Below are 55,669 nucleotides of genomic sequence, written 5' to 3' on the forward strand. Positions count from 1 at the left end.
ACCGGTGTGACGGCGTGTTCCCAGGGCGCCGGCACCGGGAAGTAGGTGCTCAGGAACGTCGTCACCGCCGCTGCGCGCTCGTCGGCGTCGATCTCGGGGAAGCTGCCGTCGTTGAGGCAGAAGAAGTCCATCGACCGCTTCGCGAGCAGGCGGTCCATGTCCCGCAGTCCACTGCGCATCGTCGTGTCGACGTACTTCACCGAGGCTTGCGTCTGCACCACGGCGCGGCCGGTGAGCAGGGCGTAGTAGTGGTACAGCGAGTTGGTCACCGAGATGTTGGAGCTCGCGCGGAACCGACTGGCGGCCGTGGCCGCGAACTCGTCGGGGAACTCCTTCTCGAGCTCGAACATCGCACTGCGCCGGAGCGGCACGGGAGCGTGCTCGAGGTGGCGCGTGGTGATGCGACCGAAGCGGTCGTGGAGCAGGCGACGGTTGACCCGCGCGGCGTTCTCGAATCCGCTGCGCTGCTCGTCGTTGGCGCCCAGTCCGATCCGGGTTCCCGCCTCGACGAACATGCTGATGCCGCCGGGTGAGAAGAACATCTGGGGACCGACCGGGCGGCCGAAGAACATGTCGTCGTTCGAGTACAGGAAGTGCTCGGCGAGACCGTCGATGTGGTGGAGCTGGCATTCCACGGCCTGCGAGTTGTAGGTGGGCAGCACGGAGGTGTCGGTGAAGAACTTTTCGCTGCGCACGAACGTGACGTCGGGATGATCGTCGAGCCACCCCGGCTTCGGTGAGTCGGTGACGACGAAGATGCGCCGGATCCACGGCGCGTACAGGTGTACCGAGCGCAGGGCGTACTTGAGTTCGTCGATCTGGCGGAAGCGGGCCTCGTGATCGTCGCCCTCGCCCACGACGACCTCACGCAGCATCGCCGCGCGTTCCGCCTGCCACTCCACGTCGGTGCCGTCGACCCAGGAGAAGATCAGGTCGATGTCGAAGTCGATGTCCGACGCGTGGTCGGCGAACATGTTCTCGATGGTCGGCCAGTGTCGGCCGAAGCGCTCGACCGTGCCACGCACCGCCTCGTCCTGACGGATGGTGCGTCGGGTCAGCGAGTTCTCGACGGGGAGAACGATCGTGTCGTCCGAGAACTCCCACAGTTCGATCTGGATGCCCTTGCCGGATCCGTAGAAGAGCCCGCTCGGGCGGTGCGCACGAGGGCGGAACAACCGGAAGATCCGCGCCTGCGTGGCCGACGCCAGGAGTCCGTCCGCGATGAGCAGGGCCGGGGATCCCTTGACGTCCATCGGCTTGGAGTAGAACGGCTCGTCCGCGCAGGCCGCGACCAGGGCGTCGCGCAACGTCGGCCTGTCGTGCCTGTCGATGGCGATGACGGGCCGCTCGTCGTTGCCGCGGACGAGCAGGTACTCGATCGCGGTCGCGTCCAGCACATCGCGGACGAACAGGAGGTCCTCCACCATCGCCTCGTGGGGCGTCGTGGTGGTGATGGACAGTGCGAACTTGTCCTTGACCCACACGATGTCGGAGCGCTCGGTCAACCGATGTCGGGACGCCGCGGACGCGACGCGCGCCCGTTCGATCTCGCCGCTGTCGGGCGGGACGAGGTAGACATCGGGCGTCTCGACGTTCTGCAGGGCTGGCGGCTGTGTGATGGTGGACCTTCCCGACGTGCTGGTGGGCGAGCCTGTGCGGCGCTGTGACCTGCTCATTCTAAGTGATGCCGAGGGTGGGTCCGGACCACGGGAGTCATCGGCCGCGAAGCTGGCCGAGTGCGTCCTGCACGTGCGTCAGGTGTCGGCTCATCGCCTCGGACGCGGCCTCGCCGGACCCCGAGTCGATGGCGTCGACGATGCTCTCGTGCTCGACGTTGGACCGGTGCCGACGGTCGGGCAGCAGGTTCACCATCTCGGACTGCTGCGACAGGGCCTCGCGGATCTCGGTGATGACGGCGGCGAAGACGTCGTTGCCGCTCGCGGTCGCGATGAGCAGATGGAACTCCGCGTCGAGACGGACCCACTCCTTGGGATCGTTCTCGGCGATCATCCGATTCAACAGGCTGCGGATCGCGTCCATCTGCTCCGGCGTCCGCCGTTCGGCAGCGAGTGCGGCGGCAGGAATCTCGATGTGCGGGCGGGCCTCGCGCAGGGAATCGACGGAATGGTTGCCGAAGACTCTGTCGGTCTCGACGGTCTTCGCCAGGACGAACGTTCCCTTGCCGGTGTGCGTCTCCGTCAGTCCGAGAGCCGTGGTCGAGCGCAGTGCCTCGCGAACCACCGACCGGCTCACGCCGAAGCGCGTCGCGAGAGCGGCCTCGGACGGGAGCTTGGTGCCGACCTCGAGTTCGCCGCTCTCGATCGCCGAACGCAGCTCGCGCAGGACGGCCTCGGCCGCCCCCACGCGCGTCACTGTGGCCTGTTTGCTGGCCCAACTGTCCGACAGGGTCATGGCGTCACTGTGAACGAGGAATGGTGGTCAGGCAAATCGGACGTGCACAGGACGATATTCATGTTTCTAGTCGCAGTGCTAGAGATCGAGAGAGATCCCGATGGAACGGTGATCGGGTGCTGTCCGACACACATCCGTGCACTCGGTCGACTGCCGGATCTACGGTCGAGGGGAACGAAGGAGTTCACATGGCTCACAGCATCGTCACCGTCACAGGCGCGGCCGGCAGCATCGGCTACGCGGCACTGTTCCGCATCGCATCGGGTGCGATGCTCGGTCCGGACACGTCCGTCACGTTGCGGCTTCTCGAGATCCCGCCGGCACTGCGCGCAGCCGAGGGCACGGCCATGGAACTGCACGACAGTGCGTTCCCCCTGCTGCGGTCGGTGGAGATCCACGACGATCCGGTCGACGCCTTCGACGGCGCGAACGTCGCGTTGCTGATCGGCGCTCGCCCTCGTACCGCGGGGATGGAGCGCGCCGACCTGCTCGAGGCCAACGGGTCGATCTTCGGGCCGCAGGGCGCCGCTCTCGAGGCGGGCGCCGCGTCCGACATCCGGGTGGTCGTCGTGGGCAATCCCGCCAACACCAACGCGGCCATCGCCGCGGCGCACGCACCCAGCATTCCCGCAGACAGGTTCACCGCGCTGACCCGGCTCGATCACAACCGCGCCGTCGCGCAACTGTCCGCTCGTGCGGACGTCCCGGTGGGTGAGATCTCGCGGGTCAGCATCTGGGGCAACCATTCCGCCACGCAGTACCCGGACATCTTCCACGCGCGAGTCGGTGACCGGTCGGGCGCCGAGTTCGCCGCGGACACCACCTGGCTCGAGGACGTCTTCGTGCCGACGGTGGCGCGCCGCGGTACCGCGATCATCGAGGCGCGCGGTGCGTCGTCCGCTGCCTCCGCGGCGAACGCCACCATCGATCATGTGCGCGACTGGGTCCTGGGCACTCCCGCCGACGACTGGACGTCCGTCGCACTCCCGTCGACGGGTGCGTACGGCGTGCCCGAGGGACTGGTGTCCTCGTTCCCCGTGCGGTCCTCCGGCGGCGCCTGGCAGATCGTGGAGGGACTCGAGATCGGCGAGTTCTCCCGGCGCCGTATCGACGCCTCCGTCGCGGAACTGCAGGCCGAGCGCGAGGCTGTCACGAGACTCGGGATGCTGCCGAACTGACTCGACCGTCCATGTCCCGCCGTCGAGGCTGTCGTGGCCACACCGTGTAGGTGATCGCGGCGACGACGTCGACGGCGAGCACGACGAGGGGCACGGGCATGAAGGCCGTCAGCGCCTCGGTTCGCTCGGGAGACCCGACCAGCGCGACGAGGCCGGCGAGCAGCCCGACGGTGACGGCCACGGCGATCAGGGTTCTGACCACGTCCGCCCAGCACGCTCTCGCATAGGCAGCGCCGTGGAGACGAACCGGCGCGGGCCCGCCGCGGAAGTGGTGGGCCACTCGCACGTCTGCCCAGCGAATCATGCGGTGTCCGTACGCGATCGAGAAGCCGATGTAGGCAGCGGCCAGCGCGTGATGCCACGTGGCGGTACTGCCCGACCGCAGGTCGATGACGGTGGCGCAGAGCAGGACGAGATCGACGACCGGGGCGCAGGCCAGAACCACGGCACCGGCACGAGGTCGCCGTGCGCCGTACCGGAGCGTGAGGCCGGCGGCGATGGCCACCCAGAATCCGATCTCGCACGCGACGATGACTGCCAGAACCATGAGCGCTCCTTGTTGGTACGATCGTGTTCACAACAAAGTAGCACAACTGTGTACATTCAGGGAGTGCCGAAACTGATCGATCACGACCAGCGGCGACGCGACGTCGCCGACGCCGCCTGGCGCATCATCGGTCGAGACGGCCTGCTCGATCTGTCGGTGCGCAACGTGGCCGAGGAGGCCGGGCTGGCGACGGCCTCCCTCCGTCGCTCCTTTCCCACTCAGGACGACCTGCGAGCGTTCTGCCTCGAACACGCAGCCGAACGCGTCGTCGAACGCCTGGAGCGCATCGACCCGCAGCTGTCACCCCGCGAGTACTGCGAGGCGAGTCTGCGAGAGTTGTTGCCGCTCACCGACGAGAGTCGCCTCGAGATGGAGGTGCAGATGTCGCTGGGCGCTCTCGCCTTCACGAACGCCGCGATGCGCGTCGCCTACGACCGGGCGCACCAGTACCTGGCCGCGGGGTGCAGGCGACTGGTGAACCTACTCGCCGAGAACGACACCGACTACGCGTCACTGTCCGACCGGGTACCCGACGAGGCGCGTCGACTTCATGCATTCCTGGACGGACTCGCACTGCACCTGGTCCACGCGCCACACGACGAGAACCGCGCGTGGGCCGAGGCGGAGCTGGCGGCACATCTCGACTCGCTGCGAGGGCCGTAGGGTCTACAGCCATGCCCGACACCTGCCCGTGCGGCACTCCCCTACCGATGTCCGAGTGCTGTGGACCCTTGCTCGAGGGACGGATCGGTGCGCCGACCGCCGAGCGGCTCATGCGCTCGCGGTACACCGCCTTCACGGTGCTCGACGCCGAGTATCTGCTGCGCACATGGCATCCCGATACTCGACCGTCGGCGCTCGACCTCGACGACCGCCGCCGGTGGACCGGGCTCGAGATCCTGGGCACCACCGGAGGCGGCATGCTGCACACCACGGGCACGGTCGAGTTCGTGGCTCACTTCCGTGACGCGGGTGCCCGGCGACCGGGTTCGCAGCGGGAGAACAGCACGTTCTCCCGCGTCGATGGAGCCTGGGTCTACGTCGACGCGGTCTGACGCCGCGACTCGATGCCGTCGACGAACTCGGACGTGATGCGCGCGATGTCCCAAGGATGCGACAGCGGCGACCAGTGTCCTGCATCGAGATCGGTTCGCGACAGGTCGGCCACCCAGCGCGGCGTGTCCTCGTAGTGGAACGGACGCACCGCCGCGTCACGGGTGTTGACGATCAGATGCACGGGCACGGTGACGTAGCGACGCCGCGGAGAGGTGAAGCGCGGCAAAAGATTTGCTCGATAGATGCGCAGGCCGTTCCACGCGTCGTCGAGAAGTGTCGGTGACTCCTCCACCATCGCGGCGGGGACGTCGGAGAACTCGCCGATGAACTGGGTCCAGCCCTTGCGCTTCATGCGGTACATCCGCACCCGAGCCAACGGCGGGACGTGGAAGGTGACCGTGTACCAGGACGCTCGCGTCTGGGCGAACACCTGTGCCAGGTTGCGCGGTGTGGGCCTACGGAGCCGCGAGCGGGCCCACAGTGCGAGGTGGTCGAGGTTGGGTCCCGACACGGACGTGTAGGACGAGATACGGAGCGGCGCATCGGCTTCGGCGACGAGCTCCCAGGCCTCCACCGCGCCCCAGTCGTGACCGAGCACGTGGACCGGGGCGTCGGGACTGACCGCGTCGATCACCGCTCGCAGATCGGAGGCCATCGCGTCGAGTCGGTACCCGCGGGTCCGTGCGGGGACCGTGGAGTCACCGGCGCCGCGTGAGTCGTAGGTGACGACGCGGTAGCGGTCGGCGAGCAGTCCGACGACGTGGTTCCAGAGAGTGTGATTGTCCGGCCAGCCGTGCACCAGCACGAGAGTGGGGCCGTCGGACACGCCGGCGGTGTACACGGCGAGCTCGACGTCACCGTTCCGCACGGTGGAGCGCTCGGACTCGAACGGGCGGGTGACGGTCATGGACGCTCCGGAATCGGTGGACGTGGGGTGTGCGGGGGACATCAGACGTCGAGCGTGAGGTGGTCGGAGTCTGCCCGAGACACGCACGGCAGCATGTGTTCCTGCTGCTCGGTGGGACTCAGTCGAGTCTCGCGGTGCTCGGGCGTCCCCGCGAGAACACGCACCTTGCAGGTGCCGCAGAAGCCTTGGCGACACGAGTACGCGACTGTCGGGTCCTCGTCCACGATGACGGACAGTGCAGACCTGTCGGCGGGAACTGTCAGCGTGCGACCGCTTCTCGCGAGTGTGACCGTGAACGGCCGACCGCCCACCACGGGTGGGGCCCCGAAACGTTCGAAGTGGAGAGCAGACGCGCCGCAGCCCGCGAACGACGTGCGCACGGTGTTCAGCATCGGCGTCGGTCCACAGCAGTACACCGCGCCGCCACGGGCGGCCGGACCCAGAAGGTCCGTGACAGTGGGCAGTCCGTCCTCGACGTCGGTGCGGACGGCGACACGCGGCGAATTCCAGCTCTCGATCTCGTCGAGAAAGGGCATGCTCTCGCGGGAGCGTCCGCAGTAGACGAAGGTCCAGTCCAGGCCGAGATCGCGAGCGGCGCGGACCATCGGCAGGATCGGGGTGATGCCGATGCCGCCGGCGACGAAGTGCACCGAGCGTTCCTGCGCGAACAGGAAGGCGTTGCGGGGACCGCGCACCGTCACCGTGTCGCCGGGGCGCAGGGCGTGCATCCGCTCCGAGACGGTGCCGATGCGTCGGACGGCGATGCGGTACCGCGTCGTGTCGGCGGGGTCGCCGCACAGCGAGTACTGCCGCCGGAGCGGTCCCGACGTCGCGTCGCCCTCCAGGTGCACATCGATGTGGCAGCCCGGCTGCCAGGCCGGCAGTGACGATCCGCCCGCATCGACGAGATCGATCTGCGCGACATCGCCGTCGCTGGTCACCGGCGTGACACTCGCGACCGTCAGTGTGGCCGCGGTGTCCGGGGGACGCAGGGCCACCCGAGGGTCGTAGGGGACACGCGACATCGCACCGAGGTAGTTGCCGACGACCAGGCCGATCAGGCCGAGGGCCCGGTCGCCCCGAGGTCGTCCGCGGAGGTCGCGTGGTGCGTCGATCATCGCGACGCTGCCCGCGCCGCGGGCGAGGAGGCCAGATAGGCGACGGCCTGCGCCGTCGAGCCCTCCTGACTGGGGTGGTAGCTGCGACGGAAGTAGCGCGAGAGCCGCAGGCCGAGATCGACAGGCCCCGGCACGGTGCCCTTCTTCGCCGCGCGGCGCCAGGCGAGTGGCGTGGGACGGCGCCGGGACGCCGGTCCGTCGGCGAGAAGCGGATCGTTCTGCATGAGGAAGCGGGTTCCGCGGATCCACAGGTAGACCAGCAGCGGTGCCGCGAGTGCCTGGGTGCGAAGGCGTCGGACCTCGCGGCGATCGAAGTAGCGCATCGTCTCGTAGGCGACAGAGCGGTGCTCGACCTCCTCGGACCCGTGCCATCGCAGCAGGTCGAGCATGGTCGGGTGGATGTTGGCGCGGTCGAGCCCCTCGGCGTTCAGAACCCAGTCGCCGAGAAACGCGGTGATGTGCTCGATGGCCGCGATGATCGCCAGGCGCTCGACGAGGTAGTTCTTCTCGCGGCTGCTGGTGATGGGTCGAGGGCCGATGACCTTGCCGAAGACCCAGTTCATCTGGTCGGTGAACGGCGTCGGATCGAGTCCGCTGCGCTGCAGGTGCTCGAGGACACCGGAGTGCGCCGACGAGTGCATGGCCTCCTGGCCGATGAACCCGATGACGTCCTCGCGGAGCTTCTCGTCCTCGATGAACGGGAGCGCCTGGCGGAACGTCTCGACGAACCATTCCTCCCCGGCGGGGAGGAGCAGGTGCAGCACGTTGAGCGCGTGTGTGGAGAACGGCTCACCCGGGATCCAGTGCATCGGCAGGTCGTCCCAGTCGAAGTGCACGTCGCGCGCCTGCAACACGAGATTGTCGGCATCGGCGGTCATGTCGGGTCCTTCCGGTGTGGCTTCGTTCACACAAATCTTAGTATGACAACTGGTAACAGTAAAGCACCTCGGGTAAGCGAGAACACATGTGACGTGACGCGAACGACCTTGCCGAGGTCACACGCTGCGCGGACGCTGGACAGAAGGTCGGACACGCAGGACACCCGCCGCCGTCACGGCGCTCGGGGTCCGTGACGCAGGCAGGACACGAGACGATGGCGGACAATTCCAAGAGGGCGGAGCGCGGGACCGACGACACTCGGCGGCCCGTGGCGCGCACACCGCGCAATCCGCTCGTTCGAGGCGTCGACCGCGCGGAGGCTCGACTGCACCGTCTTCTCGTGACGCTGTTCCTGCTCGCCGTCCCGTTCGTCGCCGTGATGGGCGTCAGCCTCTACCACGATCAGCAGACCATGGCGGCCGACGCCGTGACGTCGTCCTCGTCGGTGCTCGCCACGACCACCGCGGACGCCGTGGCGCCGGTGGCGTCGGACGAATTCGCGGCGGTCACTCCCACCGTGTTGGCTCCCGCGACCTGGTCCTCCGACGGCGTGAAGCACGTCGGGTCGGTTCCTGTTGCGGCGCAGAGTCCGTCGGGTACCGAGGTGACCATCACCGTCGACGCGGACGGTCGTCGCATCGCACCCCCGCCCACCGGGGTCGACGTCGTGGTGGTCAGCATCTTCGGCGCCGCAGCGCTTCTCGCGCTCGTGGCGATCGTGCTCGTGATCGTGCGCAGCGTCTTCGCCCGCGTCTACGACCGTCGTAGGGACCGGGAGTGGGACGACGCGATCGCGCGATTCCTGTCCTGACGGACGTGTGCCGACGGCTGTCGCTACCTCGTCAGAGCGTCGTGAATCGCGACGCCGAGTTCTGCTCTAGGTGAGTCCGGGAACGTGTGATGGGTGGCGCCGTCGAGGATTCGGGTACTGATCGACGGCCAGTTCTTCTGGATGCGATCTCGCACCCCAGCACTGTCGTGAATCCGGCTGGACCCGGCGAGAACGACCGTCGTGGTCGCCTGGAGCGAGTGCAGCGCCGAAGAACTCGGCCGCCTCGGAACGATGGGCCGACGACGAGGGTGATGGGCTGTTCCGAGTTCGGACAGTCGGGACAAGTCGGCGTCGAGAACTGCGTCGCCCGTCTCCCACGCCGTGAATCGTCTCTGTCGCTCTTCCGACGGTCGCAGCAGGAGCGGTAACGCATGAGCCAGGTAGGCGGCGCGCATGCCGGCGAAGCACGAATTCGGATCGAGCAGGACGAGGCGGTCGACGTCGGCCGGCCGACGGAGAGCGAACGCCAGAGCGATCATCGCGCCGTACGAGTGAGCGAGAATCGACGGTCGCCGCAGTGCCGACCCGGCGAACACATCGTCCAACCACAGCATGAGGTCGTCGACGTTCCTCGCGGGTTCACCCGCCGGAACCGATCGCCCCACGTCACCGAGAATGTCCACCGCGACCACTCTGTGGCGACGACTCAGTTCGGTCGCCTGGCCGGTCCAGGCCATCGAGGTAGCCCCGGATCCGGGGAGCAGTACGACAGGGCGACCGTCGGTGGGACCGGCCGAGGTGACATGGGTGTCGCCGAATCGTGTCGGCACCATCGTCGTGGTCGTTTCCGCCGGCCACGTCCCGAGTACGCGGTCGTAGGCCGCAGCGAACTCCCGCCCCTCGGGCGATCGATGGAACGTCTGCATCGCGTCTGTCATGCGGCACCCCGTTGTCTCGATGGTCGAGTAATACGATAGGTGACATACTGATGCCGTGGACGAAGTCGATGCAACCCCCTCGGTGGACACGGACGTCATGGACCTGGTGCACGGCCTGCGTGCGCTCGTCGTCGAGCTCGATCTGCTGGGTGCGGGATTCGCCGAGAAGCACCGCATGCACAGCACCGACGTGCGGGCATTGATCGTTCTTCTCGATGCTGCTCGTGCCGGTCGAACGGCTACTCCGTCCTGGCTGCGGACGCAGCTGGGAATCACCTCGGCGACCGCGACGGCACTCGTCGACAGGCTCGAACTCGCCGGCCACGTCGAACGGCAGTCGGTCGTCGGCGACCGCCGCAAGGTGGCCCTGAGAGTCACCGACAAGGCAGAGCGACTGGGCACAGAATTCTTCGGCCCGCTGATCCTCAGGGCGGCCACGCAACTCTCCGAGTTGTCGGACGACGACCGAGCAACCATCCGTCGGTATCAGTCCGCGATGCTGGCCGCCATCAGATCGACTGCGCCGGGCTCGTGAGAGCCGTGTGATCGCCGACTACTGGTTCTGCATCCGATTAGCCGCAGCGACAAGGGCTTTGGCGGTCGACTCTGTCGGATCCGAGCCCGTCCCCATGGCCCACGCGGTGCGGTGATCCTGCTGTCCGCGGATGTAGGTGACGTATCCCGTCTCGGTGATCTGCTGGTGGAACGACAAGATCTCGAGGTTGACGCCGGCGTCGTAGAGCATCGACGTCATGGCCTCGGCGGGCCCGTGGCAGACGATCGACGAACTGCGGATGGTGTCGCCGATGGCGAGGGTGGCCGTGAACTCGAACCTGCCCGCACCCTTCGGCGCGCACTCTGCGGAACCGAGCCGGATGGGGCCCGAGGTGGGCGAGTAGGTGTGGACGAACTCCGCGAAGGACATGCCGTCAGCCTCCGCGCGCAACCCGTGCGGCAGAGCCGACGAGGCGTGAATGGCAGCGGAACTGTGTGAGAAGTGTTCGGTGAGGGAATGTGCGCTGGTGCTCATGTCGCTGGGGTCTTTCCGGTGAGAGGAAGGACCGACGGGCGCTCGTTCGACCCGCAGCGGGGGGTCGGTCCGAGATCAGACCCCGCTGCGGTGAACTACGAGAATGCGCGACATGGCCCCAGAGTAGCTGCGTCGCGGCGTCACAGGCAAGGGTCCGGTTCTCGATTGCTCTCTGTTCGGTTCTAGGACACGCGCTAGAGAAGGGCAGAGAACGCTACCGACGTTGCTACCGTCACGCCATGGACCCCGTTCGCAATCCGTACGCACCCGGCGCCGGCCAGCGGCCACCCGAGCTCGCCGGCAGGTCCAAGCAACTCGACGCGTTCGACGTGGTGCTCGAGCGCATCGCGCGCGGTCGGCCCGAACGCAGTGTCGTGCTCACCGGGTTGCGCGGCGTCGGCAAGACGGTGCTGCTGAACCACCTGCGATCAGCGGCGATCTCGCGGAAGTGGGGAACCGGGAAGATCGAGGCCCGCCCCGACCAGGACCTGCGGCGACCGCTGTCGTCGGCGCTGCACATGGCAGTGCGGGAGATCGCGGTGGCGCATCGCGATCCCGAACGCGTGGACCAGTTCCTCGGTGTGCTGAAGTCCTTCGCTCTTCGTGCGTCCGCAGACAAGGGCATGCGGGACAAGTGGCAGCCCGGCATCGACGCGCCCGCCCTCAAGGGGCGCGCGGACACCGGTGACATCGAGATCGACCTGGTCGAACTGCTGCTCGACGCCGCGTCGCTGGCTCGGGACGTCGGCGTCGGTATCGCCATCTTCATCGACGAGATGCAGGATCTCGCGGCGGAGGACATCTCCGCGATCTGCGGGGCGTGCCACGAACTGAGCCAGGATGCGGCTCCGCTGATCGTCGTCGGCGCCGGTCTTCCCCACCTGCCTGCGGTGCTGTCCGCGTCGAAGAGCTACTCCGAGCGCCTGTTCAGCTACCACCGCATCGACCGCCTGGACCGCGCTTCGGCGGACCGCGCCCTCATCGCACCGGCCGAGCGGGAGGACGTCGAGTACACGAGCGAGGCACTCGACGCGCTGTACGAGGCCGCGGACGGGTACCCCTACTTCGTTCAGGCGTACGGCAAGGCGACGTGGGATCTGGCCGCGGACAGCCCGATCACGGTCCACGACGTGCGGGTCGCAGCACCGACGGCCGAGGACGAGCTGGCCGTCGGGTTCTTCGGATCCCGTTACGAGAGAGCAACTCCCGCCGAACGCGAGTACATGCGAGCGATGGCCGACCTGTCCGGCGACGACGGTCCCGTCTCCACGTCGAAGATCGCCGTGGAACTCGGCCGGAAACCGGCGTCGCTGTCCCCCGCACGCGACGGGTTGATCAAGAAGGGACTGATCTACTCCGCCGAGCGCGGGTCGATCGGCTTCACCGTCCCCCACTTCGGGCGGTACCTGAGGGCGCAGGCCGACTAGCGCGCCGACCTGCACGCTTTCGGTGTGTCGACACCCCTTGCAGCAGGCCGCTCGGGGTGTGGGTGGCTGGAAAGTGTGCGCCGGCTACTCGGCTGCGGGAACCCGCAGGATGAGGGCGTCGCCCTGTCCGCCGCCGCCGCACAGTGCTGCGGCGCCGACTCCGCCGCCGCGTCGCTGCAGCTCCAGTGCGAGGTGCAGGGCGATGCGGGCGCCGGACGCGCCGAGGGGGTGACCGATGGCGATGGCGCCACCGTTGACGTTGACCTTCTCGGCGTCGATGCCCAATTCGCGGGTGGAGACGATGCCGACGGCGGCGAAGGCCTCGTTGATCTCGACGAGGTCGAGGTCGGTCGGGGCGATGCCCTCCTTGGCGCAGGCGGTGGTGATGGCGTTGGCGGGCTGGGACTGCAGCGAGGAGTCGGGTCCGGCGACGACGCCGTGGGCGCCGATCTCGGCGAGCCAGGTCAGTCCGAGTTCCTCGGCCTTGGCGCGGCTCATGACGACGACGGCGGCGGCGCCGTCGGAGATCTGCGAGGCGGAGCCGGCCGTGATGGTGCCGTTCCTGTCGAACGACGGGCGGAGCTTGGCGAGGCTCTCGCTGGTGGTGTCGGCGCGGATGCCCTCGTCGCTGGTGACGACGACGGGGTCACCCTTGCGCTGCGGGATGCTGACGGGAACGACTTCGTCGTCGAAGACGCCGTTCTTCCAGGCTGCGGCGGCGCGCTGGTGCGACGCGGCGGCGAAGGCGTCCTGCTCCTCGCGGGTGACGAAGCGGGTGTCGGCGTTGCGGTCCTCGGTGAGGGCGCCCATGGCCTGGTCGGTGAAGATGTCGTACAGGCCGTCGTAGGCCATGTGGTCCTTCATGGTGACGTCGCCGTACTTGAATCCGCTGCGGCTCTTCTCGAGCATGTGCGGGGCGAGGGACATCGATTCCTGGCCGCCGGCGACGACGATGTCGAACTCTCCGGCGCGGATCATCTGGTCGGCGAGGGCGATGGCGTCGACACCGGACAGACACACCTTGTTGATGGTCAGGGCAGGAACGCTGAGGGGGATGCCGCCGGCGTGGGCGGCCTGGCGTGCGGGAATCTGGCCTGCGCCGGCCGTGAGGACCTGGCCCATGATGACGTACTGGACCTGGTCACCGCTGATCCCGGCCTTCTCGAGGGCGCCGGCGATGGCGACGCCGCCGAGGTCCGAGCCGGAGAGGGTCGACAGCGATCCGAGCAGACGGCCGATGGGAGTGCGGGCACCGGCCACGATGACGGACGTGGTGCCGGAAGGTGCGGTCATGCTGTTTCCTCACTGGTGGGGGCAGATGTGATGGTGGATGCGGCGGGGTCGATCCCCAGAGCGGTCAGAGCCATGGTGGACAAACGGTGTCGGAGCAGCGACGCGGGCACGCGGCCCATCGACTGCGGAGTGGAGTTGAGCAGACCGAACGCCGCGTGAGCCTGGACGCGAGCGTCGTCCTCGGAGCAGTCCGAGTCCAGTTCCCGCAGGGTGCGGACCCAGATCTCGACGTAGCGGCGCTGCAGCGAGCGCACCGAACGCTGGGCGTCGGTCGGCAGGTTCGCGAGATCGCGGAACTGGATCTCGATGAGGCGCGGCGAGGTCATGGCGAAGTCGAGGTGGAACGCGACCAGTTCGTGCAGCGTCGGCAGCGGTGCCGACCGTCGCGCCAGGACCTCTTCCCCACCGGCGTGGAGGTACTCGGAGATTCCCACCAGCAGTTCGACGAGGACGGCTTCCTTGTTCGGAAAGTGGCGATAGACGGCGGGACCGCTGATCCCCACCGCGGCGCCGAGGTCCTCGAGTCGTAGACCGTGGTACCCGCGCTCCGCGACGAGGACGGCGGCGGCGTCGACCAGTGCGCTGCGGCGCTCGGCCTTCATCCGTGAACGTTCGGTGGACGCGGAGCCCGCCGCAATACGGTTCACCACCCGGGCCTCCCACCTGTCGTCGGTCGCGAGCAGCCAGTTTACCGTATTCGGTTAGTGACCATTCACTTGGTGACCGCGCTCTCTTCGCGGGATTTCCGCGATGCGCGCCCGTCTGCGGCGGTACATTCATTCCGTCCATGTCGGTCGGGGTCACGAGAGAGGCAGCATGGTCTCGATGTCCTCGCCGACCCGTTTTCTCGTGGTCGGTGCGCTCGCGATCGCCGTGTACGCGACGCTTCCGCCCGGCGTGGTGTCCAGCGTGCTGTACTGCGTCATCGCCGTGGGTGCGGTGGCGTCCATTCCTGTCGGCATCCGCGCACACCGCAAGGTGAGCACCCATTCGTGGTGGATCGTCGCGTCGGCGCTGTCGTTCTGGGTCGTCGGCGACATCGCGATCGCGGTGATGGAGAACTCGGGCGGCGGCGTACCTCTCCCGTCGGTGGCGGACGCCGCCTACGTCCTGGGGTACCTCCTCATCGTCGTGGCCCTGCTGTCGGTCCGCAGTTCGGGGACCCCGATGCTGAGTCCGGCGGACGGACTCGAAGCCGCGATCATGACCGCGGGGGTGGGTCTCGCGTCCTGGGTCGTGGTGTCCGGTCCCCGAGGCGAGCGCGTGCCCGACGCCGGAACGTGGCTCGGCATCTTCTACACCGAGATCGACGTCTTCCTGCTGGTACTGCTCGTCTTCGTCGTGTTGAAGCGACGCGCGGGCTCCACCACCCACTGGCTGCTGGGTGCGGCCACGGCACTGATGGTGGTCGCCGACTACACCTCGTACGTGGTGGTCGCGGACGGTCCCGCCGAGAGCACGATCCTCAACGTCTGCTGGCTCGCGTCCTACGTGCTCTTCGGTGCGGCGGCGTTGCGACACGACGAGCGTCCGCGTGTCAGCACCATCAGTCGTGCGCAGACGGGGATGGCTCGACTGACCCTGCTGACCTCGGCCGTGGCGATGACGCCGGTCGTCATGAGCATCGAACTGATGCGCGGCACTCCGGTCACTCGCTGGGGGCCCGCGGTGGTGATCGCCGCCTCGATCATCGTCGTCCTCGGCGCCGTGCGGATGACCTCGTTCCTGACACTGCTGCAACGACAGTCGCGGGCACTGCGCCTTGCGGCCGACACCGATTCCGTCACGGGACTGGCGAACCGCGGCCGGCTCGGGCGTCGGCTGCACGAGATCCTCGGTCCGGAGGGCCGCGACGGAGTGGCCCTGGTGCTGGTGGATCTCAACCGGTTCTCCGACATCAACCAGACCTTCGGCTACGCGGTGGGAGATCAGGTGCTCACCGAGATCGGTCGCCGACTCGTCGACACTGTGGACTCGTCGGCGACGGTGGGACGTCTCGGGGGTGACGAGTTCGCCCTCGTCCTGCCGGGCCCCGTCGACAGACACGACGCCGTGGCGGTCGCGATCGCTGCGCAACGCGCGGTCGGGGCCCCGCTCGAGGTGCGGGACATGAAGCTGACGCTGGAAAGCAGTGTGGCCGTGGCACTGTCGACCGACACGCCGCACCCACGATCCGAGGAGCTGGTGCAGCGGGCGTACGCCGCCGTGGTGGCCGCGAAGTCCCGGCAACCGCGACTGGCCGTCTACGACCACACGATGGACATCGACAGGATCGATCAGCTCCGGAGGATGGGCGAGTTGGAGGACGCCATCACGGGAGGTGAGCTCGAGGTGTTCTTCCAGCCCCGCCTCGACCTGCGCACCGGAGCCGTGTCGGGAATGGAAGCCCTTCTGCGGTGGCGACATCCGCGCGAGGGGCTGCTGCTGCCGGCCGCGTTCCTGCCGAGTGCGGAGCAGACCGGCATGCTCCCGGCCGTCACCTCGTTCGTCATCGACACGGCGATGGCCGCGTGCCGACGCTGGCGGCTGGCGGGACTGGACATCGACGTGGCCGTCAATCTCTCCGTCCGGGATCTCGTGGACTCCTCCCTGGCGTCCCGAGTGCGAACGGCTCTGGACGACCACGGCCTTCCCGGGCACGCCGTCGTCTTCGAGGTCACCGAGTCGTCCGCGATGACCGATCCCGAACGATCCATCGCCACGCTCGAAGCGCTTCGCGCGCAGGGAGTCTCACTCTCCATCGACGACTTCGGCACGGGGTACAGCTCCTTGACGTACCTGGCGTCGCTTCCGGTGCAGCAGCTGAAGATGGACCGGTCCTTCGTCACCTCGCTCGCGTCGGACTCCGCCAACCTCGCGATCGTCCGATCCACCATCGCTCTCGCGCACAGCATGGGTCTGCACATCGTGGCCGAGGGCGTCGAGGACGAACACACCCTCGACGTGCTGCGCGGACTCGGATGCGACGCGGTGCAGGGCTTCCACATCGCGCGGCCGGTTCCCGCGGGCGACGTCGTGCGCACGGTGAAGGCCGTGAACTCTGCAGTGGGCGCCGCTCGTACTGCTGTGTGACCCAGCGCACCGGCGACGGCGGGTTCTTTGTAACCTGAGGCCCGAGTCGACTCGCACCACCCCTCGACCGTCGACCGGCGAAAGGACAGTCCGTGCGCGCAGTGCAGGTGACCACCCTCGAAGGCCCCGAAGCCCTCACCCTCACCGATCTCGACGAGCCCACCGGCGACGGCGTGGTGATCGACGTGCGTGCGGCCGGCGTGGCCTTCCCCGACGCACTGCTCAGTCGTGGGCTCTACCAGTACAAGCCGGACCTGCCGTTCGTGCCCGGAAGCGAGGTCGCCGGTGTCGTGCGGTCCGCGCCCGAGGGCTCGGGATTCGCGCCCGGTGACCGAGTGGCGGCGCTGACCGGATTCGGCGGCGGTATGGCCGAGGTGGCGGTGGCGACCCCCGACCTCGTCTTCGCGCTGCCCGACGCCGTCTCGTTCGAGGCCGGTGCGGGACTGCTGTTCAACGATCTGACGGTGCACTTCGCCCTCCGCGAGCGCGGACGTCTGGCCGAGGGCGAGACCGTCCTGGTCCACGGCGCCGGTGGCGGCATCGGGACATCGACGTTGCGACTCGCTCCGGTACTGGGAGCGTCACGCACCATCGCTGTGGTGAGCAGCGAGGCCAAGGCCGAGGTCGCTCGCGCCGCGGGCGCCACCGATGTGGTGATGCTGCAGGGCCCGAACGGCGAGGGCTGGAAGGACACGGTCAAGGAACTCACCGGTGGCCGGGGAGTCGACATCGTCATCGACCCCGTCGGCGGGGATCGCTTCACCGACAGCATCCGATCGCTGGCGCCGGCGGGTCGACTCGTGGTCATCGGCTTCACCGGTGGCGACATCCCGACGGTCAAGGTCAACCGACTGCTGCTGAGCAACGTCGAGGTCGTCGGCGCCGGATGGGGTGCGTGGTGGATGAGCCGGCCCGGCTACACGACGACGCAGTGGGCCGAGCTCGAGCCGCTGTTCGCCTCGGGCGCGCTGGTGGCGCCGGAGCCGGTGGTGTACCCGCTCGACAAGGCCGGCGAGGCCATCGCATCCCTCGAGAACCGGACCGCCACAGGCAAAGTCGTGGTGACGCTGCAGTGAGTGATGCCTATCGGGACGGTCTCGCGGTCCGCCGCGAGGTGATGGGCGATACCTTCGTCGCGGCCGCCCTCGAGAACAGCACGGGCACCGACTCGGAAGCGTTGCAACGCCACGTCACCGAGCACGTGTGGGACGCCGTGTGGAACAGGCCGGGCCTCGACCGACGGAGTCGGAGCCTGCTGAACATCGGCATGCTGATCGCCCTCCGGGCCGAGCAGGAGCTCGGCGGGCACATCCGGGGCGCACTCACCAACGGTCTGACCCGCGAGGAGATCGTGGAGTCCGTGGTCCACGCCAGTGGCTACTGCGGCGCGCCGGCGGCGCTCGCAGCGATGCGGGTGGTGCAGCGAGTACTCGACGAGGAGCTGGGTCCGCTCGAGTAAGGTCGGGACATGCGTATCGGTGCACACGTCCGCAACTCGGAGAACCCGCTCGGCGAGGCCGAGGATCTCGACGTCGACCTGGTGCAACTGTTTCTCACGGACCCGCAGAAGTGGAACAAGCCCGTTGTCGGTTCGGGGTTGGAGGCGGTCCGGGACAGTGCGGTCGACATCGTCGTCCACTCGTCCTACGTCATCAACGTCGCGAGCCTGAACAACCGCATCCGCATCCCGTCCCGCAAGGCCGTCGCGCAGCAGGCCGACGTGGCCGCAGAGATCGGTGCCCTCGGGTTGGTGGTCCACGGTGGACACGTTCGCGACGGGGAGGATCCCGCCGAGGGAGTGGCCAACTGGCGCAAGCTGTTCGAACGGCAGGCGGAGTCCGGTGGATTCGCGGTTCCGATCTGGATCGAGAACACCGCCGGCGGCGACTTCGCGATGGCGCGGCGCTTCGACGCCATCGCTCGCCTCTGGGACGCCGTCGGGGAGTTCGGAGCAGGGTTCTGCCTCGACACGTGCCACGCCTGGGCCGGCGGCGAGGACCTCGTGGACGCCGTGGAGCGCGTCAAGGCGATCACCGGACGCATCGACCTGGTGCACCTGAACAACTCTCGCGACGAGTTCGATTCGGCTCGCGACCGTCACGCCAATCTCGAGAGCGGCGAGATCGAGGCCGAGGTGCTGGCCGCCGTCGCCGCCGCGGCGGACGCTCCGGTGATGCTGGAGACGCCCGCCGACGGCATGAAGGACGACGTCGCGTACCTCCGCTCGCTCTGAGTCAGACCGCGTCGGCGGGTACCGGCTTCTCGGACCGGACGCTCGCGAGAGCGAGCAGCGCGATGGTCGCGCCACCGGTCATCGCGATGGCCATGGCCGGGCCGTCGTTGCCGAGGACGCCCACCAGGGGCGCGATGAGCGCACCGATTCCGAACTGCGCGGCACCCAGCAGAGCGGCGGCGGTGCCGGCGGCCTCACCGTGGCGTGACAGGGCGAGCGCCGGGGAGTTGGGCATGACGAATCCTGCCGACGCCAGCACGAACAGCACGGGCACCATGAATCCGACGATGCCGCCGAATCCGGTGGTCGTGGTGATGATGAGGGCGGCGCCGGACGCGGCCATCGCGACCAGTGCCACGGTGACGATCCGCTGCGGGGTGAAGCGCTGCAGCGCCAGGACGTTGAGTTGCGACGCGCTGATCAGTGCGACGGCGCCGATGCCGAACACCAGGGCGAACTGCTGCTCGCCGAGTCCGTAGCCGTCCTGCAGCACGAACGAGCTGCCGGAGATGTAGGCGAACAGCGCGGACATACCGAGGCCGGCCACGAGAACGAGAACCACGAACCGTCGGTCGCCGAGCAACGATCCGTAGGTGCGCAGGACGGGCAGGAACTCGTTGGGTCGACGACGCTCTTCGGGGAGCGTCTCCTTCAGCAGGAACATCGCCACGAGCATGAGGGCGGCACCCACGACCGCGAGCCCGGCGAACACGCCGCGCCACGACCCGTGGATGAGGACGAGGCTGCCGAGGCTGGGTGCCACGATCGGCGCGACGCCCATGACCAGGACCAGACGCGACATCACGGTGGCGGCGGCCCTGCCGTCGAACAGGTCGCGGACGATGGCGATCGCGATGACCATGGCGGCGGCGGCACCGAAGCCCTGCAGGGCTCGGGTCACACCCAGGACGCCGACGGTCGGAGCGATCATGCACAGGAGCGACGCGACGATGTGGATCATCGTTCCGGCGATGAGGGGCCGTCGACGTCCCAGGGAGTCCGAGAGCGGCCCGATCACCAGCTGTCCCACGGCCAGTCCGATGAGGGTGCCGGTGAGGGTGAACTGCACCGCGGCATCCGTGGACCCGAGGTCCTCGGTGATCGCGGGCAGCGCCGGGAGGTACACGTCGATCGTGAGCGGCCCCAGCGCGACGAGGGCGCCGAGAACCAGGATGGTGCGAAGCCTGGAGGGTGCGGCCGGCTGGTCGGAGGTACCGACTGCCGTGCCGGGAGTCGCCGAGGTGGTGCGGGAGTCTGTCGTCACCCGGGGTGCAGCACCGTGCGGCCGCGATGTGTTCCCGATCCGTGTGACGGTCAGGTGAACTGTCGGCGATGCGTGAGGTGCGGGACTGTCGGAAGCGGGGACTCCCCGCGGTCCAGCGCAGCCACCAGAAGGTCGGCCCACCGCATCAGGCCCGCGATGTCGATGTCGTGGGGTGCGTCGGCGTACGTCCCGATGCGATCACGTCCCTGCGTCAACAGCGAGGTGGCTCCCACGCGATTCCCCCGCAGCAGGTGGGTGAGACCGACGGCGAGCTGGGCCAGACCCTGCCACAGTGCACGTTCCCCTGGCGTACTGATCTTCCACGTGCCTTCGAGGATCTCGTGCGCGTGGAAGGGCATGCCGTCGTCGAGGAGTTGCTGGGCACGGACCAGGGACTCGACCGGCGGGAGCTGGACGTCGTCCGGAATGCGCTCGACGCCCTCGGCTCCGCGGGGCAGGGGACGTCCGAGCCCGTCGCGGGGCCGGCCGTTCTGCGGCCGGCCCTCGGGGTTGCGCTCTCGTCTCGGCGTGACCACCGAGACGACGCTACTCGCCGACCTTGTCCGACAATGCGGTCAGACGGTCGAGCTCGTCGGCGGTCAGCGACAACGTCGAGGCGTCCGTCAGGGACGCGAGCTGTTCGAGACGGCTCGCGCTGGCGATGGGTGCCACGATGCCGTTGCGGGAGAGCAGCCACGCCAGTGCCACGGTGGGGATCGCGGAGCCGTGAGCGTCCGCGATGTCGGCGAGCGCACCGACGACCTCGAGGCCGGCGTCACTGAAGTAGCCGGACGTCATCGCTGCACGGGGTGTGCCCTCGATGTCCTCGCGCGTGCGGTACTTGCCCGTCAGGAAGCCCGAGGCGAGCGCGAAGTACGGGAAGACGCCCAACAGATTCTTCTCGGCGACCTCCATCAGCTCCGGCTCGTAGCTGCGGCGATGCACCAGGTTGTAGTGCGGCTGCAGCGCCACGGGTGCGTCGAACCCCTCGCGCTGTGCGATGTCGATCCACTGCCGCGCGCGCTCCGCCGTGTAGTTGGAGATGCCGACATACCGCACCTTGCCGGCCTTCACGAGTGCGTCGAAGGCGGCCACCGTCTCCTCGAGCGGGGTGTCCGCGTCATCGAAGTGTGCGTAGTAGAGGTCGATGCGATCGGTCTGCAGGCGCTGCAACGACGCGTCGGCCGCAGCAGCGACCGTGCCCGCGGCCAGACCCTTGAACTGGGGGTGCTGGCTCACCTTGGTGGCCAGGACGACGTCGTCGCGCCGGCCCGTCGAGGTGAACCAGTTCCCGATCACCGTCTCCGACTCGCCGCCCGAGTTACCGGGGGCGAAAGCGGAGTACGAGTCCGCGGTGTCGATCAGCGAACCACCGGCTCCGAGGAAGGCCTCGATGATGCGGTGCGAGTCCGGCTCGTCGCTCGTCCATCCGAAGGTGTTGGCACCGAGTGCGAGCGGGAAGACGTCCAGGTCCGAGGTTCCGATACGAGTCATGTTCGGTGCAACACCTGTGAGCCGCCGCTATTTCCGCCCGGCACCGGGTGAGAGGCGTCCGTCAGGACAGCGCCGCCGTGCTGACGCCGATGCCGCCCGTGGTGTCGGCGCCGTAACGAGCGATCTCCGCGTCGAGGTCCAGCGGAGCGATGCTGGAACGACCGTGGAGGACGGCGTCGTCGATGCGGTCCGCGGGCACGAGCCAGGCGATCTCGAACTCGATGCCGTCGGGATCCTGGCCGTAGAGACTCTTGGACGTCGAGTGATCGGATGCGCCGACCAGTGCGCCCGCGGTGGCCAGCTTCTCCCGCAGGTCGACGAGATCGGACAGCGTCTGCACCTCCCAGGCCAGGTGGTAGAGCCCGACGGTGCTGCGGCCGGCCGGGGACGCGCCCGCTCCGTCGCCGACGGAGAACAGGCCGAGGTCGTGGTCGTTCGTGCTGTCCGGCGCCTGCACGAACACGGCGCGATCGCCCATGGACATGACGACGCGGAAACCGAGCACGTCCGAGTAGAAGCGTGCGCTGCGCTGGGCGTCGCGCACGTAGAGCACGGCGTGGTTCAGACGGGAGATGGCCATGAGAGGTCCCTTCGGATCGAGGCGTTGTCGCTAGCTTGAAGCTTCAACTTCAACTGTACCCCGGTTGTTCCCGCAGCCGCGTGGACACAGCCTGCGTGAACCGAACACCCGCTCCTGCGTGCGGGAGATCGTGTGGGCTCACCAGTAACTGTGTGCACACACCTCGCAGCGTCCGTCAGTGATGGCGGTGGTCGGTGACCACGGTGCGCGGACCGAACTTCGGGCGCAGGGCCGTTCCGCTGACCTCGAGCAGACGTACCGCGCGATAGCGGTGCGGCCGGATCGGCGCCAGGTACTCGAGCATCTCGTCGTCCGTCATCGGTGCCCCCGTCAACGTCCATCCGATCACCGACGCCAGGTGGTAGTCGCCCACGGACAGAGCGTCCGCATCTCCCAGCGCCCGTTGCATCACCTCGGCCGCGGTCCACACGCCGATTCCGGGAACGTGGCGCAACCGGCGCTCGGCATCCTCCCTCGTCATGGACACGATCGGTTCGAGCTTGTCGGCCAGGGCGGCGCTCCGCACGATCGTCTTGGAGCGCTTCGGATCCACGTTCGCCCGGTGGAACTCCCAGGACGGCACCCGCCGCCAGACCTCGGCGGGCGGCGGTACCCGCATTCCCGCGGGCGCCGGTCCCGGTGCCGGCTCGCCGAACTTCGAGAGCAGGTAGCGCCATGCCGCGAAGGCGGCGACCCCGTGCACCTTCTGCTCCAGAACGGCCGGGACCAGCGCCTCCATGACCTGCCCGGTGCGGCCGATGCGCAGATGGGGAAATCGACGATGCGCCTCCGCGAGGATGCGGTGCTCGGGCGCGAATCCGTCGGCGTCGTCCTCCATGCCCACGAGCCCCGGTAGAGAGTCGCGGAACTCCGCGGAGCCGGCGCCCCAGGCCTCGCAGGTCACCTCGAACCGGTCCACCTGGCGCAGGCGATACGTCACCGGCCCCGTGCGAAACCGTGAGGTGCGCCAGATGGATCCGTCGGACTCCACCCGATGGGCGGGATCGCCCGCTCCGCGGCGGTGTGGCGACAACGAATACCGCAGGGCGAGCGGGCGATCCGAGGTGAGCGTGATCTCCACCGCACCGCCGCGGGAAGTGTGTCCGGGATCGAGCACGGGAAACGAGCTAGCCGACACGGACGAGGGTGCGACCGATGGTGGCCCCGTCGCGCAGGGAGTCGAGCACTCCCGCCACCTCGTCGAGAGTCACCTCGGTGGTGACCTCGGCGAGCCGACTCGGGCGCAGGGAACCGGCCAGGTCGTTCCACAGGGTGCGTCGGGCCTCGATCGGCAACTGCACCGAGTCGATGCCCAGCAGGGCCACTCCCCGGAGGATGAAGGGCAACACCGTGGTCGAGAGCCCTGCTCCCCCGGTGAGCCCGCTGGCGGCGACCGCGCCGCCGTACCTCGTGGTGCTGAGTACGTGCGCGAGGGTCTTGCCGCCGACACAGTCGACCGCGGCGGCCCACTGCGCCTTCCCGAGGGGACGCGGCGCCGCGTCGGGGTCCTCGGGGAGGCGGCCGATGATCGAGGACGCGCCGAGTGTGGTCAGCAGGTCGTGTGCCGACTCCTTGCCGGTGGAGGCGACCACCTCGAACCCGGCCTGCGACAACAGGTCCACGCTGACACTGCCGACCCCGCCGCTCGCTCCGGTGACCAGTACCGCACCGTCGGACGGGGTGAGGCCACGCGCCAGCAGGGCCTGCACGCTGAGTGCGGCGGTGAAGCCCGCGGTGCCGATGGTGGCGGCGTCGGCCGTCGACAGTCCGTCCGCGAGTGGCACGACCCACTCGGCCGGAACGCGCGCGTACTCGGCATAGCCGCCGTGACGTCCGGTGCCGATCTCGTAGCCGTGTGCCACGACGCGGTCACCGACCGACACCCCGTCGGACGTCGAGGAGACCACCACACCGGCGAGGTCGATGCCGGGGACGATGGGGTACTCCCGCACCACTCCGCCCTTCGGGGTGACGGCCAGGGCGTCCTTGTAGTTGGCGCCCGAGTACTCGACGCGGACGACCACCTCGCCCTCGGGCAGGAACGACAGGTCGACCGTCTCGGACGTCAGATCCACACCGTCGTCGGTCTGCCGGGCGACCAGGGCGCGGAAGTTCTCCGGGATCTCGGTGGCGGATCGATCGTCGGTCGGCGAGGTCACGTGGCGTCTCCCTGTGTCGGTCCAGATCGAGGTCTGGGCTGATGGTTCACGTTCGAGAGTAGGCCGAGCCGTGGACAGGGTGTGCGCTCGGCGCGGGACCGCGGAATTGTCGGTCCTCGGCCGTACTGTCTCGAGGGTGATCATCGTGAGTACCGACGGTTCGTGCCTGAAGAACCCCGGCGGGGCCATCGGCTGGGCCTGGGTCGACCACACCGGCCCGTCCGCCTCCGGCGGAGAAGCGTCCGGCACGAATCAGATCGCCGAGCTCAGGGCGTTGTACGAGGCCGTGGCCGCGCATCCGGGTCCGGAGCCGATGCTCATCGAGTCGGACAGTCAGTACGCCATCAAGTGTGCGTCGGAGTGGCTCGCCGGATGGAAGCGCAAGGGCTGGCGCACGTCGACGGGTGGGCCCGTGCGCAATCTGGAACTGGTCCGCGCGATCGACCGTGCCATCACCGAGCGCGAGGGTCCGGTGCGGTTCCGCTGGGTCCGCGGACACGTGGGCAACCAGTTCAACGAGATGGCGGACGAGCTGGCAGGAATCGCTGCGCGGGCGATCCGAGACGGTTCGCTGACGCCGTGCGAGCCGGTCGGCGCACAGGAACCCGTCACGCTCTTCTAGAGCAGAGGCTCATTCCTGGCGAGCGGTCTGCTTGTCGTCCTTGTCGCCGGCGGTCACGTCGCGCGGACTCGGGGCGGGCAGATCCTTGCCCTCGTCCACGGCGGCCTCACTCCGATCGAGGGTCGGCGCCGGCTCGGCCTCGGCATGGTTGTCGAACTCGCGCACGGCCTCGTCGCGCTCGTCCGGACTCTGTGCAGTGTCCGCACCCGTGCCCTTGGACTCCTCGCGCGGGTCGATGGATGCGGTGTCGACGGGCTCGTTCACGGAATCACTCATGAGCACCGGTGTGCCCGATCCACCGCGCGGTCAACCCTTCCGCACCTGTCACGGCGTCGGAGCGGGCGTCAAGGTCACCGAGAACTGGTTCTCCAGATTGTCGGTGAACTGCTGCTGGCACTGCTCGACCCGTGTCGCGTCGCCACCGGCGTCGCTGAGGCAGGTCGCGAGGTCGCCGACTCCCACCTCGTTGAACACCCACACGGTCAGGGCGATGAACACCGCGCCACCGATGATGCCGAGGACACCCAGCACCAGCCCCGTCGTGGCGACGCCGCCGTTCGTGGCTTCGCGGCGCTTGACTCGGCCGCGGCCGAGCACGCCGAGCACCACGGCGATGATGCCCAGGAAGATGCCGAATCCGAAGGTCCAGAAGGCCAGGATCGACAGGATGCCGAGAATCAGCGCCGCGATTCCCACGCCGTTCTTCGGGCTGACCGGGGGCTGGCCGTAGCCGCCGTCGTAGCCGCCGGGTGGTGGGTACTGCCCGCCCGAACCGGGCTGCTGACCGTACTGAGGCTGCTGACCGTACTGAGGCTGCTGGCCGTACGGCGGTTGCCCGCCGTACTCGGGCTGCTGGCCGTACTCGGGCGTGGGACCGCTCACTGGTCTCTCCTGACGGGCGACTCGGCTGGTGTCTCGCACTGTAGCGCCGGACGGCACCTTCGGCGTGGGTGCGTGATCGCACCGTTACCGCAGGTGTCCGGTGGGGTATCTCAGCAGGATGAGTACGTGGACCGTCAGCGACGGCACAGTCCTGCACTACACCGACCAGGGAACGGGACGGCCGCTCGTGATGCTGCACGGGTGGGGATTCAGCGGCCGTTTCTTCGACGGCAGTGTCGATCGGCTCGCCGAGCATGCCCGTGTGATCACCGTCGATCTGCGCGCACACGGTGATTCGGAGGACCCGGGCTACGGTTACCGGGTGTCGAGGTTGGCCAAGGACCTCCGCGATCTGCTCGTGGGGCTGGAGCTGACGGACGTCACCGTTCTGGGGTGGTCGCTGGGCTGTCCGGTGATCTGGAGTTACCAGGAGCTGTTCGGCACCGACCTGTTGGCGCAGGCGATCTACGTCGCGCAGACTCCGCGGCAGTACCGGACGCCCGAGTGGACCCTGGCGCACACCAGCATCTTCGACGACGCGTCGCTGGCCGCGGTGCAGGGCCGTGTGACGTACGACCGCGAGAACTTCGACCGCGAACAGCTCGACGAGATCACCGCCACCGACCTCTCCGCCGAGCGTGTCGAGGTCCTCCTCGCGGAGATGACGAAGATGTCCTCGGAGGCGCGCAACGCGGTGATGGCGGACCACACCCATCACGACTGGCGCGATCTGCTGCCGGCACTCGATCTGCCGTCGCTGGTCATGGTGGGCAAGCACGACAAGGCGTTTCCGTGGGAAGCGGCACAGTACGTGGGTGACACGATTCCCGGCGCGCGCACCGTCGTGTTCGAGAACAGCAGTCACGCACTGTTTCTCGACGAGCCGCGGAAGTTCGAGGACGAGGTGCTCGGCTTCCTCGCCGAGCACTCCTGACCTCGGTGGTTTGCGGACAGCGGTTCGCGGACACCCGGCAGGCATGAGTCAAGACCTGTACACCGCCACTGTCACCGCCACCGACGGATCGATCTCCTCGAGCGACGACGTGCTCTCCCTCGATGTCCACGAGCCCTCCGACCTCGGGGGTCCGGGTGGGGCGACCAACCCCGAACAGTTGATGGCCGCTGCGCTGAGCTCCTGCCTGCTCGAGTCGCTGCGCATCGCCGTCGGTACCGCGGGGGGATCCCTCGACGGCGCATCGGTGGAGGGACAGGTGACGCTGTCCTCCGCGGACGGCGCGGGCTACGACGCGGCCTACCGCCTCGGCGTGACACTGCCGGGCGTCGACAACCCGGGCGACGTGCTCGAGCAGGCACGGTCGATCTGCCCGTTCCTCAAGACCGTCACCGGCGTGGACGTGACGCTGAGCGAGTGAGCGCCGCCGGCTGATCGTTCCCGCGGGTGTTCCGCCTCGCGGTAGTGGTTGCAGCCGCTGCGGGAGCATGGAATGCCTGCGGGAACCACTCTCGGCCCCCGCCATGTCCGCCTCCAGCGAACGCCCTCATCTGCGGGAACACCGGGGACCGCCGCCAAGTTGAGCTGATCACGCGCAACCTTGGAGGACCCCATGAGCGAATCGACTCGCTTGCCCGTTCTGTTCCTGACCGACCCCGTCGTCCTGCCCGGCATGGTCGTGCCGGTCGAACTGGACGACGCTGCCCGCGCTGCGGTCGACGCCGCGCGGACCAGCGCCGACGGCACTCTGCTGATCGCCCCACGACTGGACGACCGCTACCCCGCCTACGGTGTCGTGGCGACGATCGTGCAGGTCGGCCGTCTCGCGACCGGTGAGCCGGCTGCGGTGCTGAAGGCGGAGAAGCGTGCGCACATCGGGTCCGGCGTGAGCGGCCCCGGCGCCGCTCTGTGGGTGGAGGCCGAGCCGGTGTCCGAGCCGGAGCCGACGGACGCCGTACGGACTCTCGCCGCGGAGTACAAGAAGCTCGTTCTGGCCATGTTGCAGCGCCGCGAGGCATGGCAGGTCATCGACTCGGTGAACAAGCTCTCGGACCCGTCCGCGCTGGCCGACACCGCCGGCTACGCGTCGTGGCTCACCGATGTCCAGAAGCGGCAGTTGCTCGAGACCCCGGACGTGGCAGCACGATTGACGGCGCTGACCGAGTGGACCACCGACCACCTCGCCGAGGTAGAGGTGACGGACAAGATCGCCGGCGACGTCCGCGACGGCATGGAGAAGACGCAGAAGGAATTCCTGCTGCGCCAGCAACTCGCCGCCATCCGCAAGGAGCTGGGCGAGGGCGAGCCCGACGGTGCCGACGACTACCGCGGACGCGTCGAATCCGCAGACCTGCCCGACTCGGTTCGTGAGGCGGCGCTGCGCGAGGTGGGCCGGCTGGAGCGCTCGAGCGATCAGAGTCCCGAGAGTGGTTGGATCCGAACGTGGTTGGACACGGTCCTGGAATTGCCGTGGACGGTGACGACCGACGACAGCACGGACATCGTGGCAGCGCGCGCCGTTCTCGATGCCGACCACCACGGACTCGACGACGTGAAGGACCGCATCACCGAGTACCTGGCCGTCCGGTCGAGGCGCGCTTCACGCGGTCTGACGGTGGTGGGCGGACGTGGATCCGGTGCCGTCATGGTGCTGGCCGGTCCTCCCGGCGTCGGCAAGACCTCGCTGGGCGAGTCGGTGGCGAAGGCTTTGGGCCGCAAGTTCGTTCGCGTCGCCCTCGGTGGCGTGCGCGACGAGGCCGAGATTCGCGGACACCGGCGTACGTACGTCGGAGCCCTGCCGGGCCGGATCGTGCGTGCGATCGCCGAGGCAGGCTCGATGAATCCCGTCGTCCTGCTGGACGAGATCGACAAGATCGGATCGGACTTCCGCGGTGACCCCGCGGCGGCGCTGCTCGAGGTCCTCGATCCGGCTCAGAATCACACGTTCCGTGACCATTACCTGGACCTCGATCTCGACCTGTCGGACGTGGTGTTCCTGGCGACCGCCAACGTGATCGACCAGATTCCGACAGCGCTGCTGGACCGTATGGAACTGGTGACCATCGACGGCTACACCGAGGACGACAAGGTCGTCATCGCACGGAACCACCTGCTCCCGCGGCAGGTCGACCGCGCTGCACTGACCGATGCCGAGGTGACCGTCACGGACGCTGCACTCCGCACGATCGCCGCCGACTACACCCGTGAGCCCGGTGTCCGTCAGTTCGAGCGACTGCTGGCGAAGGCGTTGCGCAAGGTGGCGACCGTGCTGGCGCAAGACGAGCGGCCCATCACCGTGGACGAGCCCGATCTGGTCACCTACCTCGGACGGCCCCGCTTCACCCCCGAGGCACACCAACGCACCGAGGTCCCCGGTGTCGCGACGGGCCTGGCCGTGACCGGTCTGGGCGGCGACGTCCTGTTCATCGAGGCGAGCTCGACGGGTGACACCGCCGGCCTCACCCTCACCGGTCAGCTCGGCGATGTCATGAAGGAGTCGGCGCAGATCGCGCTCTCCTACGTGCGGTCGCACGCGGCGGAACTCGGGGTGGACCCCACGGCGCTGGACAAGGCGATCCACATCCACGTGCCGGCAGGCGCCGTACCGAAGGACGGCCCGTCCGCGGGCGTCACGATGGTCACCGCGCTGGTGTCGATGGCGACGGGCCGTCCCGTGCGGTCCGACGTCGGCATGACGGGCGAGGTCTCCCTGAACGGTCGGGTACTCCCGATCGGTGGGGTGAAGCAGAAATTGCTCGCCGCTCAGCGCGCCGGACTCACCACCGTGTTCGTTCCCGCGCGGAACGAGCCCGATCTCGACGACGTGCCGGCCGAGGTACGGGCTGCCGTCGACGTCCGGCCCATGTCGGACGTCGCCGATATCGTCGCCCAAGCCCTCGAACCTGCGCGGGAGCAGGTCGCCGCGGCCTGACCACGGAATGAGCGGGGCAGCGCGGGGGTTGCCCTCAGTGCAGGTGAACGGGCCGCGCCGTGGGTGTGCCGAGATCGTGACGAGTAACAGGAGGTTCCACATGAGTATGGAAATGACCGCGTGGAACCAGATGTACCGATCGATGCACACCAACGGCGACGATCACCGACCGTTCTCCCGGGTGACCGTGCGGCGGATCATGGTGTTCGCGCGACCCCTGCGCTCCCTGCTCGTCGGGTTCCTGATCCTCAGCGTCGTCGCGGCGGTCCTGGCCGTCGCGACGCCCGTGCTGGCCGGCCGTGTCGTGGACGCGATCGTGCAGGGCAGCGCGTACGGGACGGTCCTCGTACTGGCCGTCATCATCGCGGTCGTGGCGTTGCTCGATGCCGGTACGGGGCTGGTGAACCGGTGGCTCTCGGCGCGAATCGGCGAGAACCTCATCCTCGACCTCCGTACTCGCGTGTTCGACCACGTGCAGAAGATGCCCATCGCCTTCTTCACACGCACGCGCACCGGTGCCCTGGTCTCGCGGCTGAACAACGACGTCATCGGGGCGCAGCGCGCCTTCAGCGGCACGCTGTCGGGTGTCGTCAGCAACCTCGTGACGTTGCTGCTCACCCTCGTCGTCATGCTCGGGATCTCCTGGCAGATCACCCTGCTGGCACTGTTGCTGTTGCCTATCTTCGTGCTCCCGGCCCGCAGGATGGGCACTCGGCTCGCCCGCCTGCAGCGTGAGGCCGCCGCGCACAACGCGGCCATGTCGACGCAGATGACGGAGCGTTTCTCCGCTCCCGGCGCGACACTGATCAAGCTGTTCGGACGCCCGGACCACGAGTCGGCCGAGTTCGCGCTGCGGGCGGGCCGCGTCCGCGACATCGGCGTGCGGTCGGCCATGGTCCAGACCGTCTTCGTGACGGCGCTGACCCTCGTGTCCGCGCTGGCACTCGCGCTCGTCTACGGCCTCGGTGGCTTCTACGCGCTGCGGGGGCAGCTCGACGCAGGGTCGGTCGTGACTCTCGCGCTGCTTCTGACCAGGCTGTACGCGCCGCTCACCGCACTGGCGAGCGCCCGCGTCGACATCATGAGCGCCGTGGTGAGCTTCGAGCGGGTCTTCGAGATCCTCGACCTCGATCCGCTCATCACCGACAAACCCGATGCCCGGGCGGTTCCGGAGGGCCCGGTCACCGTCGAGTTCGACGACGTCCGCTTCGCCTATCCGTCGGCCGACAAGGTGTCACTGGCGTCTCTGGAGGACGTGTCCGTCCTGGATGCTCGCGGCGGCGAGGAGGTGCTCCACGGGGTGTCCTTCCGCGCCGAGCCCGGACACATGGTGGCCCTGGTCGGCTCGTCCGGTGCAGGAAAGTCGACCATCGCGCAGCTCGTCTCGCGGCTGTACGACGTGGATTCCGGTGCCGTGCGCATCGGTGACGTCGACGTGCGGGATCTGACGGCCGAATCGATCCGTCGCACCGTCGGCATGGTCACGCAGGACGGCCACCTGTTCCACGAGACGTTGCGGTCCAATCTCACCCTGGCGCACCCGGATGCGACGGAGGAGGAGATCTGGTCCGCGCTGCGGCGTGCGCGTCTCGAGGAGTTGGTGCTGTCGCTGCCGGACGGCCTGGACACCGTGGTCGGCGAGCGCGGCTATCGCTTCTCCGGTGGTGAGCGTCAACGCGTCACCATCGCCCGCCTGCTGCTGGCGCGTCCCACCGTCGTCGTGTTGGACGAGGCCACCGCGTCACTGGACTCCACTTCCGAGGCCGCGGTGCAGGAGGCACTCGCCGAGGCACTGGAGGGACGGACGTCCATCGTCATCGCGCACCGGCTCTCCACCATCCGGGCGGCCGATCTCATCCTGGTCATCGAGAACGGCCGCGTCGTCGAGCGCGGTACGCACACCGAACTGCTGGCGAACTCGGGTCGGTACTCCGAGCTCTACCGCACGCAGTTCGACGAACCGGTCCGCGCCTGACCCTCCGCGATCAGCAGGTGCTGGGTGCAGGCAGACCGGCGAAGCGATCGTTCAGCCACTGCAGTGCGGACGGCAGCCCGAGCAACGCGCCACTGAGGTGGTCGGGGGTCGGGGTGAGCAGCGTCTGCACTCGAGCGCCGGCGCTGCAGTACCGGGCGGTGGTGCTGTCGATGGCGTCGACGGGGATGAGCCCGTCGGTCGGGCTGTGCCACTCGAAGATCGGTGCGCGCGGAACGCCGGGGTAGAGCTCGACACTGTTCTCTTCCACGACGGCACGGCCCTGCGGGTCTGCGAACACCGACTTGTTCGCGGTGATCTCCGCGGCGCTGTGGTTGGCGCCCACGGCCAGGATGTCGTTGGTGCAGGAGTCGGCGATCTGATTCATCATCGACGTGCCCTGGGGAGTCAGGTTCTGCGACACGGGCATCCGGTCCGGGTACTCGCGACCGAGACCGATCGCCGCGGCCAGTGCCAGCCCGAACACGGGGTGCGGTGTGTTCTCGCCGAGCATGTAGGCCATCTTCAACAGGTTCATCGGAACGCCACCCTGGGCGCTGCCCACGATGTTCAACTCGGGTGCGTACGAGGGTGCCAACGCGGCTGCCCAGGCGGTGGCCATGCCGCCGCCGGAGTAGCCGCCCATGCCGACGGGGCTGTTGCGCAGCTGCAGCGGATCGAAGTTCTTGGCAGCGCGGATACCGTCCAGCGTGATCTGACCGCCCAGCTTGGCGGCGCCGTAGGCACTGTTGGGGCCGAGGTGGTCCGGCATCGAGACCGACCAGCCGCGGGTGAACACCGCGTTCAAGGCGGCGGCGTCGCGGATGACGACGTTCGGGTCGGTCGACCACAACGCCTGCGAGGGCGCGCACTTCAGGCCGAGAGCATTGACGATCTGCTGGTAGGAGAGCAGCGGGCCGTCGGGCGCCTTCCCCAGTGGGACGAAGACGGTGGTGACACCGACGATGGGGTTGCCCTCGCTGCCGGTGCTGCGGAACGCCAGTTGCCATGTCGACACGCCGATGAAGTTGGGCGGGTTGGGCATCGGACGGCTAGCGAGGACCGTGCCCGGTGCGAGCCCGGAGATGTCGCCCGGCGCGGAGTAGAACGGGTCGGCATTGGGGGTCGGGTACTGGGCGTCTGCGGCTGCGGTCCCCGGAAGGGCGGCAGCGACGACGGCTGCGGTGACCGCGGCGAGCACGAGGCGACGAATGGATCTCACTGGAACACTCCTACGAACCGACTGTGCGGTTATCGAACGACAGCCACATTGAACACTGCCCGAGCGCTCGGTTCCACTCGGGAAACGGCGCCCCGGCCCCGTGATCGAACCGTAAGCAAGCGACACGACGGCGACAACCGTTCTCGATGGTTCTTGTGTAAGGTCCAAACTTTGCCCACTCGAGTGGGAGCGCTCAGTCCTCGCGGTGAACGTCCTCGACGGTCTTGTCCTCACGCAGGCCCCGCCAGCTCGGATGGCGCAACGAGCCGCCGTCCGTCCACTCGAAGAACCGCACCTCGCCAACGACGGTGGGGGCCACCCACGTCGCATCGCGGCGGTCGGCGGTGGGGAGAGGTTCGTCGAACGGTGACTCGTCGACGACGGCCGGACGCAAAAGCGTCAACAGGTCCGCACGCTGTCGCTCGGTGAATCCGGTGCCGACGCGCCCGACGTAGTGCAGTCCGTTCTTCGACGGGATGCCGAGCAGGAGCGACCCGATGCTCCCGGTGCGGGAACCCTTGCCGGCGCGCCATCCGCCGATGACCACCTCCTGCGTCCGCCAGTTCTTCACCTTGATCCACGAGGTGCTGCGTCGGCCCACCTCGTAGGTCGAGTCCCGCCGCTTCGCGACGATGCCCTCCCACCCGCGGCGTTCGCTCTCGGACAGTGCTCCCGCCGCTGTGCCGGGCAGGAGCGGCGAGACGGTCGCCGTCTCGAGGCCGGTCAGGAGCAGCTCGAGGATCTTGCGCCGGTCGGTGAACTTCTTGCCCGTCAGATCCGTGCCGTCGAGGTGGAGGATGTCGAAGCAGATGAACTGCACGTCGTCGGGATGCGCGTCCTGCAGTGCCTGGAAGCTGGTGACTCCGTCCGCGCGGTAGACCACGGCCTCACCGTCCAGTACGACCGCATGGTCGGACAGATCCGCGGCGAGCGCCGTGATCCCCGCGTAGCGGCGCGTGAGGTCCTGTCCGGTCCGACTCTCGAGTACGACGTCCCCGTGGTCGAGGGTCGCGACGATGCGGACGCCGTCCCACTTCCCCTCGAACGACCACTCGTCGGCTTCGAGTCCGGACAGCGTTCCGGCGGACGCCAGCATCGGCCGCAGGTGCTGGGGCAGTTCCGTGCGTGTCGGCTGGGGGCGCGATGTCATCCGGTGCACGAGCCACTGGTCCCGGTCGGTCCGGATCAGTGCGTACCGGCCCGCGACGCGCTCACCCGCGAGCTCGACGATGACCTCGTCGTCCCGCCACTTCTCGGTGGTGAAGGTGCCGTGATCCCAGACGCTCACCTCGCCGCCGCCGTACTCGCCCTGCGGGATGGTCCCCTCGAAGGATGCGTAGTCCATCGGATGGTCCTCGGTGTGCACGGCGAGATGGTTCTTCTTCTCGTCCGTCGGCAGATTCTTCGGGACCGCCCACGAGACCAGCACGCCGTCGCGCTCGAGTCGGAAGTCGTAGTGGAGTCGACGTGCGTGGTGTTCCTGGATGACGAAGATCGGGTCCGCGGATTCCCGAGTCGTCGATGTCGTCGGGACGGGTTCCGGTGTGCGCGAGGCAGTCCGCTTGCCGCGGTACGGACCGAGGCTGTCGGTGATCGTCGACGCCTCCGGCTCCGGATCGAGGCCGGCGAGCAGATCGCCGTCCCGGTGGAAGCGAGCGAGCACCTCCTCGAAGCTCAGTTGGGCGAGACCGCCGCCGGAGAGCTCGTCCCACGTCCGCGGAGCCGCGACGGTCGGGCGGTCGCGTCCGCGCAGCGAGTACGGCGCGATGGTGGTCTTCTTGCCGTTGTTCTGACTCCAGTCCAGGAAGATCTTCCCGGGCCGCAGAGCCTTCGACATCGATGCGGTGACCAGATCGGGCATCTTCTCCTCGAGAAGCGTCGCAACGCGTTTCGCGACGGTCGAGGCACCGGACGACGAGACCGGCTTCTCCAGCGGGACGTACAGGTGTATGCCTTTGCTACCACTGGTGAGGGGGTGGGCGGTGAGCCCGATGTCGGTGATCATCGCCCGTACCTCACAGGCCACGGTCGCGCAGGTGTCGAGGTCGACGCCCTCGCCCGGATCGAGATCGAAGACGATGCGGGTGGCTTTGCCCTGCTCGTCGCCGTCGAAAGTCCATTGCGGCACATGGGCTTCCAGCGCAGCCTGCTGTCCTAGCCACGCGAGATCGGCGGCGGTGTGGAAGACGGGGTAGACCACGACGCGGTCGGAGTGGTGCAGACGTCGTCGATCGAGCCAGTCCGGGGCCGACGCGGCGAGGTTCTTCTCGAAGAACGAGCCTGCCTGGACCCCGTTCGGCCATCGCTTCCGCGTGACCGGGCGTCCGAGAAGGTGGGGGAGCATCGCGGGCGCGATGTCGACGTAGTAGTCGATCACCTCGCCCTTGGTGGTGCCCGTCTCCGGCCACAGCACCTTGTCGACGTTGGTCAAGGCGATCTGTCGCCCCGCGACCTCCAGCGATGCCATGGGTCCAGGATAGATTGCGTGCTTCGCGAGCTGGGTATGTTCGAGAGCGGTGCCACGCTCGGTGGCAGGACCCGCGCGCGGGACCGACGAGGCAGGAAGCGAGGGCCGCGTGGCCGGAGTGAACGTGACGGTGGACTCGACGATGACACCGGACGAGGCGTGGGCCAGGGCGTCCGATCTGTCCAGCTTCCAGGAGTGGATGACCATCTTCGGTGGATGGCGCAGCCCCGTGCCGGACACGTTGAAGGAAGGCGTCACCATCGATTCGCTGATCAAGGTCAAGGGTTTCCGCAACGTGATCACCTGGACGATCACCGAGTACGACAAGCCCTACGAGATCGCGCTGCTCGGCAAAGGCAAGGGCGGCATCAAGATCGATCTGAAGATGTCCGTCGCGCCGAAGGGCGCCGGATCGGAGTTCACCCTCGACGCGAACTTCCGCGGCGGGTTGCTGTCCGGCCCGATCGGCGGGGTCGTCGCGAAGGTGCTGGAGTCGGACGTGCGCACGAGTGTGACCAACCTGGCGAAGCTGGGGTAGTTCGTGGAACCTGCTCCGGTGCTGTCACTTCTCGTCGGGGTGGTTCTCCTCGGGTCCCTGTCGCTCGTGATGCGGACGCCGGGCACGAACGTGGACGTGAATTCGGCCGTGGGATTGCGCACGAAGGCGACGACGGCGTCCCGCGATGCCTGGCGAGCCGGTCATCGAGCTGCCGCGGCGCACTTTCTCGCCGTCGGTGTCATCGCTGTCGTGGTCGTCGTTCTGACGAGCACGCTCTGGCTGATCGCGTCGATCACCGAGGCCGACATCGGGCCCGCGGTAGTTTCGGTTCCCGCCGCAGGTCTCGCGGTGCAAGCTGTGATCCTGGTGGCCGCCACCGTGCGTGCGGATCGGGTGGCCAAACGTCACGCGTGATTCCGTACCCACTGCGAGGAGGCTCGTTCGTGTGGCCGCAGCGTGGACGAATCAGCCCTTCCCCGCCCTACCGGTGTCCGTCCGGCGCAGCCACCACAGCGCCGCGATCGGCAGGATCACCGGGATGAACAGGTAGCCCGATCCGAAGTGCGACCACACCGTGGGCTCCGGGAACTCCTGCGGCACGGCGTAACTGGCGATCGAGACGGCGAGCACACCGACTATCTCGACGACGCACGAGATGGTCGCGATGCGGCGCGACACCACGGAGGCTCGTGCGAGACACACGGTGCCGACGATGTAGACCAGGGCGGCGAACGCGGACAGCAGGTACGCGACCGGTGCGTCGTCGAACCGGGTCCCGATCTGCACCGCCGAGCGCGACGCGGCGGCGACGGAGAACAGGGCGTAGAGGGCGATGAGGACGCGCCCGATGCCGGACCGGGTGGCCGTCTGCAGGTCCGTGCGTGCGGTGTCAGGCATGGCCGGCCCAGATCTGGTTCAGACGCAGCACCATCACCGCGAGGGTGAGGGTGACGACGATCAGGACGGCGGTGCCGCCGCGACTGCGGTCCCCGAGAGACCACCACACACCGATGGGCAGCAGCAGTGCGAGACCGATGAGGTACGCGCCGAAGGTGACGGTGTGCACATCGCGGTCGGTGGTGGCCAGGGCGACGAAACCGACCACGGCCTGCGCGAGCACGAGCAGCTCGATGCAAACGAGGAACCGGAAGAACACGCGGTCTCCGCGGTTCGCGAGGAGCAGCGCCTGATTGCGGATCAGCTTCACCAGTGCCCAGACCGCGGCGACGAGTGGCAGCACGTAGAGGGCGACCGTGATGGGTGTGAGCATGGTGAGCCCAGTTTATCCCCGTCCGATTCGTCCCTCGGCAGGTGAGGTTGCGGCCCCCGGACGGTCGGACCAGTCGTGTCCGAAGCGCGCGACGCAGTGCCAGAGCTGTTTGACGTGCTGATCGTCGTGCTCACCGGTGTTCGCGGCCTGACCGACGATGTACGCGGTGAGACGCCCGTCTCTCGCCACGGACCGTGCGAGGTCGGCGATGTGTGGTCCGCGGTAGTCGGCGCAGTGATCGAACCGACTCGATGTCAGCTCGAACCCGTGGTGCCACCGCACCGGAACTGGTGCCCGGCGTGCGATCGCGTCCAGCTCGGTCCCGCGGAACGACGGGTCGAGAACGAGTGCCTCGACATCGGTGTCGAGTCGTAGCGGTCCGTGGACATGGGCCTCGATGTAGTCGTCGAGCACGTCGACGTCGTGGTGGGAGAGTGCCGTCTCGACGAGTGGCATGCGCTCACCGGTGCCGAAGGCTGTCGGCTCGTGGACGGAATCGGGGTAGCAGAAGGTCGTCCGGGGGAGCACGTCTCGGCGGAGCACCAGGTGGGAGGAGCCGAAGCGCACCGATCCGCCCGCAGGCTCCAGGCGGTGATTCAGCGAGCCGTAGATCGGGCGCTCCGATGCCGGGCCGTGGTCGTACGCCCCACCGAACATCCGGGACTCCCATGCGTGGCGACGACCGCCGGGCGCAGGATCGAACCCGCCGTTGCTCGTGCCGGTGACGAACTGCGATCGGTACAGGTTCTCCTCGATCAGCACCTCGAGCAACGGTCGGCCGGCCACGAGCCGATCGGGATGGAAGTGCACGGTCACTCTCGTCGCCGGCGGCACGGGTGGGCCCGCCTCGACTCGCGACGCGACGTGCGCGAGTGCGAGGAGGCGTCGGGCACCCGAGGCGTCGACCACACTCCGACGGTAACGCGGCGGTGTGTCGCCGGGGTTACGCGAGTGAGCAGGACGAAACAGGGCGTTGTTCCGCGGGTGACCATCCGGACATCGAGCAGGCCTGTACTGGTGTCAGCGGGACGGACGTCTCCGCACCCGAGTACTCGCTCACTCATCTTCCGGAGGTTCCCGTGGCCGCGTTCGATCAGACCATCCTCGACAACATGTCCGCCTCACTCGCCGAGATCCCGCACCCGTCACTCCCCAAGGGCAGCAACATCTACGGCGGAACCAAGATCTTCCCGGACTACAAGGCGGAGGACGGCGAGTCGTACTTCACCCTCGTGCACGGCATCGCCCACGAGTCGTCGGTGAGCTTCGTCGCCGTGCTGCAGGCGACGCGCGCTCTGCGCAAGGGCTACGAGTCGGCGATGTACTTCTACGGTCCCGGTGCCATCAACTGCCTGGCGACCCGCGGCTTCCCCACCACCGGAGACTCCGGTTTCCCCGGCGAGCAGAACATCAACGACGCTCTCGCGACGTTCATCTCGGAGGGCGGCACCGTGTTCTGTTGCCGATTCGGGCTCGCGCTGCACGGCGGCCGCGAGGAAGACCTCATCGAGGGCGTCGTGCCCGCGCACCCGCTGGACGTGCAGGACGCGTTGATCCACTACGCCCGCAAGGGCGCGATCATCAACTCCACGTACATGGTCTGAGGTGAGACGGCGATGTCCGACGTTCGACTGAAGACCAGGAACCACCGGGTCGATCTGGCCCTGCTCGGCATCCGTGGGACCCCACCGGTGCGCCGCACCGCGGGTGCGGGACCGAGCGACGACGGCCACGTGAGCATCGACGGACTCGGTGCAGCGCTGCCCCGCAATCCGTCGAGCCCCTACGTCCTGGACGGCGATCGGGTGCTGTTCGACGGGGACGACATCGGACTGGACATCGCCGCCATCGCCCGGCCGGCCTTCTACGACCTCACCACCGACGACGGTGTGCCCTACGAGAAGCTCGCCAAGCTCCACGGCAAGGGGGTGCTGGCCACGACCGTGGTCCAGACCTGCATTCGCTACGACGAGTCGCAACGGTGTCGGTTCTGCTCCATCGAGGAGTCGTTGCGCAGCGGCGCCACCGTGGCGGTGAAGAAGCCCGCCGATCTCGCCGCCGTGGCCGAGGCGGCGGTGCGACTCGACGGCATCACCCAGATGGTCATGACGACCGGGACCTCGGCGGGCCGAGATCGCGGGGCGTTGCACCTGGCACGCTGCGTCCGCGCGGTGCGCGCCGTGCTCCCCGACCTGCCGATCCAGGTGCAGTGCGAACCGCCCGGTGATCTCGCGACCCTCACCGAGTTGTACGACGCCGGCGCACGGTCCATCGGTATCCACGTCGAGTCCCTGGACGAGGACGTGCGGCGCCGCTGGATGCCGGGCAAGGCGTCGGTCTCGCTCGACGAGTACCGCGCGGCATGGGCGGAGGCGGTGCGTGTCTTCGGACGCAACCAGGTGTCGACGTATCTGCTGGTCGGGCTCGGCGAGGACCCGGACGAGGTGGTTCGCGGCGCCACCGAGCTGATCGCGATGGGGGTCTATCCCTTCGTCGTCCCGTTCCGGCCACACCCGGGGACCCTCGCGGTGGACGTCGACGGGGCCGGGGCGCCGTCCGCCGAGCTGTTGACGGACGTGAGCACTCGGGTGGCCGCGGCACTGGTGGACGCGGAGATGCTGGGGACCGACCAGAAGGCCGGGTGCGCAGCGTGTGGTGCGTGCAGCGTCCTGCAGACGATGGGTGGCTGACATGAGCACCGAACTGTCGATCCTCACCGGGGCACCCACCGTCGGCGCTGCCCCGTTCCTCGTCCGGCCGGCCGAGTCGGCGGCCGATCTCGCCGCCTATCACCGTCTTCGACGCGAGTCGTTCGTCGTCGAGCAGGGCTTGTTCTCGGGTACCGACCGGGACGGCGTCGACGACGATCCGCGCGCGGTCGTCCTTCTCGCGACCGCCCCCGACGGCACCGTCCTCGGCGGGGTCCGGGTGGCTCCCTGCACGGACGTCGACCTGGGATGGTGGTCGGGCAGCCGCCTCGTCGTCGCGCGGGAGAAGCGTAGTCGCGCAGTGGGACCCGCTCTGATCCGAGCCGCCTGCGCTCATGTGGAGACGGCCGGGGTGGTGCGGTTCGACGCCACCGTGCAGTCTCGCCACGTCCCGATGTTCACGGCGCTCGGGTGGACCGCCACCGGCCCCACCGTGCTGGCCGGCGCCCCGCACGAGACGATGCGCTGGACCATCGACACGGTGGCACGTCTCGTCCGGTCGACCAAGGCCGTGCTCGCAACTGTGCTGGCGCCCCTGGCCACTGCGCCACTGGGGTTGGGGGCGAGTGGTTTCCGAGGCGACGACGGAGTGCCGGTGCCCGGCTCCGACATCATCGCCGCGTGCGACGCCATCGTGCCGTCCATGGTCGAGCGCGACCCGGAGTGGGCCGGATGGTGTGCCGCCCTGGTGAATCTGAACGATCTGTCCGCCATGGGTGCGACCCCGGTGGGCATGCTGGACGCCGTCGGCGCTCCGACGACGTCGCTCCTCACCCGCGTGATCCGGGGCCTCGCCCGCGCCGGTGACGCGTGGGGGGTTCCCGTGCTCGGCGGCCACACCCAGGTGGGTGTGCCGGCGGCGCTGTCGGTCACGGCACTCGGACGGACGTCGTCGCCGGTGCGTGCGGGCGGCGGTGAGGTCGGTGACGAGCTGAGTCTCACCGCCGACCTCGGGGGCGGCTGGCGACCCGGTTACCACGGCCTGCAGTGGGATTCGACCTCCGCACGCTCCGGGTCGGACCTCCGCGAGATGGGCTCGTTCGTGGCCCGGGCAGCTCCTCGTGCAGCGAAGGACGTCAGCATGGCGGGGCTCGCGGGCACCGTCGGCATGCTGGCCGAGGCATCCGGTACGGGCGCCGAGATCGACGTCGCCCGCATACCCCGACCCGGCGGCGCCGACCTCGGCCGATGGATCACGTGCTTCCCCGGGTTCGCGATGATCACCGCGGACCGCCCCGGACGTCGGCTCCCGCCGGCCGGTCCGGCGACATCGGCCGCCTGCGGCCGCCTCACCTCGGAGCCGGGAGTCACCTTGCGGTGGCCCGACGGCGCCACCACCTCGGCGGTCTCCGCCGCAGTCACAGGATTGGGACCAGCATGAACGACGTAACTCTCTCGGTGGCGTCCGAGCGCTTCGGCCGCGACATGGACGAGTCGTACGCCACCATCGAGCGCACCATCGCGGAAGCACGGCGACGCGGCAGCGCGCTGCTGGTCCTGCCGGAGGCATGCCTCGGGGGCTACCTCCCGAGTCTGGGAGGCGGAGACGAGTCGGAGGAGAAGCGCCGCACCCGGCTGCGGAACCTGCCGCCGGCCCTCGAGCTGGACGGTCCGGAGATCGCGCGAGTGTCGGCGATGGCCGGGGACATGGTGGTGACCTTCGGTTTCTGTGAGGCGGACGGTCTCACGCGGTACAACGCCGCGGTGACGGTGCACGGTGACGGGGTGCTGGGCTCGTACCGCAAGGTGCACCAGCCGCTGGGCGAGAACCTCTGCTACTCGGCGGGTTCCGAGTACCGCGCCTTCGACACCCCGGTCGGCCGGATGGGCATGCAGATCTGTTACGACAAGGCGTTCCCCGAGGCGGCGCGGGAGATCGCACTAGACGGGGCCGAGATCATCACCTCGCTGTCGGCATGGCCGACCTCGCGAACGGGTCGTGCTCCGAACATGGCCGACGATCGATGGAAGCTGCGCTTCGACATCTACGACCAGGCGCGAGCACTGGAGAACCAGGTCGTGTGGATCGCGTCCAATCAGGCGGGGTCCTTCGGGTCGCTGGACTTCGTGTGCAGCGCCAAGATCGTCGGTCCGGGAGGGGAGATCCTCGCCGGCACGGGCGTCGAACCCGGCCTGGCGACAGCGACTCTCGATGTGCAGAAGGCGATCGCGGCGGCTCGCGGAGGTGGCATGTACAACCTTCGGGACCGCCGTCCGTCCGTGTACGGGACCCTCGTCGACGGCGACAGCATGTCTCGGGTGGACCGGGTGATGAGCCGTGCCTGAGATGACCTTCACCGTCCAGTGGCCCAACGGGTGCCGCCAACAGTGCTACTCACCGTCACTCGTCGTCCGTGACCATCTCACGGTCGGGACGCGCTACGAGATCGCCGACTTCGTGCAGCGCAGTCGACTCGCGCTCACCGAGGCCAGTGACCGGGTGCGGGCCAAGTACGGCTTCGCGTGTACCTCGGCAGCGGCGACTCTGCGCGAGATCGAGACCACCGCAGCGGCGTTCGACCGCGGCACCGTGCACGTGCTCGACCTGGGAGGAGCGCGATGACCGAGCATCACACCGTGATCGTGATCGGCGCGGGCCAGGCAGGGCTGTCCATGAGCTGGCACCTGACCCGACGCGGTGTCGACCATGTCGTCCTCGAACGGGACACCATCGCCCACGAGTGGCTGGACGGGCGGTGGGACAACTTCACCCTGGTGACACCGAACTGGCAGTGCGTCCTGCCCGGGTACGCCTACGACGGCGACGATCCCGACGGATTCATGACCCGAGACCTGGTGTACGACTTCGTGCGTCGCTACGCCGACTCGTTCGGCGCTCCGGTCCGCGAACACGTCGCGGTGCTGTCGGTGCAGCAGGCACCCGGCGGCGGCCACGTCGTGTCGACCTCCGCCGGGTCGATGACCGCGGATCAGGTCGTGGTGGCCGTCGGTGGCTACCACGTCCCGTCGATTCCACGCCTCGCCGAGCGGGTGCCGGAGACGATCACGCAGATCCACTCGTCGGGGTACCGCAGCGCGGCGGCGCTTCCTCCGGGTGGGGTCCTGGTGGTCGGTACCGGGCAGTCCGGCGCGCAGATCGCCGAGGATCTGCACCTCGAGGGCAGGCAGGTGCACCTCGTCGCGGGGTCCGCGCCTCGTGTCGCCCGCTTCTACCGCGGACGGGACTGCGTCGCGTGGCTGCAGGACATGGGGGTGTACGACGTGTCGATCTCCGAACACGCCGGCGGACTCTCCAAGCGGGAGAGCACGAACCACTACGTGACCGGGCGGGACGGCGGACGCGACATCGACCTGCGTGCCTTCGCACTGGACGGGATGCGGCTGTACGGGCGGTTGACCGACGTCGGTTCGGACGGTGTCCTGCGTTTCGCGCCGACTCTCGAGCAGTCACTCGACGCGGCGGACGCGGTGTCGGAGGGCATCAAGAACGACATCGACGCCTACATCACCAGGGCGGGACTCGACGCTCCCGTCGAGGAGCGCTACACACCGGTCTGGCGGCCCGAGTCGGAACCCACCGAGCTCGATCTCGAGGCGGCGGGCGTCACGTCCGTCGTGTGGGCCGTCGGCTTCCGCCGGGACTATCGCTGGCTGAAGGTCGGGGTGTTCGACGGTGAGGGCCACCCGGCTCACACCCGCGGTGTGACCGCGGCGGAGGGCCTGTACTTCCTGGGTCTGCCATGGCAGAACACCTGGGGCTCGGGCCGATTCGCGGCGGTGGCACGGGATGCGGAGTACCTCGCGGAGCAGATGTCCCCGGCGGTCGGCGCCCGCGTGCCCGCGGCGGTCTGACCGCGAGATGGCGCCGATCCGGGCGGCGGCGCTCGCGGGACACTTCGGCCGTGACGTCGAGCGGTCCGTCGAGAAGATCGTGGGCATCATCGAGCAGGGCCATCAGCGGGGCATCGACCTGTTGGTCCTGCCCGACGCCTGCCTCGGCGGTTACCTCGGTGATCTCGCGCGGCCCGATCTCGAGGAGCTGCCGCCGGCGCTCGACGAGGACGGACCCGAGCTCGCGGTGATCGCTGCTGCGGCCGGTGCGATGACCGTGTGCGTGGGCTACACCGAGAGGGCGGCCCTGGTCCGTTACAACGCCGCCGTGTGCCTCACGGGCGACGGTGTGTTGGGTCGTCATCGAAAGGTGCACCAACCGGCGGGGGAGTCGTTGGCCTATGCGGCGGGAGATCGGTTCTCGGCGTTCGACACGCCGGTGGGCAGGATGGGCATGCTGATCGATTACGACAAGACATTCCCCGAGGCGGCGCGCACCTTGGCTCTGGACGGTGCGCGCATCATCGCGGCGCTGTCGGCGTGGCCGGCCAGTGTGACGGACAGGGCGTCGAAGTTGGCCAACGACAGACAGTCTCGCCTGTTCGACCTCTACGACGCCGCCCGGGCAGCCGAGAATCAGGTGGTGCTGCTGTCGTCCAATCACACGGGGGTGACGGGATCTCTGCGCTTCCTCGGGCAGGCGAAGATCGTCGGTCCCGGCGGCGAGGTCCTGTGCCGGACGCGAGACAAGGGTGGCCTGGCGTGCTGCGACATCGACGTGGACGCGGAGGTGGACCGGGCCCGTCGGGTGCTGCGTCACCTCGACGAACGACGACCGGACACCTACCACTCACAGGCATCGAAGGAGACCACGTGCGTGTCGCCCTCCTGACCTACTCGACGAAACCGCGAGGGGGAGTGGTCCACACCGTCGAACTGGCGGAAGCACTGGCGCGCGCGGGAGCGGACGTGACGGTGTGGTCCCTGGCGCGCGGCGGCGACGAGGGCTTCTACCGTGCGATCGATCCCGCGGTGACGGTTCGTCTCGTTCCGTTCCCGGCGCGCGAGGACGAGTCGGTGGGCGATCGCATCCTGCGGTCGATAGCACTGATGCGCAGTGCATTCGACCCGGGTGACGCCGACGTCGTGCATGCCCAGGACTGCATCACCGCGAACGCCGTCGGACGCTGTGTCCGCACGATCCACCACCTCGAGGAGTTCACGACACCGGAACTCGCCGCCTGCCACGAGCGCGCGGTCGTCGAGCCCCTCGCCCGCATCTGTGTCTCGCGCGCCGTGGCCGACGAGGTGCGTGCGGGATGGGGGCTGTCGCCGACGGTCATCCCCAACGGGGTCGACCATGCTCGGTTCGCGGCGGCACGCGGCGACGAGTGGCGCACCCGTCTCGGCCGATACGTCCTCGCGGTCGGTGGCATCGAGCCGCGCAAGGGGAGCATCGACCTGCTCGAGGCCCACGCCGCGCTTCGAGAGCGGTGTCCGGACGTGGGTCTGGTGTTCGCCGGCGGTGAGACGTTGTTCGACTACCGGGGGTACCGGGCGGAGTTCGACACCCGACTCGCGGAACTGGCGGGCAGGCCGGAGGCCGGTCGGTCGACAGGCGACGAGGGGCCCGTACCGCGGGTGCTCGGCACCGTCGACCACGACGTGCTCCCGTCTCTCGTCGCGGGCGCGTCGGCATTCGCGTTCCTCTCCACCAAGGAAGGCTTCGGGCTGGCCGCGATGGAGGCTCTCGCCGCCTCGGTTCCCGTCGTGGTGCGGGACCTCCCCGTGTTCCGCGAGGTGTTCGGGGACGCGGTGCGCTACGGCGGCGACGCGGAGGGGACGGCTGCCGCACTCGAGGACGCTCTGACGTCGGACGACCGTGCCGCTGCCGGGCGCGCACTGGCTGCCCGCACGAGTTGGGACGACGCCGCGGCCGCTCATCTCGCGTTCTACGCAGGGCTCGCGCATCGCTGATCAGCGCAGGGGCGATGTGCCCGCGTCATCGGGTCCGTCGTCGGGGAGGTGTCCCGGCGACGTGGTGTCGACCGTCGCGTCGAAGAACAACTGGACGAACGACAACGGAGCCGCGCGTTGCTCGCTGTCCCGCTCGGGCTCGTCGGACATGGTGGCACTCCCTTCTCGACGTGGATCGCCGGACCAATCATCTCAGATTCTGAATAGTTGAACAACTGAGAGATATACCGGTGTCGAGGGGAAAATGATGTGATCCACTTCTCAGGGCGCGGAAACTATGTTAAGACATACAGACATGGTTCGAGCGTCGCTGGGCGGCTCGGACCCGCCACGCCGACGATGGGATGTCATGTCTTCGCAAGTCAGCACCACGGGAAGTGCACTACCGCCGGACGCACCCGGTCCCCACTCGCGTCGCCTCGGCGTCATCGCCGTGGTGGCGACCTTCGGTGGCCTGCTGTTCGGATACGACACGGGCGTCATCAACGGCGCGCTGGAGCCGTTGAAGGAGGACCTGTCGCTCACGGCCTTCACCGAGGGCTTCGTCGTCAGCATCCTCATCTTCGGGGCGGCCATCGGCGCACTGGTCGGGGGCCGACTGTCGGACAAGTACGGCCGTCGGCACAACATCCTGATGCTGGCCGGCATCTTCGTCCTCGGCACTCTGGGCTGCGTTCTCGCCCCGTCGTGGGAGGTGCTGGCGGTGTTCCGCTTCATCCTCGGCCTCGCGGTCGGCGGAGCGTCCGCGACCGTGCCGGTGTACCTCTCGGAGGTCTCACCGTTCGAGCGCCGCGGTTCCCTGGTGACGCGCAACGAGGTCATGATCGTCAGCGGCCAGTTCGCGGCCTTCGTGATCAACGCCCTCATCTTCAACATCTGGGGCGAGCACGACTCCGTCTGGCGCTACATGCTGCTGGTCGCCGTGTTGCCCGCGTTCGCACTGTTCTTCGGCATGCTGCGGATGCCCGAGAGTCCGCGCTGGCTCGTCTCGCAGGGCCGGGACGACGACGCCCTGGCGGTGCTGAAGCAGGTGCGGTCCCCCGAACGTGCGGAGGCCGAGATGGCCGAGGTGCACGCGCTGGCCGAGGAGGAGAAGCTCTCGCAGACCGGCGGCGCGGCCGACCTGTCGGTGCGGTGGATCCGACGGTTGATCTACATCGGTGTGGGACTCGGTGTGTTCCAACAGTTCACGGGCATCAACTCGGTGATGTACTACGGCACCCAGCTCCTCGGCGACGCCGGATTCTCGAGCAGCTCCGCCATCATCGCGAACACGCTCAACGGCCTCTTCAGCGTCCTCGGCATCACGGTCGGCCTGCTCATCATGAATCGGATCGATCGCCGAACGATGCTGATCGCGGGCTTCTCACTGACGACGCTCTTCCATCTCCTGGTCGGACTGTCCGCACTGCTGCTGCCGGACGGCACCGCCAAGGCATACTTCATCCTCGTCTTCGTCGTGCTCTTCGTCTTCTGCATGCAGGGCACGATCGGGCCGCTGGTCTGGCTGATGCTCGCAGAGATCTTCCCGCTCAAGATTCGCAGCTTCGCCATCGGTGTCTGCGTGTTCATGCTGTGGATCGCCAATGCTGCCGTCGCACTGGCCTTCCCGCCGGTGGTCGACGCGCTCGGCATCGCGCCGACGTTCTTCATCTTCGTCGGACTGGGCATACTGGCCCTGGTCTTCATCATCACGCAGGTGCCGGAGACCCGCGGTCAGAGCCTGGAGGAACTCGAGGCCCGGTTCCGCCGCGAGTACTCCTGACACGATCACCCCACTTCGAGAAGGACGGCGAGACATCATGGCAGTACTGGTGGCAGTGACCGACAGCGACGAGGGCCGACACGCACTGTCGGAGGCGGTGTCGGAGGCGCGCATGCTCGAGACCGACGTGATCGCGGTGAACCTGACCCTCGGCGCGCTCGACACGAGCGACGTGGGCGGTGACGTGGCGGTGCGAGTGATCGACCGGGCGGGGCGCGAGGACCGCGACCCGGTGATCGCGGTGATCGACGAGATCGAGGCGCACCCGGAGGTGACGCGACTCGTGATCGGGATCAAGAAGCGCAGTCGGGTGGGAAAGGCGTTGCTGGGCAGCGTCAGTCAGCGTCTGCTGATGACGTCACCGGTGCCGGTGCTCACCGTTCGACCCAGCTGAGCCGAACGGTGAGCGGTGGCAGAGGTCAGACGGTGCAGAGCGGGCGGATCTCGTTGCTGCCCTGAGTGGTCGGCGACGTCAACAGCAGGCAGGCGTTGTAGCCGCGGCTCTCGACGACGCTCCGGATCTGCTTCCACTGATCGGCACTCACCTGCGGCGACCGCGACAGGACGAAGCCGGACGTGCGGAACGGGTCGCCCACCAGCGCCCACGAGTAGTCGTCGGCGATGTAGGTGACGATGTAGTTGGTGGGACCCTCGGGATTGTCCTGGGTGGGCACGCCGGGGAAGCTCACGTGCAGCTGCGCCTGCGTGACCGGATCGTTCACCCGGGCGTTGCCGATGATCTCGTTGGCTCCGCCGTCCCAGCGGGTGCAGTTGTTCTGCACGCGCACGTTGCTGGGGTCGAGCACCTGGTAGTTGGCCCGGGTGTCCTTGGCGCAGTTCAGGTTGAACGGCTGCGGGACGGCCGCGATCTGCCACCAGTCACCCGCGTAGCGCTGGACGTCCAGCTGAGCGATGGGCTGCAGCGGCTCGAACAGGGGCTGCGCGGACGCGGCGCTGCCGCCGGCGAGCAGAGCTCCGGTGACCAACGCTCCGGCGACTGCCGTGCGGATGATGCTGCGGATCATGAGGTGACTCCTTCTTTCGTGGCGTTCGGACTGTCTTCGGAGTGCGGGTCGAGTTCGGTCGGCCACCAGATGCGGGGACCGATCAGGGTGAACAGGGCCGGAATCACGATCGTGCGGACCACGAAGGTGTCGAGCAGGATGCCGAGGCCCACGACGATCCCGAGCTGCGTGAGCAGAATGAGTGGCAGGACGCCCAGCACGGTGAACACCGCGGCGAGCACGATGCCCGCACTGGTGATGACCGCGCCCGTCGACGCGACGGCGCGCACGATGCCCGTCCGCGTCCCGTACGACGGTGTCTCCTCGCGTGCCCGGGTGACGAGGAAGATCGTGTAGTCCACACCCAGGGCCACGAGGAACAGGAACCCGAACAGCGGCACGTTGTCGCCGAGGGCGGGGAAGCCGAAGATGTTCTCGCTGGCCCAGCTGCCGATGCCCAGAGCCGCCAGCGTGCTGAGCACCGTCGTGGCCACGAGCACCAGGGGTGCGAGGGCCGACCGGAGCAGAACGAACAGCACCAGCAGTACCACCAGCAGGATCACCGGGATGATCACCAGGCGGTCGCGAGCTGCGGCATCGGACGTGTCCAGCGCCTGCGCATCGCTGCCGCCCACCAGAGCGTCGGCACCCGTGATCGGAGCGACAGATGCACGCAGGTTCTCGACCGCGGCGAACGCGCCGTCGGAGGACGGTTCCGCGTCGAGCACGACGGACCACTCGGTGAGACCGGTGTTTGAGGTGCCGGGCCGGGAGTCCGCAGTTCGGGACACCGACACCACGCCGTCGGTGTCCTGCAGCGCTGCCTCGACCTCCGAGGCCGCCGCGGTCCGGGCGACGACGACGGTCGGATCTGACTGCCCCGCCGGGAAGTGCTCGGCGAGCGTGTCGATGCCGGTGACGGATTCGGCGGTGACGCGGAACTGCTCGGTCTGCGACAGGCCCACGTTCGTTCCGACGAGGCCGAGAATGCAGACGGCCAGCGCGACCAGCGACACCGCCGCGGCGCGGCCGGGTCGACGACCGACGGCGTTGGCGACGCGGAAGAACACGCCCTTGTCCGTCGGCTCGGGATCGCCCACGCGAGGAACGAACGGCCAGAACAGCTTCCGACCGAACAGCGAGAGCAGTGGCGGAAGAACGAAGAGCACGAAGACGGCGGCGACCACGAGACCGGCCGCGGCCAGACCGCCCAGGCTGCGCGTACTCGGCAGGGTGCCCAGCAGCAGTGTCAGGAGCGCGAGCACCACCGTCGCGTTGCTCGCCACGATGGCCGGGCCGGCGCGTCGCACGGCATGGTGGAGGGCGACCCGGTGGTCGCTCTCGCGGCGCAGTTCCTCGCGGTACCGGGAGATGAGCAGCAGCGCGTAGTTGGTCCCGGCGCCGAACACCAGGACGCTGGTGATGCCCGAGGTGCTGCCGTCGAACGAGAGCCCGGTGAGCCCGGACACTGCGGTGCCGACCGTCGAGGCGACCCGGTCACCGAAGCCCACGACGGCGAGCGGCACGAGCCAGAGAACCGGTGACCGGTACGTGGCGATCAGCAGCAGGGCCACCACCAGCGCGGTGACGCCGAGCAGCGTGACATTGGCCCCGGAGAAGGAGTCGGCGATGTCGGCGGCGAACGCGGGACCGCCCGTGACCTGCGCCGTCAACCCGTCGGGGAGGCCGTCGGTGGCAGCGGTGCGCAGCTCGGTGACCAGATCGGCCAGTCCCGTTCCGGACTCCGACGTCGACACCTGGACGGGGGCGATGGCCGCCTCGCCGTCGGGTGCGGGAACGACCGGGGCGTCGGGCGCACCCGCGTCCACCCCGCGCTCGACACCGTTCATCCGCATCCTCGCGGCAGCGACGTCGGCGAGGTCCTGTTCGGACAGGGCGCCGCCGTCGGCGCGCGTCACCACGAGGATCACCGGCGAGAGGTCGGAGTCGGGGAACTCCTCGAGCAGGGCGTCGACCCGTGCCGATTCCGCGTCCGAGGGGAGCGATGTCGGTGAACTCTCGGCAGCGGAGTTGCTCCCGACGCCGCCGATGAGCGCGCCGGCGGCAAGGACGGCGAGCAGGGCGACGATCCAGGACCGAGGCCCTGAGACGAGGCCGGCCACGCGGTTCCACACAGAGTTCTCGCTCACCGGAAAAGTGTCTCAGTTAGTTGATCGTTAAGCAACTGAGACATCGCTCGGAGGTCCGGCGAGTACGCTGACACCCGAGTTTTCGAAGGAGAATCTGTGTCAGCACACGAACGGTCGGAGCGGTCCGACGCGACCGACGCCGACGGTGCCCGGCGCGATCTCGAATCCACGATCGCCGCCGACATGCGCGCCATGACAGCCGAGTCGGATCAGCTCGGCCGTGTGTTCGGCTCTCGACACCACCTCAGCGCGAACGACTTCCGAGCCCTGCTGCACATCATGGTCGCCGATGTCGGTGGACGTCCGGTGTCGCCGGGCGAGCTCGGCTCTCTCCTCGGACTCTCCTCCGCCGCCATGACATATCTGGTGGAGCGGATGATCGCGTCGGGTCACATCCGCCGCGAACCCGACACGCGGGACCGACGGCGGGTCATCCTCCGCTACGACGAGCCGGGAATGGACGTCGCACGGCAGTTCTTCGGCCCGCTCGGACAGCACGTCCACGAGTCGCTGTCCGCGCTGCCGGACACGGATCTCGCTGCGGCGCACCGTGTGTTCGGAGCTCTCACCGACGCCATGCAGACCTACCACCAGGAGATCAAGAGCACCGGGTGATCAGGCCCCGAGCTTCTGAGCGAACATGACGATGATGCCGCTGGGTCCGCGCACGTAGGTCAGTGCATAGACACCCTCGTAGTTCGCGACACCGCGCAACGGGTGGCAGCCGTGCCGAGCGGCCACTGCCAGAGCCTGCTCGAGGTCGTCGACCTCGAAGGCGACGCGGTGCATGCCGATCTGATGCGGGAGCGTCGGTTCCGTCTCGATCATGGTGGGATGGCGGTTCTGGAACAGCTCGATGCGGCCCGCCCCGTCCGGCGTCTGCAGCATCGCGATGTCGGCGTGATTGCCGTCGAGACCCACCGCCGTGTCGGCCCACTCGCCCTGGACCGTGTCACGGCCGAGGAGTGTCAGACCCAGATCGGTGAAGAACGCGATGGCCTCGTCGAGGTCGCGTACCGCGATCCCGACGTTCTCGAGTCGTATCGACATCGCTCGACTCTAACGACCGGTGTGCTCCACGATGACGTCCTTCACGCGATCGACGTCCGCGGGGACGACATCGAAGCGCTGCGGCAGGTCCTCGATGCCCTCGAACGCCGGCGGACGCTCGGGTTCGGTTCCCAGTGCCTCCCGCACGATGTCCGCGAACTTCGCGGGCAACGCGGTCTCGAGCACGATCATGGGCACGCCCTCGCGCAGGTTCCGGCGGGCGACACTCACGCCGTCGGCGGTGTGCGGGTCGATGGTCACGCCGTAGCGCTCGGCCACGTCGCGGATGGTCTCGACGCGGTTCGCGTGCGTGCTGCAGCCGGACACGAAGCCGAACTCCTGGATGCGATCGAACTCGGGAGTACCGGAGAAGTCGAAGCCGCCGTCGGTGTCGAGCGCGCGGAACAGCTCACCGAGCCGGACCGCGTCCTGATCGACGAGGTCGTAGAGGAAGCGCTCGAAGTTGGACGCCTTGGAGATGTCCATGCTGGGGCTCGAGGTGTGGTGGGTCTCGGCGGCCGCGCGGGGACGGTAGACACCCGTGCGGAAGAACTCGTCGAGGACGTCGTTCTCGTTGGTCGCGACGACGAGCTGGTCGATCGGCAGGCCCATGCACCGGGCGATGTGTCCGGCGCACACGTTGCCGAAGTTGCCGGACGGCACCGAGAACGACACGCGCCGGCCCGGCCCGTCCGTCGCGAGGAGCCACCCGTGCACGTAGTAGACGACCTGCGCGACGACTCGACCCCAGTTGATCGAGTTGACGGTGCCGATGGCGTGGTGCGCCTTGAACTCGGCGTCCTTGGAGACGGCCTTGACGATGTCCTGGCAGTCGTCGAAATTCCCCTCGACCGCGAGGTTCACGATGTTCTCGTCCTGCAGGCTGAACATCTGTGCCCGCTGGAAACTGCTCATCCGGCCGTGCGGGCTCAGCATGACGACGCGGATGTTCTTCTTGCCGCGCATCGCGTGCTCGGCGGCGCTGCCGGTGTCACCCGATGTGGCGCCCAGGATGTTGAGCTCCTCGCCGCTGCCCGCGAGGGAGTACTCGAACAGGTTGCCCAACAACTGCATCGCCATGTCCTTGAATGCCAGCGTCGGGCCGTTGGACAGCCCCAGGAGATGGAGCGAGGTGCCCTGCTCCTCGCCGAGTGGACGCAGCGGGGTGATGAGTGACGTGTCGTCGCCGGGTCGGCCGTTCGAGTAGACCTCGGCGGTGTACGTCCGGCGCGTGATGTCGCGGAGGTCCTCCGCGGGAATGTCGTCGGCGAACTTCGAGAGCACCTCGAAGGCGAGGTCGGCGTAGGACAGTGAGCGGAACGACTCGAGCTCGTCGGCGGTCAGCTGCGGGTACTCGGCCGGCAGGTAGAGACCACCGTCGGGGGCCAGGCCGCCGAGGAGGATGTCCGAGAAGTGCTGGGGCAGGTTGTGACCCCGCGTCGACTGATACTGCATCTTCGTCTCTCTCGTCCGGTGGCGCGCCCGGCTGACAACTGTGCCACATCCGCCGGTCCGGACCGGATCTGGTGCAGTGAACCGTGGAGAGCACGGTTAGCTGCACCGGATCAGCCGGTGACGAAGCGTCGCACCTCGGCCGCCACCTCGTCGGGCCGTTCGACGAGGTCCCGCCACGTGTACCGCAACACCGTCCACTCCCTGCTGAGGACGTTCTGCCGGATCCGGTCGCGGTGGAACGCGGCGCTGTCCGAGTGGAAGGCCCACCCGTCGATCTCCACGCAGACCCTGGCGTGCGGGAACGCGAAGTCGAGGATGTAGCCCGCGTACGGCAGGTTCACCCGCAGTCCGGTGATGTGTGCGGATCTCATGATCCTGCGGAACAGCCGTTCGGCCTCGGACCGGGCACCGCCCTCGGCGGCGCGCAGGAGCTGCTCCGCTCGCACGTACCCGCGACGTCCGGGGTTGCGAGCGTGCGCTCGTCGGAGATGGTCGAGGGTCATCGTCTTCTGCAGGGCGCGATCCATGACCTCGGGGCCCAGCACCGTGGACGCCTCCAGAACGGTCAGCGGCGTCCTCGTCACGAGGACACGGCGCACGATCACGACGTCGATGCTCGGCAGGTCGCGCCGGCGCACCCGGACGCCGGTGATTCCGCGACCGGAGCCTGTCCGGGGCACGGTCACCTCGATCGTCTCCGGGGCCCGCGGAAGCATGCGATACCAGTACGCGGCTGCAGGACCGGACAGCGCGCCCGTACTCGTGGACCACACCGCGCACCGGATCCGCGCGTCGTCGGTGAACGGTCGGTCGACGGCGAAGAACACTCCGCGACTCGTGCGCCGCCAGCGGCCGGTGTGGACGCGCCACTCGATGGCCTCGGGGGTGAGTCCGGCGGTGCGGGCCTGCGCGGTGGTCACCACCCCGTCCTGCTCGGCCAGCAGTCTCTCGATCATCTCGCACTGGACGCGCGCGCCTCCGCGGCAGTTCCGTGGATCGGATCCGGTGCAGTGAACCGGGTACAGCACGGTCGGCTGCACCGGATCACGGCCGCTCCGGCCCCGGCTGGCAGTGCGGGCACCACCAGGTCCGCCGTCGTTCCGGATCTCCCGGCACCTCGGCGACCACGCGGACGGTGGTGCCGCATCGCAGGCACGGCTTGCCCGCGCGACCCGCCACCCAGTGCTGCCGACCTGGCCGGGTGTCTCCGGTGGTCACCTGCATGGCCCGCGGGGTGGACACCGAGTGGCGCATCGCCTTGCGAGTGAGGGCGACCAGTCGAGTGGCATCCACGTCGCACGCCGGCACCCACGGCCCGAGACCACGAAGGAAACACAGTTCGTTGGCCCACAGGTTGCCCGGACCGGCCATGACGCGCTGATCGAGCAGTACCGCGACGATCGGGCGCGGGTCCCGCGCGATGTTCGCCGCCGCCTGCGCGGCGTCGAAGTCGTCGTGCAGCGGATCGGGGCCGAGATACGACAGCGCCGCGTCGGCGTCGCGAGTGGTGGAGAACTCGACCACCGGGAGCAGCAGCCCGTACGCGGTGGGCCCGTCGCGCACGGCCAGCCGCACGCGCACGTCGGGATCGAGGCGACGGGGCAGTCGTCGGCCGGGGGCGGTGACGGTCCACGACCCCGTCATCCTCAGATGCGTGTGGAGCGTCAGGTCGCCGTCGAGATCGGTGAGCAGGTGTTTGCCGTGCGTCCGGTGCCGTTGGATCGTGCGTCCCGCGAGGTTCTCCGTCGCATGTGCGGGGACGTTCAGCCGGCCCTCGGCCAGTTCCCGGCCGTCCAGCGCCGCCCGCAGACGTGCCGCGAGCGCGTGGACCGTGTCCCCCTCCGGCACGTCAGGTCCAGTACAGGAGCTGCGCCGCGGGCAGGACGTCCCGTAGTTCCTCGGTGAACCAGCTCTTCATCTCCGCCATGGTGTCCTTCGGGTAGACGTACTTGACGCCCCCGAACTTCGAGCGCTTGGCCGAGCGCGAGTCCTCGTCCATCTCGAGCTTCGTGGCCGGGTACCAGCTCAGCAGCACGTCCTTGCTCGACGGAGTGAACCGGTGCGTGATGACCTCGGCGGTGAGGTCGACGTCCGGGACGTCGGCCAGCGCCGCCGCGATGTCGGCGAGGAGCTCGCCGTACTGCTCGCGCCAGCCGGGCACGGGCATGATCGGAGCGATGGTCACGCCCACCGGGTACCCCGCCTGCGCGAGCGCACGCAGCGCCGCGATGCGGGCGGGCATCCGAGCCGTGCCGCCCTCGAAACGGTTCCCGATGTCGCGGGCGTTGACCGACAGTCGCACCCGGGTACGCCCGCCGTGGTCGAGGCCGACCAACTCGGTGACATCGTCGAACTTGGTGGTGAAGCGGAGGGAGGCGCCGGGTCCGAACTCGCCGGCACCGACCCGCGAGATAGCGGCGGCCAGTGATCCGGTGACGTGCTCGATGCCGAGAGGGTCGGTGTAGCAGGACATCTCGAAGGTGGTGCCCTCGTGTCCACGCTCGGCGGTGCCGCTGGTGATGGTGCCGCGGCCGACATGCGTCGCGATCGGGGCCAGGACGTCGTCGAGATTGGCGTACACCCGAGTGACA

At 68.5% G+C, this 55,669-nt stretch carries 59 protein-coding genes (1 of these 59 running past the window's edge); 28 read left to right on the forward strand and 31 right to left on the reverse strand.

Translation table 11 applies throughout. The features are described 5' to 3' along the window. A partial coding sequence (locus ASG69_RS05390; RefSeq protein WP_442971095.1) for a stealth family protein occupies positions 1–1,427 on the reverse strand: 1,427 nt, incomplete at its 3' end. Between the two features lie 286 nt (positions 1,428–1,713). Further along, a complete protein-coding gene (locus tag ASG69_RS05395) occupies positions 1,714–2,412 on the reverse strand; it encodes a FadR/GntR family transcriptional regulator (RefSeq protein WP_056441016.1) in 699 nt (232 codons plus the stop codon). A 188-nt stretch (positions 2,413–2,600) separates the two neighbouring features. Here ASG69_RS05395 and ASG69_RS05400 point away from each other — a divergent pair, with 188 nt between their 5' ends. Then, positions 2,601–3,590: a malate dehydrogenase gene (locus ASG69_RS05400; RefSeq protein ID WP_027506060.1), complete on the forward strand. Its 990-nt coding sequence runs from the start codon at positions 2,601–2,603 to the stop codon at positions 3,588–3,590. On the opposite strand, the gene ASG69_RS05405 is transcribed toward ASG69_RS05400, so the two are convergent. Continuing rightward, a complete protein-coding gene (locus tag ASG69_RS05405; RefSeq protein WP_027506061.1) occupies positions 3,562–4,137 on the reverse strand; it encodes a hypothetical protein in 576 nt (191 codons plus the stop codon). The genes ASG69_RS05400 and ASG69_RS05405 overlap by 29 nt on opposite strands. 63 nt (positions 4,138–4,200) lie before the next feature. On the opposite strand from ASG69_RS05405, the gene ASG69_RS05410 reads away from it, so the two are divergent. Both ASG69_RS05410 and ASG69_RS05415 read left to right on the forward strand, forming a co-directional pair. After that, on the forward strand, positions 4,201–4,800 hold the full coding sequence (locus ASG69_RS05410; protein ID WP_027506062.1) for a TetR/AcrR family transcriptional regulator: 600 nt from the start codon (positions 4,201–4,203) through the stop codon (positions 4,798–4,800). A gap of 11 nt (positions 4,801–4,811) precedes the next feature. After that, on the forward strand, positions 4,812–5,192 hold the full coding sequence (locus tag ASG69_RS05415) for a YchJ family protein (RefSeq protein ID WP_056441019.1): 381 nt from the start codon (positions 4,812–4,814) through the stop codon (positions 5,190–5,192). On the opposite strand, the gene ASG69_RS05420 is transcribed toward ASG69_RS05415, so the two are convergent. From ASG69_RS05420 to ASG69_RS05430, 3 genes are read right to left on the reverse strand one after another with little or no spacing between them, the layout of a single operon-like run. Further along, complete coding sequence (locus ASG69_RS05420) at positions 5,174–6,100, reverse strand: alpha/beta fold hydrolase (RefSeq protein ID WP_056442165.1); 927 nt, start codon at positions 6,098–6,100, stop codon at positions 5,174–5,176. The two genes, ASG69_RS05415 and ASG69_RS05420, sit on opposite strands and share 19 nt — an antisense overlap. Before the next feature lie 41 nt (positions 6,101–6,141). After that, entirely contained in the window at positions 6,142–7,218 is a 1,077-nt protein-coding gene (locus ASG69_RS05425; RefSeq protein WP_056441022.1) for a PDR/VanB family oxidoreductase, read from the reverse strand. Beyond that, the gene (locus ASG69_RS05430; RefSeq protein ID WP_027506066.1) at positions 7,215–8,096 is read right to left on the reverse strand and encodes a metal-dependent hydrolase; all 882 of its coding nucleotides are present in this window, start codon (positions 8,094–8,096) and stop codon (positions 7,215–7,217) included. Before ASG69_RS05430 ends, ASG69_RS05425 begins: the two co-directional genes overlap by 4 nt. Positions 8,097–8,311: 215 nt before the next feature. Here ASG69_RS05430 and ASG69_RS05435 point away from each other — a divergent pair, with 215 nt between their 5' ends. After that, positions 8,312–8,908, forward strand: coding sequence for an Rv1733c family protein (locus ASG69_RS05435; RefSeq protein WP_027506067.1), 597 nt, complete (start codon positions 8,312–8,314; stop codon positions 8,906–8,908). 23 nt (positions 8,909–8,931) lie between these two features. On the opposite strand, the gene ASG69_RS05440 is transcribed toward ASG69_RS05435, so the two are convergent. Further along, positions 8,932–9,807 carry an alpha/beta fold hydrolase gene (locus ASG69_RS05440; RefSeq protein WP_056441025.1) on the reverse strand — a complete coding sequence of 292 codons (876 nt, stop codon included), beginning with the start codon at positions 9,805–9,807 and terminating at the stop codon, positions 8,932–8,934. Positions 9,808–9,862: 55 nt separating this feature from the next. Between ASG69_RS05440 and ASG69_RS05445 the strand changes: the two genes are divergently transcribed. Then, positions 9,863–10,342: a MarR family winged helix-turn-helix transcriptional regulator gene (locus tag ASG69_RS05445; protein WP_235578860.1), complete on the forward strand. Its 480-nt coding sequence runs from the start codon at positions 9,863–9,865 to the stop codon at positions 10,340–10,342. Between the two features lie 18 nt (positions 10,343–10,360). Here ASG69_RS05445 and ASG69_RS05450 read toward each other — a convergent pair whose 3' ends face one another. Beyond that, entirely contained in the window at positions 10,361–10,837 is a 477-nt protein-coding gene (locus ASG69_RS05450) for an alpha-isopropylmalate synthase regulatory domain-containing protein (protein WP_027506070.1), read from the reverse strand. 239 nt (positions 10,838–11,076) lie between these two features. Between ASG69_RS05450 and ASG69_RS05455 the strand changes: the two genes are divergently transcribed. Next, the gene (locus ASG69_RS05455) at positions 11,077–12,264 is read left to right on the forward strand and encodes an AAA family ATPase (RefSeq protein ID WP_027506071.1); all 1,188 of its coding nucleotides are present in this window, start codon (positions 11,077–11,079) and stop codon (positions 12,262–12,264) included. Between the two features lie 84 nt (positions 12,265–12,348). On the opposite strand, the gene ASG69_RS05460 is transcribed toward ASG69_RS05455, so the two are convergent. Together ASG69_RS05460 and ASG69_RS05465 are read right to left on the reverse strand one after the other, a co-directional pair. Then, positions 12,349–13,557 carry an acetyl-CoA C-acetyltransferase gene (locus ASG69_RS05460; protein ID WP_056441028.1) on the reverse strand — a complete coding sequence of 403 codons (1,209 nt, stop codon included), beginning with the start codon at positions 13,555–13,557 and terminating at the stop codon, positions 12,349–12,351. After that, complete coding sequence (locus tag ASG69_RS05465) at positions 13,554–14,159, reverse strand: TetR/AcrR family transcriptional regulator (RefSeq protein ID WP_051613430.1); 606 nt, start codon at positions 14,157–14,159, stop codon at positions 13,554–13,556. The genes ASG69_RS05460 and ASG69_RS05465 overlap by 4 nt, the downstream gene beginning before the upstream one ends. A gap of 223 nt (positions 14,160–14,382) precedes the next feature. Between ASG69_RS05465 and ASG69_RS05470 the strand changes: the two genes are divergently transcribed. From ASG69_RS05470 to ASG69_RS05485, 4 genes are all read left to right on the forward strand, one after another. Next, positions 14,383–16,629, forward strand: coding sequence for a putative bifunctional diguanylate cyclase/phosphodiesterase (locus tag ASG69_RS05470; protein WP_162246739.1), 2,247 nt, complete (start codon positions 14,383–14,385; stop codon positions 16,627–16,629). Positions 16,630–16,721: 92 nt separating this feature from the next. Next, a complete protein-coding gene (locus ASG69_RS05475) occupies positions 16,722–17,705 on the forward strand; it encodes an NADPH:quinone oxidoreductase family protein (protein ID WP_027506074.1) in 984 nt (327 codons plus the stop codon). Between the two features lie 41 nt (positions 17,706–17,746). Further along, on the forward strand, positions 17,747–18,088 hold the full coding sequence (locus ASG69_RS05480) for a carboxymuconolactone decarboxylase family protein (RefSeq protein ID WP_051613431.1): 342 nt from the start codon (positions 17,747–17,749) through the stop codon (positions 18,086–18,088). A gap of 9 nt (positions 18,089–18,097) precedes the next feature. Then, positions 18,098–18,862: a deoxyribonuclease IV gene (locus ASG69_RS05485; RefSeq protein WP_027506076.1), complete on the forward strand. Its 765-nt coding sequence runs from the start codon at positions 18,098–18,100 to the stop codon at positions 18,860–18,862. A 1-nt stretch (position 18,863) separates the two neighbouring features. On the opposite strand, the gene ASG69_RS05490 is transcribed toward ASG69_RS05485, so the two are convergent. The 6 genes from ASG69_RS05490 to ASG69_RS05515 all read right to left on the reverse strand — a co-directional run bounded on the left by ASG69_RS05490 (position 18,864) and on the right by ASG69_RS05515 (position 24,359). Then, the gene (locus tag ASG69_RS05490; protein ID WP_037185969.1) at positions 18,864–20,126 is read right to left on the reverse strand and encodes a multidrug effflux MFS transporter; all 1,263 of its coding nucleotides are present in this window, start codon (positions 20,124–20,126) and stop codon (positions 18,864–18,866) included. A 50-nt stretch (positions 20,127–20,176) separates the two neighbouring features. After that, positions 20,177–20,662: a DUF309 domain-containing protein gene (locus ASG69_RS05495; RefSeq protein ID WP_056441033.1), complete on the reverse strand. Its 486-nt coding sequence runs from the start codon at positions 20,660–20,662 to the stop codon at positions 20,177–20,179. Between the two features lie 10 nt (positions 20,663–20,672). Continuing rightward, positions 20,673–21,620 carry an aldo/keto reductase gene (locus tag ASG69_RS05500; protein ID WP_056441036.1) on the reverse strand — a complete coding sequence of 316 codons (948 nt, stop codon included), beginning with the start codon at positions 21,618–21,620 and terminating at the stop codon, positions 20,673–20,675. A 61-nt stretch (positions 21,621–21,681) separates the two neighbouring features. After that, entirely contained in the window at positions 21,682–22,200 is a 519-nt protein-coding gene (locus ASG69_RS05505) for a VOC family protein (protein ID WP_027506079.1), read from the reverse strand. Positions 22,201–22,375: 175 nt separating this feature from the next. After that, positions 22,376–23,338, reverse strand: coding sequence for a DNA-3-methyladenine glycosylase family protein (locus tag ASG69_RS05510; protein ID WP_442971093.1), 963 nt, complete (start codon positions 23,336–23,338; stop codon positions 22,376–22,378). After that, entirely contained in the window at positions 23,328–24,359 is a 1,032-nt protein-coding gene (locus tag ASG69_RS05515) for an oxidoreductase (protein ID WP_235578861.1), read from the reverse strand. The genes ASG69_RS05510 and ASG69_RS05515 overlap by 11 nt, the downstream gene beginning before the upstream one ends. Positions 24,360–24,495: 136 nt before the next feature. Here ASG69_RS05515 and ASG69_RS05520 point away from each other — a divergent pair, with 136 nt between their 5' ends. Then, on the forward strand, positions 24,496–24,981 hold the full coding sequence (locus ASG69_RS05520; RefSeq protein WP_027506082.1) for a ribonuclease H family protein: 486 nt from the start codon (positions 24,496–24,498) through the stop codon (positions 24,979–24,981). A gap of 9 nt (positions 24,982–24,990) precedes the next feature. Here the strand turns inward: ASG69_RS05520 and ASG69_RS05525 are convergent, their stop codons facing one another. After that, a complete protein-coding gene (locus tag ASG69_RS05525) occupies positions 24,991–25,257 on the reverse strand; it encodes a hypothetical protein (RefSeq protein WP_056695702.1) in 267 nt (88 codons plus the stop codon). A gap of 48 nt (positions 25,258–25,305) precedes the next feature. Continuing rightward, complete coding sequence (locus ASG69_RS05530; RefSeq protein ID WP_235578862.1) at positions 25,306–25,863, reverse strand: DUF4190 domain-containing protein; 558 nt, start codon at positions 25,861–25,863, stop codon at positions 25,306–25,308. 118 nt (positions 25,864–25,981) lie between these two features. Between ASG69_RS05530 and ASG69_RS05535 the strand changes: the two genes are divergently transcribed. The 4 genes from ASG69_RS05535 to ASG69_RS05550 all read left to right on the forward strand — a co-directional run bounded on the left by ASG69_RS05535 (position 25,982) and on the right by ASG69_RS05550 (position 31,722). Beyond that, positions 25,982–26,797, forward strand: a complete 816-nt coding sequence (locus ASG69_RS05535) for an alpha/beta fold hydrolase (protein WP_056441043.1) — start codon at positions 25,982–25,984, stop codon at positions 26,795–26,797. Positions 26,798–26,840: 43 nt separating this feature from the next. After that, complete coding sequence (locus ASG69_RS05540; RefSeq protein ID WP_027506084.1) at positions 26,841–27,236, forward strand: OsmC family protein; 396 nt, start codon at positions 26,841–26,843, stop codon at positions 27,234–27,236. 192 nt (positions 27,237–27,428) lie between these two features. Next, a complete protein-coding gene (gene lon, locus ASG69_RS05545) occupies positions 27,429–29,747 on the forward strand; it encodes an endopeptidase La (protein WP_056441046.1) in 2,319 nt (772 codons plus the stop codon). 100 nt (positions 29,748–29,847) lie between these two features. Continuing rightward, positions 29,848–31,722 (forward strand): ABC transporter ATP-binding protein, encoded by a 1,875-nt coding sequence (locus ASG69_RS05550; RefSeq protein ID WP_056441049.1) that lies wholly within the window; start codon positions 29,848–29,850, stop codon positions 31,720–31,722. A 10-nt stretch (positions 31,723–31,732) separates the two neighbouring features. Here ASG69_RS05550 and ASG69_RS05555 read toward each other — a convergent pair whose 3' ends face one another. Together ASG69_RS05555 and ASG69_RS05560 are read right to left on the reverse strand one after the other, a co-directional pair. Further along, entirely contained in the window at positions 31,733–32,941 is a 1,209-nt protein-coding gene (locus ASG69_RS05555) for a lipase family protein (protein ID WP_056441051.1), read from the reverse strand. A 193-nt stretch (positions 32,942–33,134) separates the two neighbouring features. Beyond that, positions 33,135–35,408 carry an ATP-dependent DNA ligase gene (locus ASG69_RS05560; protein ID WP_056441054.1) on the reverse strand — a complete coding sequence of 758 codons (2,274 nt, stop codon included), beginning with the start codon at positions 35,406–35,408 and terminating at the stop codon, positions 33,135–33,137. A 109-nt stretch (positions 35,409–35,517) separates the two neighbouring features. On the opposite strand from ASG69_RS05560, the gene ASG69_RS05565 reads away from it, so the two are divergent. Continuing rightward, entirely contained in the window at positions 35,518–35,946 is a 429-nt protein-coding gene (locus tag ASG69_RS05565; protein ID WP_056442173.1) for a type II toxin-antitoxin system Rv0910 family toxin, read from the forward strand. An 18-nt stretch (positions 35,947–35,964) separates the two neighbouring features. Beyond that, on the forward strand, positions 35,965–36,321 hold the full coding sequence (locus ASG69_RS05570) for an SdpI family protein (protein ID WP_056441057.1): 357 nt from the start codon (positions 35,965–35,967) through the stop codon (positions 36,319–36,321). Positions 36,322–36,372: 51 nt separating this feature from the next. Here the strand turns inward: ASG69_RS05570 and ASG69_RS05575 are convergent, their stop codons facing one another. From ASG69_RS05575 to ASG69_RS05585, 3 genes are read right to left on the reverse strand one after another with little or no spacing between them, the layout of a single operon-like run. Next, on the reverse strand, positions 36,373–36,804 hold the full coding sequence (locus ASG69_RS05575) for a hypothetical protein (protein ID WP_027506090.1): 432 nt from the start codon (positions 36,802–36,804) through the stop codon (positions 36,373–36,375). After that, entirely contained in the window at positions 36,797–37,177 is a 381-nt protein-coding gene (locus ASG69_RS05580; protein WP_056441060.1) for a hypothetical protein, read from the reverse strand. Before ASG69_RS05580 ends, ASG69_RS05575 begins: the two co-directional genes overlap by 8 nt. Positions 37,178–37,189: 12 nt before the next feature. Further along, positions 37,190–38,086, reverse strand: coding sequence for a DUF3626 domain-containing protein (locus ASG69_RS05585; RefSeq protein WP_056441063.1), 897 nt, complete (start codon positions 38,084–38,086; stop codon positions 37,190–37,192). 170 nt (positions 38,087–38,256) lie between these two features. On the opposite strand from ASG69_RS05585, the gene ASG69_RS05590 reads away from it, so the two are divergent. The 8 genes from ASG69_RS05590 to ASG69_RS05625 are packed head-to-tail and all read left to right on the forward strand — an operon-like array spanning position 38,257 to position 45,654. After that, positions 38,257–38,781 carry an MSMEG_0572/Sll0783 family nitrogen starvation response protein gene (locus ASG69_RS05590; protein WP_027506093.1) on the forward strand — a complete coding sequence of 175 codons (525 nt, stop codon included), beginning with the start codon at positions 38,257–38,259 and terminating at the stop codon, positions 38,779–38,781. A 12-nt stretch (positions 38,782–38,793) separates the two neighbouring features. Then, entirely contained in the window at positions 38,794–39,867 is a 1,074-nt protein-coding gene (locus ASG69_RS05595) for an MSMEG_0568 family radical SAM protein (protein WP_056441066.1), read from the forward strand. A gap of 1 nt (position 39,868) precedes the next feature. Then, positions 39,869–41,266 carry an MSMEG_0567/sll0787 family protein gene (locus ASG69_RS05600; protein WP_056441069.1) on the forward strand — a complete coding sequence of 466 codons (1,398 nt, stop codon included), beginning with the start codon at positions 39,869–39,871 and terminating at the stop codon, positions 41,264–41,266. Next, the gene (locus ASG69_RS05605; RefSeq protein ID WP_056441072.1) at positions 41,263–42,171 is read left to right on the forward strand and encodes a carbon-nitrogen hydrolase family protein; all 909 of its coding nucleotides are present in this window, start codon (positions 41,263–41,265) and stop codon (positions 42,169–42,171) included. The genes ASG69_RS05600 and ASG69_RS05605 overlap by 4 nt, the downstream gene beginning before the upstream one ends. Next, positions 42,164–42,448, forward strand: a complete 285-nt coding sequence (locus tag ASG69_RS05610) for an MSMEG_0570 family nitrogen starvation response protein (protein WP_056441075.1) — start codon at positions 42,164–42,166, stop codon at positions 42,446–42,448. The genes ASG69_RS05605 and ASG69_RS05610 overlap by 8 nt, the downstream gene beginning before the upstream one ends. Beyond that, entirely contained in the window at positions 42,445–43,698 is a 1,254-nt protein-coding gene (locus ASG69_RS05615) for an MSMEG_0569 family flavin-dependent oxidoreductase (RefSeq protein WP_037185980.1), read from the forward strand. Before ASG69_RS05610 ends, ASG69_RS05615 begins: the two co-directional genes overlap by 4 nt. A gap of 7 nt (positions 43,699–43,705) precedes the next feature. Further along, positions 43,706–44,569 (forward strand): carbon-nitrogen hydrolase family protein, encoded by an 864-nt coding sequence (locus tag ASG69_RS05620; RefSeq protein WP_056441078.1) that lies wholly within the window; start codon positions 43,706–43,708, stop codon positions 44,567–44,569. Then, positions 44,551–45,654: an MSMEG_0565 family glycosyltransferase gene (locus ASG69_RS05625; protein WP_027506097.1), complete on the forward strand. Its 1,104-nt coding sequence runs from the start codon at positions 44,551–44,553 to the stop codon at positions 45,652–45,654. Before ASG69_RS05620 ends, ASG69_RS05625 begins: the two co-directional genes overlap by 19 nt. On the opposite strand, the gene ASG69_RS22435 is transcribed toward ASG69_RS05625, so the two are convergent. Further along, positions 45,655–45,804, reverse strand: a complete 150-nt coding sequence (locus ASG69_RS22435; RefSeq protein WP_155957046.1) for a hypothetical protein — start codon at positions 45,802–45,804, stop codon at positions 45,655–45,657. It abuts the gene before it with no gap. Positions 45,805–46,003: 199 nt separating this feature from the next. Between ASG69_RS22435 and ASG69_RS05630 the strand changes: the two genes are divergently transcribed. Together ASG69_RS05630 and ASG69_RS05635 are read left to right on the forward strand one after the other, a co-directional pair. Further along, on the forward strand, positions 46,004–47,419 hold the full coding sequence (locus tag ASG69_RS05630) for a sugar porter family MFS transporter (RefSeq protein ID WP_056441079.1): 1,416 nt from the start codon (positions 46,004–46,006) through the stop codon (positions 47,417–47,419). Between the two features lie 37 nt (positions 47,420–47,456). Further along, positions 47,457–47,813 (forward strand): universal stress protein, encoded by a 357-nt coding sequence (locus ASG69_RS05635; protein ID WP_027506099.1) that lies wholly within the window; start codon positions 47,457–47,459, stop codon positions 47,811–47,813. A gap of 25 nt (positions 47,814–47,838) precedes the next feature. Here ASG69_RS05635 and ASG69_RS05640 read toward each other — a convergent pair whose 3' ends face one another. Then, positions 47,839–48,444, reverse strand: a complete 606-nt coding sequence (locus ASG69_RS05640) for a lipocalin family protein (RefSeq protein ID WP_027506100.1) — start codon at positions 48,442–48,444, stop codon at positions 47,839–47,841. Then, entirely contained in the window at positions 48,441–50,573 is a 2,133-nt protein-coding gene (locus ASG69_RS05645; protein ID WP_235578863.1) for an MMPL family transporter, read from the reverse strand. The genes ASG69_RS05640 and ASG69_RS05645 overlap by 4 nt, the downstream gene beginning before the upstream one ends. Before the next feature lie 183 nt (positions 50,574–50,756). Here ASG69_RS05645 and ASG69_RS05650 point away from each other — a divergent pair, with 183 nt between their 5' ends. Next, positions 50,757–51,188, forward strand: coding sequence for a MarR family winged helix-turn-helix transcriptional regulator (locus ASG69_RS05650; protein ID WP_051613432.1), 432 nt, complete (start codon positions 50,757–50,759; stop codon positions 51,186–51,188). Here the strand turns inward: ASG69_RS05650 and ASG69_RS05655 are convergent, their stop codons facing one another. From ASG69_RS05655 to ASG69_RS05675, 5 genes are all read right to left on the reverse strand, one after another. Continuing rightward, a complete protein-coding gene (locus tag ASG69_RS05655) occupies positions 51,189–51,623 on the reverse strand; it encodes a VOC family protein (RefSeq protein ID WP_056441082.1) in 435 nt (144 codons plus the stop codon). 9 nt (positions 51,624–51,632) lie between these two features. Continuing rightward, positions 51,633–53,078, reverse strand: coding sequence for a threonine synthase (gene thrC, locus ASG69_RS05660; RefSeq protein ID WP_056441085.1), 1,446 nt, complete (start codon positions 53,076–53,078; stop codon positions 51,633–51,635). A gap of 110 nt (positions 53,079–53,188) precedes the next feature. Continuing rightward, positions 53,189–54,034, reverse strand: a complete 846-nt coding sequence (locus ASG69_RS05665; RefSeq protein WP_056442180.1) for a type IV toxin-antitoxin system AbiEi family antitoxin domain-containing protein — start codon at positions 54,032–54,034, stop codon at positions 53,189–53,191. Between the two features lie 88 nt (positions 54,035–54,122). Next, complete coding sequence (locus ASG69_RS05670) at positions 54,123–54,926, reverse strand: DNA-formamidopyrimidine glycosylase family protein (RefSeq protein WP_027506106.1); 804 nt, start codon at positions 54,924–54,926, stop codon at positions 54,123–54,125. A gap of 1 nt (position 54,927) precedes the next feature. Beyond that, positions 54,928–55,669 carry the 3' portion of a spore photoproduct lyase family protein gene (locus ASG69_RS05675; RefSeq protein WP_056441088.1) on the reverse strand. The gene runs 350 nt beyond the window's last position, so only the last 742 of its 1,092 coding nucleotides appear in the window; its start codon lies beyond the right edge, outside the window — the gene reads right to left on this strand; the stop codon is at positions 54,928–54,930.

The sequence above is a fragment of the Rhodococcus sp. Leaf225 genome (assembly GCF_001426145.1).
Lineage (GTDB): Bacteria > Actinomycetota > Actinomycetes > Mycobacteriales > Mycobacteriaceae > Rhodococcoides.

Coding starts and splice junctions, on each gene's coding strand:
- ASG69_RS05525 (WP_056695702.1), bottom strand. CDS start 25,257: ATGAGTGATTCCGTGAACGAGCCCGTCGACACCGCATCCATCGACCCG.
- ASG69_RS05460 (WP_056441028.1), bottom strand. CDS start 13,557: ATGACCGCACCTTCCGGCACCACGTCCGTCATCGTGGCCGGTGCCCGC.
- ASG69_RS05630 (WP_056441079.1), top strand. CDS start 46,004: ATGTCTTCGCAAGTCAGCACCACGGGAAGTGCACTACCGCCGGACGCA.
- ASG69_RS05595 (WP_056441066.1), top strand. CDS start 38,794: ATGTCCGACGTTCGACTGAAGACCAGGAACCACCGGGTCGATCTGGCC.
- ASG69_RS05620 (WP_056441078.1), top strand. CDS start 43,706: ATGGCGCCGATCCGGGCGGCGGCGCTCGCGGGACACTTCGGCCGTGAC.
- ASG69_RS05535 (WP_056441043.1), top strand. CDS start 25,982: ATGAGTACGTGGACCGTCAGCGACGGCACAGTCCTGCACTACACCGAC.
- ASG69_RS05430 (WP_027506066.1), bottom strand. CDS start 8,096: ATGACCGCCGATGCCGACAATCTCGTGTTGCAGGCGCGCGACGTGCAC.
- ASG69_RS05640 (WP_027506100.1), bottom strand. CDS start 48,444: ATGATCCGCAGCATCATCCGCACGGCAGTCGCCGGAGCGTTGGTCACC.
- ASG69_RS05435 (WP_027506067.1), top strand. CDS start 8,312: ATGGCGGACAATTCCAAGAGGGCGGAGCGCGGGACCGACGACACTCGG.
- ASG69_RS05455 (WP_027506071.1), top strand. CDS start 11,077: ATGGACCCCGTTCGCAATCCGTACGCACCCGGCGCCGGCCAGCGGCCA.
- ASG69_RS05560 (WP_056441054.1), bottom strand. CDS start 35,408: ATGGCATCGCTGGAGGTCGCGGGGCGACAGATCGCCTTGACCAACGTC.
- ASG69_RS05485 (WP_027506076.1), top strand. CDS start 18,098: ATGCGTATCGGTGCACACGTCCGCAACTCGGAGAACCCGCTCGGCGAG.
- ASG69_RS05605 (WP_056441072.1), top strand. CDS start 41,263: ATGAACGACGTAACTCTCTCGGTGGCGTCCGAGCGCTTCGGCCGCGAC.
- ASG69_RS05615 (WP_037185980.1), top strand. CDS start 42,445: ATGACCGAGCATCACACCGTGATCGTGATCGGCGCGGGCCAGGCAGGG.
- ASG69_RS05480 (WP_051613431.1), top strand. CDS start 17,747: ATGGGCGATACCTTCGTCGCGGCCGCCCTCGAGAACAGCACGGGCACC.
- ASG69_RS05420 (WP_056442165.1), bottom strand. CDS start 6,100: ATGACCGTCACCCGCCCGTTCGAGTCCGAGCGCTCCACCGTGCGGAAC.
- ASG69_RS05650 (WP_051613432.1), top strand. CDS start 50,757: ATGCGCGCCATGACAGCCGAGTCGGATCAGCTCGGCCGTGTGTTCGGC.
- ASG69_RS05400 (WP_027506060.1), top strand. CDS start 2,601: ATGGCTCACAGCATCGTCACCGTCACAGGCGCGGCCGGCAGCATCGGC.
- thrC (WP_056441085.1), bottom strand. CDS start 53,078: ATGCAGTATCAGTCGACGCGGGGTCACAACCTGCCCCAGCACTTCTCG.
- ASG69_RS05575 (WP_027506090.1), bottom strand. CDS start 36,804: ATGCCTGACACCGCACGCACGGACCTGCAGACGGCCACCCGGTCCGGC.
- ASG69_RS05405 (WP_027506061.1), bottom strand. CDS start 4,137: ATGGTTCTGGCAGTCATCGTCGCGTGCGAGATCGGATTCTGGGTGGCC.
- ASG69_RS05440 (WP_056441025.1), bottom strand. CDS start 9,807: ATGACAGACGCGATGCAGACGTTCCATCGATCGCCCGAGGGGCGGGAG.
- ASG69_RS05635 (WP_027506099.1), top strand. CDS start 47,457: ATGGCAGTACTGGTGGCAGTGACCGACAGCGACGAGGGCCGACACGCA.
- ASG69_RS05465 (WP_051613430.1), bottom strand. CDS start 14,159: ATGAAGGCCGAGCGCCGCAGCGCACTGGTCGACGCCGCCGCCGTCCTC.
- ASG69_RS05450 (WP_027506070.1), bottom strand. CDS start 10,837: ATGAGCACCAGCGCACATTCCCTCACCGAACACTTCTCACACAGTTCC.
- ASG69_RS05505 (WP_027506079.1), bottom strand. CDS start 22,200: ATGGCCATCTCCCGTCTGAACCACGCCGTGCTCTACGTGCGCGACGCC.
- ASG69_RS05470 (WP_162246739.1), top strand. CDS start 14,383: ATGTCCTCGCCGACCCGTTTTCTCGTGGTCGGTGCGCTCGCGATCGCC.
- ASG69_RS05395 (WP_056441016.1), bottom strand. CDS start 2,412: ATGACCCTGTCGGACAGTTGGGCCAGCAAACAGGCCACAGTGACGCGC.
- ASG69_RS05600 (WP_056441069.1), top strand. CDS start 39,869: ATGAGCACCGAACTGTCGATCCTCACCGGGGCACCCACCGTCGGCGCT.
- ASG69_RS05550 (WP_056441049.1), top strand. CDS start 29,848: ATGAGTATGGAAATGACCGCGTGGAACCAGATGTACCGATCGATGCAC.
- ASG69_RS05540 (WP_027506084.1), top strand. CDS start 26,841: ATGAGTCAAGACCTGTACACCGCCACTGTCACCGCCACCGACGGATCG.
- ASG69_RS22435 (WP_155957046.1), bottom strand. CDS start 45,804: ATGTCCGACGAGCCCGAGCGGGACAGCGAGCAACGCGCGGCTCCGTTG.
- ASG69_RS05655 (WP_056441082.1), bottom strand. CDS start 51,623: ATGTCGATACGACTCGAGAACGTCGGGATCGCGGTACGCGACCTCGAC.
- ASG69_RS05580 (WP_056441060.1), bottom strand. CDS start 37,177: ATGCTCACACCCATCACGGTCGCCCTCTACGTGCTGCCACTCGTCGCC.
- lon (WP_056441046.1), top strand. CDS start 27,429: ATGAGCGAATCGACTCGCTTGCCCGTTCTGTTCCTGACCGACCCCGTC.
- ASG69_RS05425 (WP_056441022.1), bottom strand. CDS start 7,218: ATGATCGACGCACCACGCGACCTCCGCGGACGACCTCGGGGCGACCGG.
- ASG69_RS05665 (WP_056442180.1), bottom strand. CDS start 54,034: ATGATCGAGAGACTGCTGGCCGAGCAGGACGGGGTGGTGACCACCGCG.
- ASG69_RS05415 (WP_056441019.1), top strand. CDS start 4,812: ATGCCCGACACCTGCCCGTGCGGCACTCCCCTACCGATGTCCGAGTGC.
- ASG69_RS05500 (WP_056441036.1), bottom strand. CDS start 21,620: ATGACTCGTATCGGAACCTCGGACCTGGACGTCTTCCCGCTCGCACTC.